This window comes from Streptomyces sp. A0958 (assembly GCF_004795035.1).
Taxonomy (GTDB): Bacteria; Actinomycetota; Actinomycetes; order Streptomycetales; family Streptomycetaceae; genus Streptomyces.
Genome location: NZ_SSBK01000029.1, coordinates 1 through 57,671, shown reverse-complemented (window position 1 = coordinate 57,671; position 57,671 = coordinate 1). Strand labels below are relative to the sequence as shown.

The window sequence follows — 57,671 nt, the reverse complement described above, 5'->3', positions numbered from 1 at the left end:
CGAAGGCCGACGAAGACGCCGCGCAGGCCGGCCCCAAGGAGGTGCACATGCAGATGTGCATCTGGGGCGATCGCAGCACCCTCGGCTGGACCATGCCGCTGAACATGGCGGACGTCATGGCGGGCAAGGCCACGGCGGGCGAAGAGGCGGCGGCCCTTACCGCCAAGCTGCGTAACGAGGTTCGCGTCAAGGCCTGACGCTCCTCGGGGTACGCGAAGGGGCGCCCGGCCAACCGGCCGGGCGCCCCTTCGCGTACCTACGACTACCGCACCGCGCTACGCGGACTTCTCGTGGCGGCCCTCGTCGCCCTTGCCGATCGTGCGCGGCTCGCGCGGGACCAGGGTCGGGTTGACGTTGTTGCGGACCACGTCGGCGGTGATGACGACCCGGGCGACGTCCTTGCGGGACGGCACCTCGTACATCACCGACTGGAGGACCTCCTCCATGATCGCGCGCAGGCCGCGCGCGCCGGTCTGGCGCAGGATCGCCTGGTCGGCGATGGCCTCCAGCGCCTCGCGCTCGAAGTCCAGCTCCACGCCGTCGAGTTCGAAGAGGCGCTGGTACTGCTTCACCAGGGCGTTGCGCGGCTCGATGAGGATCTGGAGCAGGGCCTCGCGGTCCAGGTTGTGGACCGAGGTCAGGACGGGGAGGCGGCCGATGAACTCGGGGATCATCCCGAACTTCACCAGGTCCTCCGGCATGACCTCCTGGAACTGGTCGCTCGCCTGGATCTCCCGCTTGGAGCGGATCGTGGCGCCGAAGCCGATGCCCTTGGCGCCGGCCCGGGACTCGATGATCTTCTCCAGGCCGGAGAAGGCGCCGCCCACGATGAACAGGACGTTCGTCGTGTCGATCTGGATGAACTCCTGGTGCGGGTGCTTGCGGCCGCCCTGGGGCGGTACGGAGGCGGTGGTGCCCTCCAGGATCTTCAGCAGGGCCTGCTGGACGCCCTCGCCGGAGACATCGCGGGTGATCGACGGGTTCTCGCTCTTGCGGGCGACCTTGTCGATCTCGTCGATGTAGATGATCCCGGTCTCGGCCTTCTTGACGTCGTAGTCAGCGGCCTGGATCAGCTTCAGCAGGATGTTCTCGACGTCCTCGCCGACATAGCCGGCCTCCGTCAGCGCCGTCGCGTCGGCGATGGCGAACGGGACGTTGAGCATGCGGGCCAGCGTCTGCGCGAGCAGCGTCTTGCCGGAGCCGGTGGGGCCCAGCAGTAGGATGTTCGACTTGGCGAGCTCGATCGCGTCGTCGCGGTTCGCCCCGCCGCCGTTCTCACCGGCCTGGACCCGCTTGTAGTGGTTGTACACAGCGACCGAGAGGGCCTTCTTCGCGGGCTCCTGCCCGACGACGTACCCCTCGAGGAACTCGTAGATCTCGCGCGGCTTGGGAAGCTCTTCCCAGCGGACCTCGCCCGTCTCCGCGAGCTCCTCCTCGATGATCTCGTTGCAGAGATCGATGCACTCGTCGCAGATGTACACACCGGGACCCGCGATGAGCTTCTTCACCTGCTTCTGGCTCTTTCCGCAGAACGAGCACTTGAGCAGGTCGCCGCCATCACCGATGCGTGCCACGAGGTGCTTCCCCTTCGCCTGGGAGACGCCTGGTTCAGCGGCTCCTGGTGCCTCTATCCGACGGTACCTTGCCTGGCCCCCCATGCGGGCCCCCCTTGGCACGGTACACACGGCCTGGACCGGGTGTCCGTGCCGTGCCAAGGGTCAGAGGCCCACGTCAGGCGGCCGCTCCGGCCGCGCTCTTGCGGGTCGCCACGATCTGGTCGACCAGACCGTAGGCGAGGGAGTCCTCGGCGGTCAGGATCTTGTCGCGCTCGATGTCGTCGCGGATCTTCTCGATCGGCGTGGTGGAGTGCTTGGCCAGCAGCTCCTCCAGCTGGGTCCGCATCCGCAGGATCTCGTTGGCCGCGATCTCCAGGTCGGAGAGCTGCTCACGGCCGGTCTGCGAGGACGGCTGGTGGATGAGGATACGCGCGTTCGGCAGCGCCAGGCGCTTGCCGGGCGTACCGGCGGCGAGCAGGACGGCGGCGGCGGAGGCCGCCTGGCCCATGCAGACCGTCTGGATGTCCGGCTTCACGAACTGCATCGTGTCGTAGATCGCGGTGAGCGCGGTGAACGAGCCGCCGGGGCTGTTGATGTAGATGGAGATGTCCCGGTCCGGGTCCATCGACTCCAGGCACAGCAGCTGCGCCATGACGTCGTTGGCGGACGCGTCGTCGATCTGCACGCCGAGGAAGATCACGCGCTCCTCGAAGAGCTTCGCGTACGGGTCGTACTCGCGCACGCCCTGCGAGGTGCGCTCCACGAAGCGCGGGACGATGTAGCGGTTGTCCACCTGCGGGCCGGTGTAGAGGCCGCTCGCGGAGGCGCCGGAGAAGTTGTTCATGTGGGTGTTCACCATCCTGGTGGCGTTCTGTGGCTGGGTGTCTCGGCGTACGAGAGATGCGCGGTGCGGTGAGGCGCTGTCCGGGGGGGGCCGGATCAGGCGCCGGTGCCGCCGCCGCCCGGAACGCCCGATGCGATCGTGATGATCTCGTCGATGAGGCCGTAATCCTTGGCCTCCTCCGCGGTGTACCAGCGGTCGCGGTCGCCGTCGCGGATGATCGTCTCCACGGTCTGGCCGGAGTGGCGGGCGGTGATCTCCGCCATCCGCTGCTTGGTGCGCAGCAGGTACTGGGCCTGGATCTTGATGTCCGACGCCGTACCGCCGATGCCGGCCGAGCCCTGGTGCATGAGGATGTCGGTGTTCGGGAGCGCGAAGCGCTTGCCGGCGGTGCCGCCGGTGAGCAGGAACTGACCCATCGAGGCGGCCATGCCCATACCGATGGTGACCACGTCGTTCGGGATGTACTGCATGGTGTCGTAGACCGCCATGCCGGCCGTCACCGAGCCGCCGGGGCTGTTGATGTACAGGTAGATGTCCTTGTCCGGCTCTGCGGCAAGGAGGAGCAGCTGCGCGGTGATCTTGTTGGCGATGTCATCGTCGACCTGCTGACCGAGGAAGATGATGCGCTCGCCGAGCAGTCGGCTGTAGACCTGGTCACCGAGGCCTCCACCGAGGGACGGCTCTCCGGCGGCGTAGGGCATCAGATTCGTCACGTATCCACCTGCTCGTCTCTGACGGCTCCGGCCGTCTCAGCGTCTTCGTACCGGGTGGGCCGGGACTCCCCGACCCTTCCTCTTCATGGACCCTAACGCGCAGGTGGGACAACGCCATCCCGCTTCCGCAACTGTTCGCTGGGAGCGCAAGCTCCGCAGTTGGCACAAGGGTTGTGGCGAATCGTCCGCGGTACGACGACGGGCTCCGGACGCGTGGCGTCCGGAGCCCGTCGTGCGGGGTCAGTGCGAGGCTCAGGCCTCGGTCTTCTCCTCGGCGTCGCCGGCGGCGGCCTCGGTGGCCTCCGTGGTCTCCTCCGCCGCGTCCTCGTCGTCCTCCAGCTCGACGACCTCGCCGTTGGTGTCGACCACCTTGGCGGCCTCCACCACGACGGCCAGAGCCTTGCCGCGGGCGACCTCGCCGACGAGCATCGGCACCTGGCCGCCCTCGACCACGGCCTGGGCGAACTGGTCCGGGCTCATGCCGGAGGAGGCGGCACGCCGCATGAGGTGCTCGGTGAGCTCCTCCTGGTTGACGTTCAGCTTCTCCTTGTTGACGAGCTCGTCAAGGATGAACTGGGTCTTGATGCCCTTGACGGCCTGCTCGGACGTCTCGGCCTCGAACTCCTCGAGGGTCTTGCCCTGGATCTCCAGGTACTTCTCCAGGGTGAGACCCATCTGACCGAGCTGGTGGTGCTCCAGGTTGTGCTTGCGGGTCTGGACCTCGTCCGCGAGCAGCTTCTCCGGGATCGGGACCTCGGCGAGCTTGAGCAGCTCCTCCAGGACGCGCTCCTGGGCCTGGGTGGCCTGGTCGTACTGCTTGGTGTTCTCCAGGCGCTTGCGGCTGTCCGCCGTCAGCTCCTCCAGCGTGTCGAACTCGCTGGCCATCTGGGCGAACTCGTCGTCCAGCTCGGGGAGCTCGCGGGCGGCGACGGCGGTGACCTTGACGGTGACCTCGGCCTCCTTGCCCTCGGCGGAGCCGCCCTTCAGCTCGGAGGTGAAGGTGGCCTCGCCACCGGCCTCCAGGCCGGTCACGGCGTCGTCGATGCCTTCGAGGAGCTCACCGGAGCCGATGGTGTACGAGACACCCTCGGCCACGCCGTCCTCCAGGACCTCGCCCTCGACCTTGGCCTGCAGGTCGATCGTGACGACGTCACCGGCGGCGGCGGCGCGCTCGACCGGGTTGGTCGAGGCGAAGCGCTCGCGGAGCTGCTCGACGGCCTTCTCGACGTCCTCGTCGCTGACCTCGAGGGCGTCGACGGTGACCTCGATGCCGGAGTAGTCCGGGATCTCGATCTCGGGGCGCACGTCGACCTCGGCGGTGAAGGCCAGCAGCTCGCCGTCCTTCAGCTCCGTGATGTCGACCTCGGGCTGGCCGAGGACGTTGAGCTCACCCTCGTTGACGGCCTCGGTGTAGAACTTCGGGAGCGCGTCGTTGACGGCCTCCTCCAGCACAGCACCACGGCCGAACCGCTGGTCGATGACCCGGCTGGGGATCTTGCCCTTGCGGAACCCCTTCACCGTGACCTGCTGGTTGATCTTCTTGTACGCCGCGTCGAGGCTGTCCTTGAGCTCCTCGAAGGGCACCTCGATGCTGAGCCGAACCCGGGTCGGGTTCAGGGTCTCCACGGCGCTCTTCACGGTTCGGTCTCCTTGGTGGCTGACTTCTTGGGGTTCTGCTCCGCCGCACGGGAGGCGGCTTCGCGGACCGAGCCCGGTACATCAGACACACGGGCACGCATTTTGCATAGTAACGGCAAGGAGGATGACTCCCACAATGCGATCTTGCCGGTGGTCGGGGTGGCCGGATTCGAACCGACGACCTTCCGCTCCCAAAGCGGACGCGCTACCAAGCTGCGCCACACCCCGTCGGTGCGACACGTAGGGTACATGCAGACGGGCACCGGGCCGGCCGCTTTGCGCGGGCCCGCCGGGCCGCGGCACCGCCCGCCCCGGCAAGGGGTGTGCGGACAGCGCCCGCGACCCGCTACGATGCTTCTCGTGCCGCGGTCCCCGTGACCTGCGGCGCACCGCACGCGGGCGTAGCTCAATGGTAGAGCCCTAGTCTTCCAAACTAGCTACGCGGGTTCGATTCCCGTCGCCCGCTCCACGCACGACGAGGGGCCCGGTCCAGTGGACCGGGCCCCTCGTCGTTTCCCGGGCCCGGCGCCGGTTCGGCACCGGGCCGGGACCGGCTCAGAAGCTGATCTGGTTGATCGTCTCGGCTATCGAGTTCATGAACCTGTTGATCGACGGCGCCATGCCGGTCGACGCGAGGAAGAAGCCGAAGAGCACCGCGACGACCGCGGGTCCGGCCTTGATGGAGCCGCCTCGGATCATGACCACCAGGATGATGGCCAAAAGAAGCACCACAGACAGTGAAATGGCCACGACTGATCACACCCTCGGTCGGTCCGCCTTGCCGGCCCGGAGATGTGCTGCCGAGCACCCCTCCGTTCCGTCCATCGTGCCACCAACTCCCCCCGGGTCGCTGCCGGGTGACGAATCGACCTGTCGATATCGCGCCATTCTGCGCCCCCTACGCCCCCTGCGCCCCCCGCGCGCCGGACGGCTCGAACCCGCGCGCCCCCTTCGCGCACACGCGCCGCCGTCCGGCCCCAGCACCGCTGCCGCCGTATCGGCCCGTTCCTGTGAATCCGCACTTCGGAGCGATATGCAACGGTGATCGTTTCTGTATCCACACAGTTTATTCACAGGCAAATTCGTCGCCGAACGCGACGTAATTCACTTCGACCAACTGCCTGACGTTATGCGCCATTTGATGTAGGCGAAACGGTGCATAACGGGCACACTTCATGTGTTTGCCATTTGATATGCAGGGAAGACGCGCTATTCGACGGCGGTTTTACGGATGGCAATCGAGACGTCTAGGGTGCCTGAGATGTTCCACGCTCCGAACGCATTGCAGAGGGCCGCGCTTTCCCCGGCGACCGAGGAGTCGGAGCCCAGACGCCCGGCGTCGACGGCGACCGGGGAAGCACCCGCTCCGGTAGCGAACGAGCCTGCGCGGAGCACCCCCGCCAAGAAGCGTGACGCCTACTTCGACAACGCGAAGTACCTCGCCATCGTGCTGGTCGCGGTGGCGCACTCGTGGGTTCCGGTCATGGACGGGAGCCGGGCCGCCCGCGCGCTGTACATGGTGACGTACACCTTCCACATGCCCGCTTTCATCCTCATCTCGGGTTACTTCTCACGGTCGTTCGACCTGAGCCCCGCCAAGGTGAAGCGGCTGATCACCGGCGTCGCCGTGCCCTACGTCGTGTTCGAGACGGCGTACTCGCTGTTCCGGCGGTACGCGAACAACCAGCCCGACGCCCCGATCAGCCTGCTGGACCCCTGGTACCTGACCTGGTTCCTGGCCGCCCTGTTCATCTGGCGGCTCACCACCCCGCTGTGGCGCAATCTCCGCCACCCGCTGGCCGTCTCCCTCGTGATCGCCGTCCTCGCCTCGCTCGCCCCCAGCATCGGTGACGACCTCGACCTGCCGCGCGTCCTGCAGTTCCTGCCCTTCTTCGTGCTGGGACTCCAGCTGAAACCCGAGCACTTCGAGCTGGTCCGCCGCCGTGAGGTCCGGCGGCTCGCCCTGCCGCTGTTCGCCGTCGCGGTCGTCTTCGCGTACTGGGCGGCGCCCCGGATGCAACTGGGCTGGTTCCTGCGGGACTCCAGCGCCCAGGACATGGGCGCGCCGTGGTGGTCGGGCGCCGTGATGACCCTCACGATGTTCGTCTGCGCGACGCTGCTGACCGCCGCGTTCCTGGCGCTGGTGCCGCGGCGCCACATGTGGTTCACGGTGCTCGGCGCCGGCACGATCTGCGGCTACCTGCTGCACGGCTTCCTGGTGAAGGGCGCCGCCTACGCGGGCATCTTCGACGACAACGCCTGGCTGGTGTCGCCGACCGGTCTGGTGATCGTGACCGTGGTCGCCTCCACCGCCGTCACCCTGCTGTGCACGCCGCCGGTGCGGCGGGCACTGCGCTGTGTGACCGAGCCGGACATGAACTGGGCGTTCCGCAAGGACGCCGCCAAGGTCTGAGCGCCCGCCCCCGCTCCCCCACACACGAAGCCCGGCCCGGTGCGGCCGGGCTTCGTCGTATCGGCCGGTGTTGGCTCAATCCCGCTGTTCGGCAGGGGTGCCCGGGGCCGCGTGGGCCTCGTGTACCAGGGCCTCGGCCTCGGCCAGGGTCAGCTGTGCGCGCGATGCGGCCAGGGCGAGGACCTGGAGAACGCACGCCCGTCCGCAGCTTCCACAGCTGCGACGTCAATGTTCGGCAAACGAGCCTCGATCCGGTGAGGGTCCGACTCCCGTTGACGTGCGCCCGGTTCGGGGCGGTTGCGTACGGTTCAGGACTTCCGTGACAGGAGCAGCAGGGCCCGGTCGTCGTTGACGTCCTTGGCGCAGGCCTCGATCAGGTGCCAGGCGGCGCCCTCGAAGCCCGTGGCGACATAGCGGTCGGCCTCGCCGGTCAGCCGGTCAATGCCTTCCGCGATGTCCCGGTCCGATGCCTCCACCAGCCCGTCCGTGAACAGCATCAGCACGTCGCCGGGGGCCAGATGGCCCTTCACCGGGTCGAACTCGGCGCCGTCGTACACGCCGAGCAGCGGGCCCTCCGCCGCCATCTCCTCCCACTGGCCGCTGCCGGCGTGGAGTTGGAGGGCGGGCGGATGGCCTGCGGAGAGGAGTTCGTAGTCGCCCGTTTCGAGGTCGAGGACCAGATGGATCGAGGTGGCGAAGCCCTCGTCCCAGTCCTGGCGCAGCAGATAGCCGTTGGCGGCGGGCAGGAAGCCGTGCGGCGGCAGCGAGCCGAGGAGCCCGCCGAAGGCGCCGGACAGCAGCAGGGCGCGGGAGCCCGCGTCCATGCCCTTGCCGGAGACGTCGGTCAGGACGGCCTCCAGGGTACGACCGCCGTGGGTGCGGGCCGCGACGACGAAGTCCCCGGAGAAGGACTGCCCGCCGGCCGGGCGCAGCGCCATCTCGCGGTGCCAGCCCTGCGGGAGGCGGGGCAGCGAACTCTGCACCCGGATGCGTTCGCGCAGGTCGAACAGCATGGTGCCGCCGCGCCGCCAGGGCACGCCGACGCGGGCGCGGAACTGGGCGAGGATCAGCCCGAAGAAGCCGCAGGCCGCGACCGTCAGGACGGTGCCCGGGGTGACCCTGGCCGGGCCGTTCTCGTAGGGGCCGAGCCAGATGGACTCCACGATGAGGGCGGCGGCGGCCGCCCCGTACAGGCCGAGGAGGCTGGCGGGGCGCAGCAGCAGGCCGCCCGCGACGATCGGCAGGACGAGCATGGTGGGCGCGCACCAGACCGGGTCGGCCAGGGTGGCGCAGGTGATGGCCGGGATGACGACCAGCAGACCGACCAGGGCGATCCAGTCGGAGCCGTCGCCGCGGAAGTAGTCGACCCCGGACCTGCGCAGCGTGCTGCGGACCCGGTGCGCCGATTTCCGCAATCGGGCCGGGTACGTCTCTGCTCCTGCGCGTCGGGCCATTGCGGGGACCTTATCCACCCGGCGGCCTCCGGTGCAGGGGGACCCCATGACAATGTGTTCGAAATCGGCCCGCCCGGGGCCGTACTTGCGGGTAGCGGTGTTCGTTCACGCGGACTGGCAGCCGGGGCACCAGAAGAGGTTGCGGGCGGCCAGGTCGGCGGTGCGGATCTCGGTGCCGCAGATGTGGCAGGCCTGGCGTGCGCGCCGGTAGACGTAGACCTCGCCGCCGTGGTCGTCCACGCGCGGCGGGCGGCCCATCGCCTCGGGCAGGTGCTCGGGGCGGACGGTGTCGATCCGGTTGTTCCGTACGCCCTCGCGCATCAGCGCGCCCAGGTCCGCCCAGATCGCGTCCCACTCGCGGCGGGTGAGGTCCCTGCCCGCCCGGTACGGGTCGATGCCGTGCCGGAACAGCACCTCGGCGCGGTAGACGTTGCCGACGCCGGCGACGACCTTCTGGTCCATCAGGAGGGCGGCGACGGTGGTCCGGCTGCGGGAGATGCGCTGCCAGGCCCGCTCGCCGTCCTCGCCGTCGCGCAGCGGGTCGGGGCCCAGCCGGTCGTGTATCGCGCGCTTCTCGGCGTCGGTGATCAGGGCGCAGGTGGTGGGGCCGCGCAGGTCCGCGTGGTGCGCGTCGTTCAGCAGGCGGAGCCGGACGGTGTCGGTGGGCGGCGGGGCCGGCACCGTACCGAAGCCGAGCTTGCCGAACAGGCCGAGGTGGATGTGGACCCAGCCGGTGTCGTGGAAGCCGAGGAAGAGGTGCTTGCCGTGGGCGTCGGCCTCTTCGAGGACCCGGCCGTCGAGCAGGGCGGCGCTGTCGGAGAACTTCCCCTGCGGGCTGCTCACCCGCACCGGCCGGCCGGCGAAGCGCTCGCGGTGGTCCGCGGCGAGGCGGTGGATGGTGTGTCCCTCGGGCACGGCGGCGGGTCTCCTGGGTGGGGCGGGGGCGGACATGGCTGTGCCGCCGGGAGGACCGGCGGCACAGGGAGGATCGTGGTCAGCCCTGCTGCGGGTGGTGGGCCGGGACCGGGGGGAGTTCGCCGGTGTTCTCGTACGCGGTGAGCATGTCGATGCGGCGGGTGTGCCGCTCCTCGCCGGAGTACGGGGTGGCGAGGAAGGTCTCCACGAACTTGGTGGACTCCTCGACGGTGTGCATCCGGCCGCCGATGGAGATCACGTTGGCGTTGTTGTGCTCACGGCCCAGGGCGGCGGTCTGCTCGCTCCAGGCGAGTGCGGCGCGGACGCCCTTGACCTTGTTGGCGGCGATCTGCTCGCCGTTGCCGGAGCCGCCGATCACGATGCCCAGGCTGTCCGGGTCCGCGGCCGTCTTCTCGGCGGCCCGCAGGCAGAACGGCGGGTAGTCGTCCTGGGCGTCGTAGATGTGGGGACCGCAGTCGACGGCTTCGTGGCCCTGTGCCTTGAGCCACTCGACGAGGTGGTTCTTGAGTTCGTAACCGGCATGGTCGGATCCGAGGTACACGCGCATGGGAGGAGTGTGGCACGAGCGGAGCCGGGTGGCCGACGACGGGGTGCGCGGGCGCGCGTGCCCTGCCTGACGGCGCCGGCCGGCTTCCACGGCGCCGGACGGCTTCCACGGCCCCCGGACGGCCGAGAGGCTCGCCGGTCCGGTGTTTCGGTACGGCCCGGTGAGCCTCTTCGGAGGTCCTTGCGGAAGCGGAAGCGGTGGTGTCAGCCGCGGCGGCCGATGAGCTTCCAGGAGGCGGGCAGCGCGCCCATGGCGAGCGCCGCCTTCAGCGCGTCGCCGAGCAGGAACGGCGTCAGGCCCGCGGCGATCGCGGCGCTCGCCGACATGCCGGTGGACAGCGCCAGGTAGGGCACGCCGACCGCGTAGATGATCGCCGAGCCGAGCACCATCGTGCCGGCGGTGCGCAGCACCGAGCGGTCGCCGCCGCGGCGGGCGAGGCCGCCGACCACGGTGGCGGCGAGCAGCATGCCGAGCACGTAGCCGAAGGAGGCGCCGCCGGCGCCGGAGCTGCCCCCCGCGAACCACGGCACGCCCGCCATGCCGACGAGCGCGTACACGGCGAGGGAGAGGAAGCCGCGGCGGGCGCCGAGCGCGGTGCCGACGAGGAGGGCGGCGAAGGTCTGGCCGGTGACCGGGACCGGGGAGCCCGGGACCGGCACGGCGATCTGGGCGGCTATGCCGGTGAGCGCGGCGCCGCCGAGCACGAGGGCGGTGTCCACGGCGTAGCGGTGCCGGACGGCGGGCAGCAGGTCGGCGAGGACCGCTCCGGTACGGACGGGGGCGGCAGCAGTGCTCATCGGGACTCCGCGGGGGTGAGGGCAGACAGGGACGGACTGAGGCGACGTTAGCCGACGCGGTCGGGCTCGAACACCATCAGCGGCCCACAAAGCGGCGGCTGGGGCGTTGGTGGGATTCACACAACGAACGCCGCGCAATCGTCGCGGGGCGTGATGCTTGTCACGGAGGTGGGAATGGATTCCCACCGAGTGGCCGGGGGCGAGGCGCGGGAGCGGGACTGTGGACTCCCTCTAAAAGTCCGACTGGGAGCAGCAGCGCTCCAGTCCGCCAGGACGGTCAACCGACCGCGGCTTGACCGCCGCCCCCCAGCCGATCCCGCGCACCCGCCTGGAACGCGAGGCGCCATCGGAGTCCTACATCGGCGGCGCGCCGGGACCAGGACCAAGGACTGACCCTCTCTCAGCCACTCCTGCTGTTAGCCTGCTTCTGCATATAGGTTGCAATAACAACAGTTCAGCAGCTGGAGGGTTCGAAACCAATGGCCACGTACACGCTCCCGGAACTCCCGTACGACTACGCCGCGCTCGAACCGGTCATCAATCCGCAGATCATCGAGCTCCACCACGACAAGCACCACGCCGCGTACGTGAAGGGCGCGAACGACACCCTGGAGCAGTTGGAGGAGGCCCGCGACAAGGAGGCCTGGGGAGCGATCAACGGCCTCCAGAAGAGCCTGGCCTTCCACCTCTCGGGCCACATCCTGCACTCCATCTACTGGCACAACATGACCGGTGACGGCGGCGGTGAGCCCCTCGCCGCGGACGGCGTCGGCGACCTCGCGGACGCGATCACCGAGTCCTTCGGCTCCTTCGCGGGCTTCAAGTCCCAGCTGACGAAGGCGGCCGCCACCACGCAGGGCTCCGGCTGGGGCGTCCTCGCGTACGAGCCGGTCAGCGGCAAGCTGATCGTCGAGCAGGTCTACGACCACCAGGGCAACGTGGGCCAGGGCTCGGTCCCGGTCCTCGTCTTCGACGCCTGGGAGCACGCCTTCTACCTCCAGTACAAGAACCAGAAGGTCGACTTCATCGAGGCGATGTGGGCCGTCGTCAACTGGCAGGACGTGGCCAAGCGCTACGCCGCCGCCAAGGAGCGCGCGGACGTCCTGCTGCTCGCGCCCTGACCGAGGGCGCCCCGGCCCGGGGCGCGTCGAGCGTCCTGCCTCGTGATCGTCTTCTCAACCTTCACCGGGCAGGCGGATGAAGGGGAGGCCCCCGCCTGGACGTGACAGGCGGGGGCCTCTCTTCTGCCCGCCCGCTCCGCCGGCCGAGTGCGTCTCGAAAAGGAACTCACAAGGCGCGGGGCGGGTGCCATGATGTCCGCCATGAGGAGCACATCATGACGATCACCGTCCGGGATCTGGCGTACTACCCGGTCAAGGGCTGTGCCGGGGTCGCGGTCGACACCGCACGGGTCACCGGCACCGGTCTCGAACACGACCGGACGTTCATGGTGGTCGACGCGGTCCACGGCACGTTCCGCAGCCAGCGCACCCACCCCGCGATGGCCGCGCTCGGGGCCGAGGTCCTGGACTCCGGGGCCGTGCTGGCCCTCTCCGCCGAGAGCATCGGGCCGCTGCGCCTGGACGTCGTCCCGGACGGGCCGCGCCGCGAGGTCAGCATGTTCGGCAACGACCTCGGGCCGGCCGTCGATCAGGGGGACGAGGTCGCGGAGTGGTTCTCCGATGCGCTCGGGGCCCCCTCCCGGCTGGTCCGGGTGGTCCCCGGCTTCGACCGCGACGGCTGGGGCGACACCCCCGGCAAGGTCAACTTCGCCGACGCGCACGCGGTCCTGGTCACCTCGACCGCCTCCCTGGCCGGTCTCAACGCCCGGATCACCGCCCGGGGCGACACCGCGCCCGTGCCCATGAACCGCTTCCGCCCCAACATCGTGCTGACCGGCGACGACGAACCGCACTTCGAGGACCGGGTGGCGCGGATGACCCTGGGCACCGTCGAACTCGCCTACTCCGCGCGGGCGATCCGGTGCAACGTCCCGCTCGTCGACCAGCGGACCGGCCGCCGCGCCGGCCCGGAGCCGGTGCGCACCCTGGCCGCGTACCGGCGCGAGCCGGAGTTCGGCAACAAGGTCAGCTTCGGCGCGAAGAACGCGGTGGTCCGCGAGGGCGTGGTGCGGGTCGGCGACCGGGTCTCGGTCAGCAGCCCGGTCGGCGGCTGAGCGCCCGTAAAACCACCTGACCCGGGCGGCCGTGTCACCTAGGGTCGGCCTGATGTGCGCCCGGGGGCCTTCAGTACCCGGGTGGAACGGGACGACGACGTGGAGGATGACAGTGCGCTACCGCGAGCTGGGACGCAGCGGACTTTCGGTGTCCGAGATCGGCTACGGGGCCTGGGGCATCGGTGAGTCCGGCTGGGTGGGGGCCACTCAGGACGAGTCCGTACGCGCCCTCCACCGGGCGATCGACCTCGGCGTGAACTTCATCGACACGGCGCGCGGCTACGGCGAGAGCGAACGCATCGTCGGGCAGGTCGTGCGCGAACGGGCCGGTGACGAGGTGCTGGTGGCGACCAAGGTGCCGCCGAAGAACCAGGAGTGGCCGGCGAAGGACGGCATCGACCCGGCCGACGCGTTCCCCGGCGAGCACATCCGTAGCAGCCTGGAGACGAGCCTGCGCGCGTCCGGTCTGGACCACTTCGACGTGTTCCAGTTCCATGTCTGGAACGACGAGTGGGTGGGGCGCGGGGACTGGCTGGAGACGGTCGCCGCGCTGAAGCAGGAGGGCAAGATCCGCCTCTTCGGCGTCTCCGTCAACGACCACCTGCCCGACGGCGCCCTCGCGCTCGTCCGCAGTGGCGTGGTGGACAGCGTGCAGGTCATCTACAACGTGTTCGACCAGGCACCGGCCGACGCGCTGCTGCCGGCCTGCCAGGAGCACGGGGTCGGGGTGATCGTGCGGGTCGCGCTGGACGAGGGCGGGCTGACCGGCCGGATCACCGCCGGCACGACGTTCCCCGAGGGCGACTGGCGCAACCGGTACTTCCGCGACGACCGCCCGGCCCAGGTCGAGCAGCGCGTCGCGGCGATCGTCGCGGACCTGGGCATCGAGCAGGACGCGATCGCGGAGCACGCGCTGCGGTTCGTCCTGAGCCACCCGGCGGTCTCCACGGTCATCCCGGGGATGCGCAGCGTGCGCAACGTGGAGCGCAACACCGCGATCGGCGACGGGCGCCCGCTCACCGCCGAACAGCTGGCCGTGCTGGCCCGGCACCGCTGGCAGCGCAACTTCTACTCCTGAGCGGCGCGTGGCCTACTCGGACCCGGCCTTCGTCCACGGGCCGACCCCGAGCCGGCCCGTGGTCCCGAGGTCGAGCTCCGGGGTCACCGTCACGGGCGCGGCCCCGGGTTTCGCGGTGACCCGGGCGTAGGGGACGTTCACCGGGTCGCCGTCCGTGGTGGTGTTGCGCCAGGCGAGGTCGGCGTAGGCGAATTCGCCCGGCGCCAGAGTGACGGGCCGGGGCGCGGCGTCCCCGCCGATGCCGCTGGAGATCTTGTCGGTGCCGTGCAGGACGTTCACCCCGGTCACCGGCTTGCGGTTCTCGTCCAGGAGCTGGAGTGCGGGGTAGCCGTCGAGGCGGTAGCCGGTGGTGCCGCAGTTCTCCAGGTGGATGCCCACGACCCGCAGCCCCATCGCGGCGTCGCCCCGGTCGGTCGTGACGCGGACCCCGGAGGCCGGGCAGGCGCCCGCCGCGGCGGGCGCCTCGTCGGCGGGTACGGTCCGTACCTTGGTGATGCGGGCCCGCCGCCCCCGGGCGGAGCCCGGCCCCTCCTCCGTGTCCAGGGGCCGGCGCACGGTCTGGCCGGGCTTCACGGCCTCGACCGTGCGCGTGGTGCTGCCCATGGCCTCGCCGAAGCCGTTCACCAGGGTGAGGGTGATGGTGAAGGTGAGCGCTTCCCGCTCGGTGTTGGTGACCTCGAAGCCGGTGGACGGGGCGCCGGAGGGCCCGCACTCGCCGGTGACGACGCGCACGTTGTCCCAGGTCCGCCCGGAGGGGTCGTCGACCGGTGCGGCGGAGGCGCAGGTGGCGGCGGGCGAGGCCGCGGAGCCGGTCGTTCCCTTCCCGCATCCGGTGAGCAGCGAGGTGCTCGCGAGGGCGGCACACAGGACGAGAGCGGTGACGGGGCGCATCCGTCCAGAAGATCAAAGAGCGGCGCGCCGGACTGTGTGCCAGGTCACATATCGCGTCACGGCGGCGTCACAGCCGCCGCGGGGGCCGGCCGGGTGGCCGGCCCCCGCGGTCGTGCGTCCGCTCAGTCGAAGACCGGCCCCTGGGTCCGGGTGCGCTTGATCTCGTAGAAGCCGGGGATCGAGGCGACCAGCAGGGTGCCGTCCCAGAGCTTCGCCGCCTCCTCGCCCTTGGGGGCGGGGGTGACGACCGGGCCGAAGAAGGCGACCTGCTCGCCGTCGGCGCCGGGCACGGCGATGACCGGGGTGCCGACCTCCTGGCCGACCTTGTCGATGCCCTCCTTGTGGGAGGCGCGCAGCTCGGTGTCGTAGGCGTCGGAGTCCGCGTACTGCGCGAGCTCGACGGGCAGGCCGACGTCCTTCAGGGCGGCCACGATCGCCTCCCGGGTGGGGCCCTCGCCCTGGTTGTGGAAGCGGGTACCGAGGGCCGTGTAGAGGGGGCCCACGATGTCGTCGCCGTGCTTCTGCTGGGCGGCGATCACCACGCGGACCGGGCCCCAGGCCTTGTTCTCCAGCATGTCGCGGTAGTCGTCGGGCAGCTCGTCGAGGCGGTCCTCGTTGAGTACGGCCAGGCTCATCACGTGCCAGCGGACCTCGACGTCGCGGACCTTCTCCACCTCCAGCATCCAGCGGGAGGTCATCCAGGCCCACGGGCAGAGCGGGTCGAACCAGAAATCGGCGGGGGTCTTGCCGGTTGCCGTGCTGTTGTCAGACATGTCTCTCCTCAAGCGGACCGATCTCACTCTGTGCGCGAGAACACCGCAGGACGCTCCGGCCATTCCCGCATGCTGGGCCGGGAGGCGGCATGGGAGGATCAAAGTATTCGAACGTGACACAAAGGAGTGTGCTCGTGCCCGGTGAGAACCTGTCCCGAGACGAGGCCCGCGAGCGGGCCGAGCTGCTGACCGTCGACGGTTACGACGTCGAACTCGACGTCCGTTCCGCGGTCGGTGAGCCCGGCGGGGACGACGGGAGTCCCGGTCCGCTGACCTTCCGCTCGGTGACGACGATCCGGTTCCGTACGGCGCGCGGCGGCGCGTCGACCTTCGCGGACCTGATCGCGCCGTCCGTCGACGCGGTGACCCTGGACGGTGCCGCGCTGGACCCGGCGGCCGTCTTCGACGGGACGCGGGTGGCGCTGACGGACCTGACGGAGGGCGCGCACGTCCTGGTGGTCGACGCGCAGTGCGCGTACAGCCGCACCGGCGAGGGCATGCACCGGTTCGTCGACCCGGAGGACGGCGAGGTCTACCTCTACACCCAGTACGAGCCGGCGGACGCGCGCCGCGTCTTCGCCAACTTCGAGCAGCCCGACCTCAAGGCGCCCTACCGCTTCCGGGTGACGGCGCCCGCCGAGTGGACGGTCTGGAGCAACGGGGCGGAGGAGTCCCGCGAGGGCGGGGTGTGGCGGTTCGCCGAGACGGAGCCGATCTCGACGTACATCACGGCGGTCGTCGCCGGTCCGTACCACTACGTCACCGACTCCTACAGCCGCACCTTCGAGGACGGCACGACGCTGGAGATCCCGCTCGGCGCGCTGTGCCGCAAGGGGCTCGCCAAGCACTTCGACGCCGACGACGTCTTCCTGATCACCAAGCAGGGCCTGGACTTCTTCCACGACAACTTCGACTACCCGTACCCGTTCGGGAAGTACGACCAGGCGTTCGTGCCGGAGTACAACCTCGGCGCGATGGAGAACCCGGGCTGTGTCACGTTCCGCGAGGAGTACATCTTCCGCGGCAAGGTGACGCAGGCGGCGTACGAGGGCCGGGCCAACGTCATCCTGCACGAGATGGCGCACATGTGGTTCGGCGACCTCGTCACCATGCGGTGGTGGGACGACCTGTGGCTGAAGGAGTCCTTCGCCGACTTCATGGGCGTCTTCGCGATGGTCGGGGCGACCCGCTTCCAGGACGGCTGGATCACCTTCGCCAACAACCGCAAGGCGTGGGCCTACCGCGCCGACCAGCTGCCCTCCACCCACCCGGTCACGGCCGACATCCGCGACCTGGAGGACGCCAAGCTGAACTTCGACGGCATCACGTACGCCAAGGGCGCCTCCGTGCTCAAGCAGCTGGTGGCGTACGTGGGCCGGGACGCGTTCCTGGAGGGCGCCCGGCGCTACTTCAAGAAGCACGCGTACGGCAACACCCGGCTCGGCGACCTGCTCTCGGTGCTGTCCGAGACGTCCGGGCGGGACATGACCGCCTGGTCGCGCTCCTGGCTCCAGACCGCGGGCGTCAACTCGCTGACGCCGGTGGCGACCTACGACGCGGCCGGCCGGATCACCGAGCTGGCGGTCCTCCAGGAGGCCGCCGAGTCGCACCCGGAGCTGCGGCCGCACCGGGTCGCCGTCGGCCTGTACCGGCGTACGCCCGAAGGCGACCTGGTGCGTTACGCGCGCGCCGAGGCGGACGTGTCGGGCCCGCGCACGGTGATCGGGGAGCTGACCGGGGCCGAGCGGCCGGAGCTGGTCCTCGTCAACGACGACGACCTGACGTACTGCAAGGTCCGCTTCGACGAGGTGTCGCTCGCCACGCTGCGGGCGCACCTGGGCGACATCACGGACCCGCTCGCGCGCGCCCTGTGCTGGTCCGCGCTGTGGAACCTCACCCGGGACGGGCTGATGCCGGCCCGTGACTTCGTCTCGCTGGTCCTGGCCTTCGCCGGGCGCGAGACGGACATCGGGGTGCTCCAGATGCTGCACACCTGGACCCGTGGCGCGCTGACCCACTACGCGGCGCCCCAGTGGCGCGAGGAGGGCGGCCGGGCGCTGGCCGAGGGCGCGCTCGGCGAGCTGCGGCTCGCGGAGCCCGGCAGCGAGCACCAGCTCGCCTGGGCCCGGTTCTTCGCGGCGGTCGCCGCCTCGGACACGGACGTCCAGCTGCTGTCCGGGCTGCTCGACGGCACGGCCAGGATCGACGGGCTCGACGTCGACCAGGAGCTGCGCTGGGCGCTCCTCGCCCCGCTGGTCTCCCATGTGGCGGCGGACGAGGCGGCGGTGGACGCCGAGCTGGCCCGTGACGACACGGCGTCCGGCAAGCGGCACCAGGTGCGGTGCCTGGCCTCCCGGCCGTCCGCCGAGGTCAAGGCGCAGGCGTGGGCCGACGTCGTGGAGTCGGACGCGCTGTCCAACGCGCTGGTGGAGGCGACCATCGCGGGCTTCGCGCAGTCCTCGCAGCGGGAGCTGCTGGCGCCCTACACCGAGCGGTACTTCGAGGCGATCGAGCGGGTGTGGGCCGAGCGGTCCATCCAGATCGGGATGGCCGTGGTCAAGGGCCTGTTCCCGGCCCTCCAGGACGACCCCGCCACGCTGGCGGCGACCGACGCGTGGCTGGAGTCGCACACGGACGCGGCGCCGGCCCTGCGGAGGCTGGTGCTGGAGGCCCGCGACGACCTCGCGCGGGGGCTGCGGGCGCAGGCGGTGGACGCAGTGGCCTGACCGGCCGGGCGGGGCGGGTCGCGGTGTCGAACGTCCGCAGTTCAGGACGGTGTTGTCCTGATATGTCGACGGGCCTGTAACAGGGGTCAAGGTCCCGGCCGCCGGCGGGATACACCGGAGCATGACCCAGAACACGCCGCTCTCCCCCTGCCACTTCCCCACCACCGGCCCGCGCCAACGCGTGCTGTCCGCCGCCCAGTTGAAGGCGATGGGCGTCGGGCCCGCCCGGGCCGCCGAGCAGTGCCGGGCCGGTGGTCCGTGGCAGCAGCCGCTGCCGGGCGTCTTCGTGCTGCACCCCGGACCGCTCGACGGCCGGGAGCGGCTGCGGTCGGCCCTGCTGTACGCGGGCCGGCCACCGGCCTCCGGGCGGCGGCCGGCCCCGTCGCGGGCCGCCGACCCCGCGTACGGCGAGGCGATGCTCACCGGACTCGCCGCGCTCTCGCTGTACGGCTTCGCCGCCGCGCCGCCCGCCTCCGCCGTGGACCGGGTCGACGTGCTGGTGCCCCGGGCGCGGCGGCTGCGCTCGGCCGGGTACGCCCGGCTGCTGCGCACCGGTGAACTGCCGAGGCCGGAGCGGCTGGACGGGCTGCCGGTGGCGCCGGTGGCGCGGGCGCTGGCGGACGCGGTGGCGGGTCTCGGGGACGCGCTCGCGGTGCGCCGGCTGCTCACCGAGGCGGTGCGCGGCGGCCACTGCGAACCGGCCGCGGTGGTCGGCGAGCTGAACCGCGCCAAGGTGCTCGGGCGGCCGCAGGTGGTGAACGCGGTCGACTGCCTGCTGGCCGAGGGGCGGGCCGTGGCGGAGGAGCGGCTGTACGACATGGTGCGTACGTACGGGCTCAAGGAGCCCCTGTGGAACGTGGACCTGCGGCTGCCCGGCGGCCCGCACCTGGGCGGGGTGGACGCCTACTGGCCGGACGAGGCGGTCGCCGTGAAGCTGGACACCCGGGCTCCTCGCCACAGCCGGCTGGACCAGGGCCGTCGCCAGGAGGAGCACGAGGCCGAGTGGTCCGCGTACGCCGACCGGCGCGAGCACCTGGAGCGGCTCGGCGTCACCGTCGTCCACCTCTCCCCGAAGAAGCTGCGGGACGCGCGGGAGCAGCAGGCGACCGTGGTGCGGACAGCACTGATGGCGTCGGCGGACCGGGAGCCGGCGGCGTACGTCGTGATCCTGCCCCGCTGAGACCGCGCCGAATCCCCGCGCAGTCTCTCCGAATCCCCGCCGAGGCCGAGGTTCCGTCACGTATGGGCGCGTTCGTCCCCGCTGACGCTTCGGCCCCCCTGGCGGGATTGCGCCATGTCCGCAACAAGCCCCCCACAACTCTCCACAAAGCCCTGTCATTTACGAAAGGGTGAGCGGTCATCCGGTACCGATTTCCGGACTCTCTCTTTCACATACAGGGATGCTGATGACCTCCGAATCCCCCGGTTACATACCCGGAGCGAGACGCGCGGCCCGAGTGGCGGCCGCCGCCGGTCTGGTGGCCGCGCTGGCCGCCGCCGGCGTCTCCCCCGTCCTCGCCGCCGACGACCCGGCCACCGCACCCGTGAAGGCCGCCGGCACCAGTCCGGCGGACAAGCTGGGCACGGCCGACGCCGAAGTCCTGACCAAGGCCAAGGCCAAGGGCGAGAAGAACATCACCATGATGGTCGCCACCACCCCCGGTGCGACCGAGCAGGTCACCAAGCAGCTGGACGCCGTCAAGGGCTCCGTGCTGGGGCGTACGTACGACAAGCTCGGCTACGTACGGGCGACCGTGCCGACCTCCGCCGCCGAGGCCACCATCAAGGCGGCGTCGAAGCTCAGCTCCGTCCACGGCATCGATCTCAAGCAGGAGATCATGCTGGACGACCCGACCCCCGCGGCCGACCGGGCGACCGGCGGCAAGGCCAAGGCGAAGTCGACCGGGAGCTACGCGGCGCCCGGGAAGAAGACCCCGGCGAAGAACCCGTACAACCCGTCCTTCGAGACCGGTGCGGTCGACTTCGTCAAGAAGAACCCGAAGGCCGACGGCCGCGGCATCACCATCGGCGTCCTGGACGCGGGTGTCGACCTCGGTCACCCCGCGCTGCAGAAGACCACCACCGGTGAGCGCAAGATCACCGACTGGGTGACCGCCACCGACCCGGTCAGCGACGGCGACGGCACCTGGCTGCGGATGACGGACGCCGTGTCCGGCCCGGTGTTCACCTACAAGGGACGTACGTACAAGACCCCCAAGGGCTCCTACCGGATCAGCGTGTTCGCCGAGGCCGCCACCAAGGGCGGCGACATGGCGGGCGACCTGAACCGCGACGGCGACACCACCGACACGTGGGCCGTGCTGTACGACCCGGTCACCGGCACCACCCGGGTCGACCTGAACGACAACGCGGACTTCACCGACGACACCGCCCTCAAGCCGTACAAGGAGAAGCACCAGGTCTCCTACTTCGGCAAGGACGACCCGCGCACCGACGTGGTCGAGCGCATCCCGTTCGTCGTGGAGAACCGCAAGAACGTCGTGTACAACGCGGCGGGCGACACCTCCGACTACGTCTCCATCGGGGTCATCGAGTCCGAGCACGGGACGCACGTCGCGGGCATCACCGCCGCCAACGGCCTGTTCGGCGGCAAGATGAACGGTGCCGCGCCCGGCGCGAAGATCGTCTCCTCGCGCGCCTGCACCTGGTCCGGCGGCTGCACCAACATCGCGCTCACCGAGGGCATGATCGACCTCGTCGTGAACCGCGGCGTGGACGTCGTCAACATGTCGATCGGCGGTCTGCCGCCGCTCAACGACGGCAACAACGCCCGCGCCGAGCTGTACAAGCGGCTGGTCGACATCTACGGCGTCCAGCTGGTCATCTCGGCCGGCAACGACGGCCCCGGCGTCAACACCATCGGTGACCCCGGCCTCGCCGACCACGTCATCTCGGTCGGCGCGTCCATCTCCAAGGAGACCTGGGCCGCCAACTACGGCTCCAACGTCGCCAAGAAGTACGACATGCTGCCCTTCTCCTCGCGCGGCCCGCGTGAGGACGGCGGCTTCACGCCGACCCTGACGGCGCCCGGCGCGTCGATCAACTCGACGCAGACCTGGCTGCCCGGTTCGCCGGTCGCCGAGGCGGGCTACTCCCTGCCGGCCGGCTACTCCATGCTCCAGGGCACGTCGATGGCCTCCCCGCAGGCCGCCGGCGCCACCGCGCTGCTGCTCTCCGCCGCGAAGCAGAAGCACATCGAGCTGCCCCCGGCCGACCTGCGCACCGCGCTGACCAGCACCGCCACCCAGATCAAGGGCGTGCCCGCGCACGCCCAGGGCGCCGGTCTGATCAACATCGTGGACGCCTGGAAGCTGATCAAGAAGCAGGGCTCCCCGGCGCACGAGTACACGGTCAAGGCCCCCGTCGACACCGCGATCGACTTCGCGCTGAAGACCCCGGGCTTCGGCACCGGCCTCTACGACCGCGAGGGCGGCCTCAAGGCCGGCCAGAAGAAGACCTACGACGTCACGGTCACCCGCACCACGGGCCCGGACAAGAAGGTCGAGCACAAGCTGTCCTGGAAGTACAACGACGGCACCTTCAAGCTCGTCGGCTCGAAGAAGGTCTCGCTGCCGCTGGGCAAGCCGGTGACGGTCAAGGTCCAGGCGAAGCCGGGCAGCGCGGGCGTGCACAGCGCGATCCTGCAGCTGGACGACAAGAAGACCGCCGGCACGGACCAGCAGATCCTGACCACGGTCGTCGTCTCCAAGGACCTGGTGAAGCCGTCCTACGCGTTCAAGGCGTCCGGCTCGGTGCAGCGCAACGGCACCACGTCGTACTTCGTGACCGTGCCGGAGGGCGCCAAGGCCCTTGAGGTCGCGATGAGCGCGCTGCGCTCGGGCAGCCAGACCCGCTTCATCGCCATCCACCCGTACGGGGTGCCGGTGGACAACAGCGGAACGCCGTACTGCTACCCGAACTACGAGAACCCGGCCAACACCTGCCGCCCCGACGTGCGCTCGTACGCCGACCCGCAGCCCGGTGTCTGGGAGATCGAGGTCGAGGCCCGGCGCACGTCGCCGCTGCTGGACAACCCGTACAAGCTGGACGTCTCGCTGCTCGGCGCGACCTTCGACCCGGCGGTGCAGACCATCGCCGAGGCGAAGACCGGCACCCCGGCGGCGGTGGACTGGAAGGTCACCAACAACGCGGGCGCGCTGGAGGGCAAGCTCGCGGGCGGCTCGCTGGGCTCGGCCGACGTCGAGCGTCCGTCGATCTCCACGGGCGGCGAGTACGTCAAGGAGGTCACCATCGGTGCGGGCGTCGAGAAGCTGGACGTCGCCATCGGCGGGACCGCGGACGCCAACGCCGACCTGGACCTGTACGTCTTCAAGGGTTCCACCCAGGTGGGCGCCTCCACCACGGCGGGCTCCGAGGAGTCCGTCAGCCTGCTGAAGCCGGCCGCCGGCACGTACACGGTCGTCATCGACGGGTACGACGTACCCGCCGGGACCACCGCGTTCGACTACCGCGACGTCTACTACTCGGCGTCGCTCGGCACGATCTCCGTCGACGCGTCGAAGGCCGTGAACCTGGCCCCCGGCGCCTCGGCCAAGGTCGGTGCCGAGGTGAAGGTCGCCGGTGCGGCCCCCGAGGGCCGGCAGTTCTTCGGCGAGGTCAGCCTCGTGAACGCCCGGGGTACCGCGGCGGGCACCGGCAGCGTCGTGATCGAGAAGGTCACACCGTAGCCACACCGTGCTGAACATGTGATCCGTACGACAGTGGGGCGGGCGCTCGCCGAGCGCCCGCCCCACTGGCCTGCACGCCCCCGTCCGCAGGTCGGACAACGGATTGGACAAGGCGGCCGTGGACATACGCATCATGGACCGGCAATCGAGCCCGTTCGTACGTCTGAGGGAGTTCCCGTGAAGGTCGGAATCGTCGGCGCCACCGGTCAGGTAGGCACAGTCATGCGCAGCATCCTGGCCGAGCGGAAGTTCCCGGCCGACGAGCTGCGGCTGTTCGCCTCCGCGCGCTCGGCGGGCTCCACCATCGAGTGGCAGGGACGCGACATCACCGTCGAGGACGCCGCCACGGCCGACTACACCGGCCTGGACATCGTGCTGTTCTCCGCAGGCGGCGCCACCTCCAAGGCGCTGGCCGAGAAGGTCGCCTCGCAGGGCGCCGTCGTGATCGACAACTCCTCCGCCTGGCGCAAGGACCCCCAGGTCCCGCTTGTCGTCTCCGAGGTCAACCCGCACGCGATCGCCGACCGCCCCAAGGGCATCATCGCCAACCCGAACTGCACCACGATGGCCGCCATGCCCGTGCTGCGCCCGCTGCACGACGAGGCCGGTCTGGAGGCGCTGACCGTCGCCACGTACCAGGCGGTGTCCGGCTCCGGTCTGGCCGGCGTCGCCGAGCTGCACGGCCAGGCGTCCAAGGTCGTCGCCGACGCCGACAAGCTCACCCACGACGGATCGGCCGTCGACTTCCCCGAGCCCGGCGTCTACAAGCGCCCCATCGCCTTCAACGTGCTGCCGCTGGCCGGCTCGATCGTCGACGACGGCTCCTTCGAGACGGACGAGGAGCAGAAGCTCCGCAACGAGTCCCGCAAGATCCTGGAGATCCCGGAGCTGAAGGTCTCCGGCACGTGCGTCCGGGTTCCGGTCTTCTCCGGCCACTCGCTCCAGGTCAACGCCCGCTTCGCCCGTCCGATCGGCGTGGAGCGCGCGTACGAGCTGCTGAAGGACGCCCCGGGCGTCGAGCTCTCTGAGATCCCCACCCCGCTCCAGGCCGCCGGGCAGGACGCGTCCTTCGTGGGCCGCATCCGGAACGACGAGACCGTGGAGAACGGCCTCGCGCTCTTCGTCTCCAACGACAACCTGCGCAAGGGCGCGGCGCTGAACGCGGTCCAGATCGCGGAGCTGGTGGCGGCGGAGCTCGCCGGCTGAAGCCGGAGGTCGGGGCAGTGCCGCTGCGCGGGGCTGCCCCCTCCCCGCCCCTTCCCGAAACCGGGGCTCCGCCCCGGGCCCCGCGCCTCAAACGCCGGCGGGGCTGGATGGTGCGGCGGGGCTTCATCCGCGCCGCACCTCGAAGTGCCAGCAGCCGTACTCCACGGCTCGTACGTGGACCAGCGCCACCGCCGGGTCCGCGAACGCCTCCGCGACGGCCTCGTCGTACCCCCGCTCCTCGTCCGCCGGGATTTCGAGGAGCCGGCCGCCCACGATGTGCCCGTCCGCGTCGTAGCGCCGTACGGTCCGCAGCGCGCCCGCCCGGGAGAACGGGTAGCCCTTCCGGTCGGGCGCCGGGCCCCCGCACCCCTCGGCGTGGATGAAGACGGGGCCCTGCTCGTCGTACGCCCCCGGGCGGGCCCCGGACGCCGCCGCCCAGCGCCGCAGCGGCGCGTAGGAGACGAGGGCGATGCGCTCACCCACCTCGTTACCGCGCAGGCAGCACCGCAGCGGACTGCCCGCGTCGGTGGCGGTGTACGGGACGCAGGGGCGGCCCGCGTCGTCGGTCTCCCGGAGTTCCCCGAGCGCGCCCGGTTCGATCGCGCGTGCCTCGTATGTGGTCATACGACGAGCGTCCCGCGACGCGCCGCCCCCGTCCGGCGGAAAACGGACATCGCCCTGGGTACGGGTCCCGTGGAAGGATGACGGGAAACATCACAGAGCAAGGAGATGACCGCGTGCCTGGCACGAATCTGACCCGCGAAGAGGCACAGGAGCGGGCGCGCCTGCTGACCGTGGACGCGTACGAGATCGATCTCGACCTCTCCGGAGCGCAGGAGGGCGGGACCTACCGGTCCGTCACCGTCGTGCGCTTCGACTCCGCCGAAGCCGGTGCGGAGACCTTCATCGACCTGATCGCCCCCTCGGTGCACGAGGTCGAGCTGAACGGCAAGGCGCTGGACGTCGCGGCGGTGTTCCGCGACTCGCGCATCACCCTGCCGCACCTGCTGGCGGGCTCCAACGAGCTGAAGGTCGTCGCCGACTGCTCGTACACCAACACCGGCGAGGGGCTGCACCGCTTCGTCGACCCGGTCGACGAGCAGGCCTACCTCTACACCCAGTTCGAGGTTCCGGACGCGCGCCGCGTCTTCGCGAGCTTCGAGCAGCCCGACCTGAAGGCGACCTTCCGGTTCACCGTGAAGGCCCCCTCCGGCTGGACCGTGATCTCCAACTCGCCGACGCCCGAGCCGAAGGACGACGTCTGGTCCTTCGAGCCGACGCCGCGCATCTCCTCGTACATCACCGCCTTGATCGTCGGCCCGTACCACTCGGTGCACAGCAGCTACGAGAAGGACGGCCGGACCGTCCCGCTGGGCATCTACTGCCGGCCCTCGCTCGCCGAGTACCTGGACGCGGACGCGATCTTCGACGTGACCCGGATGGGCTTCGACTGGTTCCAGGAGAAGTTCGACTACGCGTACCCGTTCGCCAAGTACGACCAGCTCTTCGTCCCGGAGTTCAACGCGGGCGCGATGGAGAACGCGGGCGCGGTCACCATCCGCGACCAGTACGTCTTCCGCTCCAAGGTGACGGACGCGGCGTACGAGACGCGGGCCGAGACCATCCTGCACGAGCTGGCCCACATGTGGTTCGGCGACCTCGTCACGATGGAGTGGTGGAACGACCTCTGGCTGAACGAGTCGTTCGCCACTTACACCTCGATCGCCTGCCTGGCGTACGCCGAGGGCTCGCAGTGGCCGCACTCCTGGACCACGTTCGCCAACTCGATGAAGACCTGGGCCTACCGGCAGGACCAGCTGCCCTCGACCCACCCGATCATGGCCGACATCCGCGACCTGGACGACGTCCTGGTCAACTTCGACGGCATCACGTACGCCAAGGGCGCCTCCGTCCTGAAGCAGCTGGTGGCGTACGTCGGCATGGACGAGTTCTTCCAGGGCGTCCAGGCGTACTTCAAGGCGCACGCCTTCGGCAACACCCGCCTGACCGACCTGCTGGGCGCGCTGGAGAAGACCTCGGGCCGCGACCTGAAGACCTGGTCGAAGGCGTGGCTGGAGACGGCCGGCATCAACATCCTGCGCCCGGAGATCGAGACCGACGAGAACGGTCACGTCACCTCGTTCACCGTGCTCCAGGAGGCACCCGCGCTGCCCGCCGGCGCGAAGGGCGAGCCGACGCTGCGGCCGCACCGCATCGCCATCGGCTGCTACGACCTGGACGAGGCCGGGAAGCTGGTGCGTACGGACCGGATCGAGCTGGACGTCGACGGCGAGCGCACCACCGTGCCGTTCCCGGCCGGCGCCGCGCGCCCGGCCGTCGTCCTGCTCAACGACGACGACCTCTCGTACGCGAAGGTCCGCCTGGACGAGGAGTCGCTGCGGGTCGTCACGGAGCACCTGGGCGACTTCACCGAGTCGCTGCCGCGCGCCCTGTGCTGGGCGTCGGCCTGGGACATGACCCGGGACGGCGAGCTGGCCACCCGCGACTACCTCGCGCTGGTCCTGTCCGGGATCGGCAAGGAGTCGGACATCGGTGTCGTGCAGTCGCTGCACCGCCAGGTGAAGACGGCGCTCGACATGTACGCGATGCCGCAGTGGCGCGAGGCGGGTCTGACGCAGTGGACCGAGGCGACGCTCGCGCACCTGCGCGCGGCGGAGCCGGGCAGCGACCACCAGCTGGCCTGGGCGCGTGCCTTCGCGGCCACGGCCCGCACCCCGCAGCAGCTGGACCTGCTCCAGTCGCTGCTCGACGGCACCGATTCGGTCGAGGGCCTGTCCGTCGACACCGAGCTGCGCTGGGCGTTCGTGCAGCGGCTCGCGGCCAGCGGGCTGCTGGACGAGGACGAGGTCGACGCCGAGTACACGCGCGACCGGACGGCGGCGGGCGAGCGCCACGCGGCGGCCGCCCGTGCGGCGCGGCCCTCCGAAGAGGCGAAGGCCGAGGCGTGGGCGTCGGTCGTGGAGTCCGACAAGCTGCCGAACTCCCTCCAGGAGGCGGTCATCGCCGGCTTCGTGCAGACGGACCAGCAGGAGCTGCTGGCCCCCTACACGGAGAAGTTCTTCGCCGCGGTGAAGGACGTCTGGGACTCGCGGAGCCACGAGATGGCCCAGCAGGTCGCCATCGGCCTGTACCCGGCGCTCCAGGTCTCGCAGGAGACCCTGGACGCCACGGACGCCTGGCTGGCCTCGGCGCAGCCGGGTGCGGGTCTGCGCCGGCTGATCTCGGAGTCCCGCTCGGGTGTGGAGCGGGCGCTGCGGGCGCGGGCGGCGGACGCGGCGGCGGCCACCGCGTAACCGGGGCCGGCCGAGGAGCAAGAAGCAAGAAGGGGGCGCCTGCGGCGAGGCGCCCCCTTCGCGCTGCCCGGGTCTGCCGGGACCGCTCAGTGCAGGCGGGCGGCGAGCAGGGCGATGTCGTCCGTCTTTCCCTTGCCGAACGTCGCCAGCAGTTCGTCGCACAGCTCCTCGATCCCGGCCGGCGCCCGGGAGAAGGTGGTGCTCAGCATCCGCATGCTGTCGTCGAGGTCCTCCCCCGGCACCTCCACGAGGCCGTCCGTCAGCAGCAGGAGGGTCGACCCCTCCGGCACCTCGTGGCTCACGACCGGCGGATGCGGGAGGTTGAGCCCCAGAAGGGGGCCGTGCTCGGTCAGATAGCGCGTGGTTCCGTCCGGGTGCCGCAGCAGGGGCGGTATGTGGCCGGCGTTGGCCACCTGGACGCGTCGTCCCCCGGGCTCCACCAGCACCAGGCAGACGGTGACCGTCATCGACGGCCGCACGCGTACCAGCAGGGCGTCCAGGCTCGTCAGCAGGGACTGGGGGGCATGGCCCTCGATGGCGTAGGCCCGCAGGGCGTGCCTGACCTCTCCCATGATCATGGCGGCCTTGAGCGAGTGCCCCGCCACGTCCCCGATGGCGAGCAGCAGGCCGTCCGGGGTCTGAAGGGCCTCGTAGAAGTCTCCGCCGATCTCGGTGTGGTCGGCGGCGGGCTCGTAGCGCACGGCCAGGTCCACACCGGGTGTTTCGGGCAGTCGGTCCGGCAGGAAGGTCCGCTGGAGGGTGAGGACGAGCGCGTGTTCCTCGCTGCGTGATCGCAGCGCCTCCAGCGCCAGCGCGCAGGCCTGCGCCAGCTGGGAGAGCAGGTCGCGGTCGTCCACGCCGTCGAGGGCGTCGGCGCCGACCGCGAACGCGACGGGGGGCCGGCCCCGTTTCGTGCGGGCCAGGGTGAGCGCGACCCCGCCGGAGAACACGTCCGCCCGGTCGTCGCCGTGGCAGACGAGCGCCCGCCACTCGGCACCGGACAGCAGCACGGTCTCCGTTCCGGTCCGGTCGCCGAGGGCCCGCTCGGCCAGGAGGTCGAGCAGCCGCGCCTCGTCGCCCGCCCCGCCGACCGCCGTGCCGCCGCCGGTTCCGGCGCTGTCCGACCTCGGGCTCCGAGCGACCGCGGCGAGGTGGAGCGTACGGTTGTCGGGGCTGAGGCAGACGGCGACGGCGGCCGATTCCATGAGCGCGGCCGCGCCGGCCGCCGCCTCGGCGGTGAAGGAATCCCCGTCCATGGCGGCGTAGACGGCCAGGGTGCTGCTGTTCAGTGCGGCCACCCGGGTGGCGAGCCGCTCCGCGCGGCGCCGGGCGCGGGCGTAACGCAACGCCGCGGTGACCGTGGCCAGCAACTCGTCCGGAGCGATCGGTTCGGTGAGGTAGGCGTCCGCGCCGCGGTGGAGGCCCTGGGTCCGGTCGCTCAGCTCGATGGCCGTCGCGGAGATGTGGATGACGGGCAGTGAGGCGGTCCGGGGGTCGGCCTTGATCCGCTCGCACACCTCGAAGCCGCTCATGTCGGGGAGCTTCACGTCGACGACGGCCAGTTCCGGCAGTTCGCCGTCGGGGGCGCCGGCGAGGAGGGCCAGGCCCTCCGTACCGTCGACGGCCTCCACCACGGTGTGACCCGCCCGGCGGAGCCAGCTGCCGACGATGTACCGGTTGGTCTCGTTGTCGTCGAGTACCAGCACCTTGGCGGCGGCGCTGTCCCGGCGCAGATGCGCAGTCATGCCATGTCGTCCTTCTCGTCCGCTCCCGACGTGGCGGGCGTCACGTGTTCCGCGAGTGCCGCGGCCAGCTTTGGCAGGTTCAGCGTGGACTTCTCGAGGATCGCCCGCGCGTGCGTGAGCCGTTCCCGGTCCAGGTCCTCACCGGGTGTCGAGGTGAGGACGAGGACGGGGACGGTGCGCAGTTCGGGGTCCGCGGCGAGTTCCGCCAGCACGGCGTAACCGTCGAGGTCGGGCAGGTGCAGATCGAGGAGCACGGCGTCCGGCCGCTCGCGGCGCACGGTGGAGCCGGCCAGACTCCCCTCCGCCACCTCGATCACACGCCCGGCGAGCCGGTCCAGGAACGGTCGGATCGCGGCGCGGAAGGCGCCGTCGTCGTCCACGGTGACCAGGACGGCGACCACGGGTGCGCGGGATTCGTGGTGGCCGGTCCCGGCGAGGGACTGACCGGCCACGGGCAGCCGTACGGTGACCACGGTGCCGGCCCCCGGGCTGCTGGTCAGGGAGAGACCGCCGCCCAGCAGTGCGGTGAGCCGGCGCGCGTAGGGCAGGCCCAGGCCCGTACCGGAGCGGCCGCGCTGATGAGGTCCGCGTACCTGGTAGAACTCCTCGAAGATCTGCTGCTGTTCCTCCTCCGGGATGCCGACGCCCGTGTCCGACACGGTGAAGACGACGTGGCCGCCGTCGGGCCCGTCCTCCTGGGAGACATCGAGGCGCACGGTCCCGGCGGGCGTGAACTTCAGGGCGTTGGAGAGCAGGTTGCGCAGGACGCGGGTGAGCATGACCTCGTCGCTGACGATCCGCAGACCGGGCTCGGCCACGATCAGTTCGGCGCCACCCGCACCCGCGTAGCCCCGCAGGGTGCCCCGCAGCTGGCCGAGCGCGGCCCGCAGGTCCACCGTCGTCCAGTGGGGTTCCAGGCGCCCGGATTCCGCCTTGGCGACGTCCAGGAGTTCGTCGACGAGGGCGAGGAGGGTGGCACCCGATGCGGAGATCAGGCCGATCTGCCGGCGCTGTTCCTCGTCGAGGCGGTCCTCGTCGAATTCCAGGAGCAGCCGTGCGAGCCCGACGACCGAGTTGACCGGCGTGCGCAGCTCGTGACTGACGTTGGCCCAGAACCTGGTCTTGGCCTCGCTCGCCTCGCGCAGCTGCCGGGACTTCTCCTCCAGTTCCGCGTAGAGGGCCACGACGCCGCGGTTGGTCTCCTCCAGCTCCTGCGACAGCTCGGTGTAGAGGGCCACCACTCCCTTGTTGGTCTCCTCCAGCTCCTCGTTCAGACGGCGCAGTTCCTCGCGCTGCGCCCTGGATTCCACCAGCGCGGCGATCAGGTCTCCGGTCTGTGCGCGGGTGTCGTCCAGTGCGCTGGGGCCCTTGTGGGCCAGGAGGGCGCGCCGCACCTGCTCGGCGGCCTCCTCGGACGTGCTGGTGCCGGCGGTGAGCTGCTGTTCGACCGCGAGCCCGTGCTCCGGGGGGACGTAGCGGACCGGGACCAGCCGGGAGGCCGCCTGGATGGCCTCCTCCCCGGGGCCGCGGCCGTCCTGCCAGGACAGGCCGACCCGCAGGAGGGGCAGCGGCCGGCTGACGACACCGAAGGTGACGGTCAGCCCGGACGCGCCCAGCAGGTCCCTGCCCAGCTCGCTCAGGGCGGTCGCGAACCGGATCTGGTCCTGTTTCTCCACGCCGAGCGCTTCGGCGGCCGACTTGCCGCTGCGGCGGAGCAGGAAGACGTCCTGCTCCGTGGTCAGGGGGAAGGACGCCAGAGGGGCGGTCTCATGAGCCGGGAACGTGTTCACCAGGGCCCCTTCGCCACGACGACGCCGGCATCGTCCCGGCGCACACCTGCCTCGCGCAGCAGCTGCGCCGCCGCCACCAGCGGCGAATGCTCCAGGAAGCCGGGCAGCCCCGCCGCCTGCCAGCGCTCGGTGAGACCGTCGGAATGCATGATCACGGCGCTGTCGCGAGGCAGTGACTGCTGTGTGACCCGCAGCGTCGGCATCTGGTGCCCCACGATGCCGGGCGCCGACGAAAGGGTCCGCCTGCTGCCGGTGGCCGGGTCCACGACGAACGTGCTGACGTTGCCGATGCCGCAGAAGTACAGGTTCTGCCTGCGCGGTTCGATGCGTACGACGGCGACGGCGCCACCCCTGCCGCCGCGCAGCGCCTTGTGGATGTCCATGATCATCGCGTCGGGCTGCTCGGCCGCCGAGTCGCGGAAGGCGGTCACCGCCGCCTGTGCGGCCTGGCCGGCCAGCGGCCCGTGTCCCAGACCGTCGCAGAACAGGACCAGGAGAGCGGGTTCGTCCGGACCGGCACCGCCCGGGGCTGCCGAAGGTGTCTCGACCGCGTGCCGGGAGCCGTTCCTGATCGGCCGGAACCCGGTCAGCTGCGCCCATCCCAGGGCGGCGTCCGACGAGCGCTCCGGCTCGGGGGCGGGACCTCGGACGCCGGCCCGTCGCAGGCCCTGGCCGCCGTCCGCCCGGCTGCCGGCCCGGCGGGCGAACCAGGCGTCCCCGCACACGTCCTCTCCGCTGATCGTCCTCGTCAGCCCTTCCACGACGGGGCGTCCGCAGGCAGCCATGCGCCGGGCCGCGTCCTTCGTCCAGAAGCGTGCGGTCAGTACCGTGCCCCGGCCGGGCACGGAGTGCACGTCGAAGAAGTCGGCCAGACGGGAGATGGCGCCCAGGCCGATGCCGAGGGTGCCGCCCGTGGACGTGCCGTCGGTGAGCGAGTGCGCGACGTCCGCCATCCCCGGCCCGTCGTCCATGGTGACGAATTCGACGCCCGCGTCGTCCGGTGTGCGGACCGTGCGCAGCAGGAAGGTTCCTCCGACGGCGTGCCTGCGCAGGTTGGTCGCGGCCTCGCTCACGGCGAGTGCGACCTCGGCGCACCGCTGCTCGTCGAACCCGATGCGCCGGGCCAGCGAGACCGACGCGCCGCGGGCCGCGGCGGGCAGCGCCTCCTGGTCCCGGAGCCAGAGGACGTCCTGCGCGTCCAGGACCGGGAGGGTCAGCGCCTCCACTTGGTCACCGCAACCTGTGTGCCGCGCCCGGTCTCGGTCTCCAGGGTGAAGTCGTCGACCAGGCGACGGGCTCCGCTCAGCCCGAGTCCGAGCCCTCCGCCGGAGGTCCATCCGTCGGTCAGCGCCTGGTCGATGTCGGGGATACCCGGGCCCTCGTCCTCGAAGACCGCGGTCACCCCGACGCGCCCGTCGCGACCTACCAGGCCCGCGCGCATGACTCCGCCGCCGCCGTAGACCAGCGTGTTCCGGGCGAGTTCGCTCGCCGCGGTGACGAGCTTGGTCTGGTCGACGAGCGAGAGCTTGCAGCGCTGGCCGAGGGTGCGCACCAGCTGGCGTGCCCGGACCACGTCGTCGTTGGAAGCGATCGAGACGGTCTCGTGGTCGGCGTCGGGGACGGGCGCGAAGCCGCTCATCGCCGGGCCGGACGGCTGTCGTCCCGCCGGGCCAGGATCTCCAGCCCCTTCTCCAGGGAGAGGGCCGTACGCACGCCTCCGAGCGAGAGGCCGAGTTCCACGAGTGTGATGGCGACGGCCGGCCGCATCCCGACGACGACGGTCTGCGCGTCGAGCATGCGGGAGATGGCCGCCGTGGTGGCCAGCATGCGGCCCACGAAGGAGTCGACGATCTCCACGGCGGTGATGTCGATGACCACCCCGGTGGCACCGGACTCCACGATGCGGGCGGCCAGGTCGTCCTGGAGCTCCAGGACGACCTGGTCCTCCAGCTCGACCTGGATGGAGACCAGGAGCACGTCCCCCAGCTTCAGTACGGGTACGCGCTCGCTCACGCCTGGCCGCCGGGCAGTACGGTGTCCGCGTTGCTGCGGCGCAGGGCGTGCTTGAGGGCGTCGGCGAGGGACGACTTGGTGACGATGTCGCCGAACTGGATGCCGAGGGCGACGATCGTCTGGGCGATCTGGGGCCGGATGCCGGAGATGATGCACTCGGCGCCCATCAGCCGGGCCGCCACCACCGTCTTGAGCAGGTGCTGGGCGACCTCGGTGTCCACCGCGGGCACGCCGGTGATGTCGATGATCGCCTGGTCCGAACCGGTGTCGACGAGCGCCTGGAGGAGCTTCTCCATCACCACCTGGGTCCGCGCCGAGTCGAGGGTGCCCACCAGCGGAACGGCGACCACGCCCTCCCACAGCTTCACCACGGGGGTGGAGAGTTCCATCAGCTGCTCGGCCTGTGCGCTGATGATCTCCTCGCGCGTCCTGGCGTACACCTCGAGGGTGTAGAGGCCGAGCGCGTCGATGAGCTTGCCGAACTGGAGGTAGGACCTCAGGTCCGCGGCCGAGGTGTCGGCGGTGGGCGCCAGGACGTCCTTCGCCGCCAGCACACTGGTGGCGGTCTCGGTCGGGGTGAAGCCCTGACGGGCCCGCGCGCGGGAGAGTTCGGCGAGAAGCGCGCGCGTCTCCGCGAAGGCGTCCGCCTGCCAGTCGAGCCCGCCCTCGCGCAGACCTGCCACGAGTGCGGCGTACAGCTCCTGGAGCTCGCGGTTGAGCTCCGAGAGGGAGATACGTCCTCGCAGGGTCCGCGAGACCGCGTCCACCCAGGCGGCGCCGAGCGCCTCCTGCTCGGCCGTCAACAACTCGACGAGCCGGGTGGGTATATCGTGTTCTGTCACCGCAATGACTCCCTCTGATTCAGGCATACGCTGCAATCGCTCGCAGCGTATGCCATGACTCCCCTGGTACCGGCGCCGGTGGGTTGCACCGTCGTCGGGCCGTGCCGGAAGGCGGCCGGCCGCCTCTGGTGCGGTCGGCGATCGGGAATCCGGAGCGGCGGGAGCACGCACATCCACTTGCCCCTGCACAGCACCTTCACACCAGGGCACTTCCGGGGAACCGCGGCGAATGGAAACCGCCCGGCGGGCAGGCGCCGGGGCGCAGCCGTCCGCCGGGCGGGAGCAGGGGCTTTACGAGGCCGATGCCTCGTAGCGGGCAGCCAGTTCGGCGGCCCCGGACTCGGTCAGGGAGCCGTGCAGCCGCATCCGGGCCACCCCGCCGTCGGGGAAGGCGTCCAGCCGGACGTGGGTGACGACGGCCTCGGCCGGCAGCGCGAAGCGGTGCGGGGTGTCGGGCTGGAGCCGGGTGCGCGGGATGATCTCGAACCACTCGCCGCTCTCGCCGTCCCGGCCCTGGAGGGCGATCCAGCCGGCCGCGTTGCCCAGGAGGTAGGCGGTGTCGATCTCGACCGCGCGGACCGCGCCCTGGGCGGGCAGCCGGAAGCGGACCCAGTCGTTGGTGTCGCGGACCCGGCGGCGGCGGTTCTCCCAGCCGTCGTCCATCTTGCGGGAGGTGCCGGGCAGGATGATCTGGGTCGGCGAGGAGTAGAAGCGGTCCGAGGCGTCCTCGTAGCTGCCGCCGTTCAGGACCGAGACCAGGTCGAACGTGCCGAGCGTGGCGAGCCAGGACGGGTCGGGGACCACCTCGCCGTGCACGCGGAGGCGGGCGATGCCGCCGTCGGGGTGCTGGCAGAGGCGGATGTGGGTGTAGCGGCGTCCGCCGGTGATCTCGAAGCCGTTGGCGGCGTGGCCGCGTACGGGGGTCGGGGGGACGATCTCCTCCCACTTCACGTCGTCGGCGAGGAGTTCGGCGGGGCCGGGCGAGCCCTCGACCGAGGTGGCCTGGACCGAGACGCGCTGCGGGTAGTTGCCGCGGAAGTGGGCGGTGTCCACGACGATGCCGCGGATGACGCCGGGGGCGCCGAGGCGGATCAGGGCCCAGTCGTGTTCGCCGGGGGCCGGGAAGGGGTGCTCGGCGTCGGCGCCGCGCCGGCGGCGGGTCTCCCAGCCGTCCATGATCTTGCCCTTGTGGCCGAAGTGTTCGGGGTCGAAGACCGCGCGCTCCCGGAGCAGGAGGTTCTCGCGCTGGGCGAAGAACTCGTCGTTGGCGGCGATCACGCCCGCGCCGAGCCGCCGGTCGGCGAGGTCGACCAGGTCGGTGAAGGGGAGGTCGGCGGTGCGGTAGTCGGCGTACGGGTCGCCGCCGCCGTACGGGGCCGCGTCGTTGGCGTGGGGGTCGTCGAGGGTGCTCTCGTGGCGGTTCTCATTCCGTGCGCTCGGGTCGTTCTGTTCGAAGGTCATGCGTTCACTGTCGTACGACGGGAGCGATCAGGTCCATCGAAAGTTTTCGTACGGTCCGTTAAGGCGTGCTGAACGGTTCGGCGGTCTCGCGCAGGGCTTCGAGGAGCCGGGCGACCGCGGGCCCCTCCTCCGCGCCGCGCCGGACGGCGGCGACCACATGGCGCCGGGGCCGGTCGGCGTCGAGGACCCGCATCACCACCCCGTTCCGGGCGTGCCGCTCCGCCGACGCCATGCGCGGGATCAGGGCGACGCCCATGTCCGCCTCCACCATGGCGAGGATCGCGGTCCAGCCGGAGGCGCTGTGCGCCTGCTCGGGTACGAAGCCCGCGGCCTGGCACGCGGCCGTGGTGATCTCCGACCAGGGCTCCGACCCGCCGAAGATCCACGGCTCGGCGGACAGGTCGGCCAGCCGTAGCCCGGGCGCGTCCGCGAGCCGGTGCCCGGCCGGCAGCGCCACGTCGAGCGGGTCGGCGAGCAGCGGCAGCACGGCGAACCCGGGATCGGCGGCGGTGGGTGCGTGGGCGGCCAGCGACAGCGCGAGGTCGACCTCGGCGGCGGCCAGGAGGTCGTACGCCTGCGCGGCCTCCGCCTCCCGTACCCGGACGTCCGGCCCGGGGCGGCCGTCGGCGCGCAGCCGCCGCACGGCCGGGACGACGAGGGCGGGTACGGCGGTGGCGAAGGCGGCGACGCGCACCTCGCCGGCCTCGCCGCGCAGATAGCCGGTCAGTTCCGCGTCGGCGCGCTCCAGTTGGGCGAAGACCGCCTCGGCGTGCCGCAGGACGAGGTGGGCGGCGTCGGTCAGGCGGACGCGCCGGCCTTGGGCCTCCAGGAGGGGCACACCGAGCTGTTTCGCCAGGTTGGAGAGCTGCTGGGAGACGGCCGACGGGGTCATCAGCAGGGCGTCGGCGGTCGCGGTGACCGTGCCCCGGTCGCGCAGGGTGCGCAGGATGCGGAGCTTCTTGACGTCCCACTCGGTCATGGCCGCAACCTACCGCCGCGCACGGGCCAGGAGATGGCTCCGGACATGCGGGTGCGCCGCGCGGTACCGGCTACCGTGCGGCGCACCCGTGCTGTGCGGGGCGGGACCGGGGCCCGGGGGCCCTGGTCACCGGGCAGGTGTCAGACCTGCTTCTTGGACTTGTCGAGGACCATGACCAGGCCCGCGATGATCGCGAACAGGACGATGGGCGCCACGACGTACAGACCGACCGTGTCGATCACGCTCAGGCCGGGACCCGGGTCGTCGCCGTCGTCGCGGGTGAGCGCGAGCGCGGGGGACGACATGAGCAGCATCATCAGCGTCGTTCCGGCGGCGACGGCGCCGGCGCGCATAGCGTTCTTCTTGTCCACGGTGCAAACGTAGCGAACGCCTACGCGGGCCGCGCGCCCGGGGGTGCCGTACGGGTTCCCGGAGGCGCCACACGGGCTCCCGGAGGGTCCTGACGGGGGCGCAGGACGTCCATCAGCCGGTGCAGGCGGGGCGAGGAGGCCAACTCCTCCAGCGTGACCGGGCGGCCCTCCGCGTCGGCGATGGGCAGCCGCCAGTTGGGGTACTGGTCCCAGGTGCCCGGGAGGTTCTGCGGGCGGCGGTCGCCGATCGTGTCGGGGAGCCAGACCCCGGCCATCCGGGCGGGGGTGCGCAGCAGGAAGCGGTGGACGGCCCGGACGGCGGCCTCCTCGTCGTCGCCGCCCTCCGGGAGCATCCCGAGCCGGGCGAGCAGGGCCAGCCACTCTGCCGTGTCGGCGCCGTCCTCCCGGCGCTCCTCGTCCAGCGGGCGGGTGAGCAGGCCGAGTCGGTGGCGCAGCGTCACGTGGTCGCCGGTCAGCCGGGCGGCGGTGGAGGGCAGGTCGTGGGTGGTGGCGGTGGCCAGGCAGTCCTCGCGCCACTGCTCGGGGGCAAGCGGGCGGCCGGTGCCCGACCAGTCCCGTTCGAACCAGAGGACGGAGGTGCCGAGGACACCGCGCCGGGCCAGCGCCTCGCGGACGCCCGGTTCGACGGTGCCCAGGTCCTCCCCTATGACGACGGTGCCGGCCCGGTGCGCCTCCAGGACCAGGACGGCGAGCATCGCCTCCGCGTCGTGGGTGACGTAGGTGCCTTCGGTGGGCGGGCGGCCCTCAGGCACCCACCAGAGCCGGAAGAGGCCCATCACGTGGTCGATGCGCAGGGCGCCCGCATGGGCGAGGACCCCGCGCAGCAGTCCGCGGTAGGGGGCGTAGCCGGAGGCGGCGAGGGTGTCGGGGCGCCAGGGCGGCAGCCCCCAGTCCTGGCCGCGTGCGTTGAAGGCGTCCGGGGGTGCGCCGACGGACATGCCGTGGGCGAAGGCGTCCTGCTGGGCCCAGGTGTCGGCGCCGCCGGGGTGCACGCCGACGGCGAGGTCGTGGACGATGCCGACGGCCATTCCGGCGTCCCGGGCGGCGCGCTGGGCGTCGGCGAGCTGGGCGTCGGTCAGCCAGGCGAGCCGGCAGTGGAAGTCGACCCGGTCGAGCAGTTCGGAGCGGGCGCGGGCGGTGGCGTCGGAGCGGGGGTCGCGCAGCTCGGCCGGCCAGCCGTGCCAGTCGGAGCCGTGCACCTCGGCCAGCGCGCACCACAGGGCGTGGTCCTCCAGGGCCCGGCCCTGGGCGGCGAGGAAGTCGCAGTAGGCGGCGCGGCGGCCGGGGGTGAGGGGGACGGCGGCGAGCAGGTCGAGGGCCTGCCGCTTGAGCGCCCAGACGGCGTCCCGGTCGATGAGGGCGCCCTTGTCGAGGACGGCGTCGCTGAGCTCGGCGGCCTTGCGGCGCAGCTCGTCGAGGGCGGCCGGGTCGGTGGTGTGCCCGTATTCCGGGACGGACTCGACGCGCAGGTGCACCGGGTCGGGGAAGCGCCGGGAGGACGGGCGGTAGGGCGAGGGGTCGGTGGGGCTGCCGATGACCGCCGCGTGCAACGGGTTGACCTGGACGAATCCGGCTCCCAGACAGCGGCCGGACCAGGAGGCGAGGTCGGCGAGGTCACCGAGGTCGCCCATGCCCCAGGAGCGGGCGGAGAGCAGGGAGTAGAGCTGGACGAGGAAGCCGTGGGTGCGGCCGGGCGGCTGCGGCACGCGGGCCGGGGCGACGACGAGCGTGCAGGACTGGTCCTCGTGGCCGGGCGCGCGGACGGCCAGCCGGTGCACCCCGAGCGGCGGCTCGGCCCACCAGGGGGGCGCGGGCGCGTCGTCCCCCGGGCCGGCCGGATGCTCCTCCCCGTCCGGGACACGCATCGGGGCCGGTGGGGTCTCGTCGGCCTCCTCCAGGCGGACGGTCAGTTCCGTGCCGGGCGGCAGGCCGGTCAGGGCGGGCGGCAGGGGCTCCCCGGACCACACCACCAGCGTGGCGGGCAGCAGCCGGGAGCGGGCCGCCGACTCGGCGGCGGCGAGCGCGTCCCGTACCGCCTCGGGCGTGGTGGCGTCCACGCCGAGCGCGCCGAGCACGGCGACGACCGTGCCCTCGGGGACGGGCTCCGTGACGCCGGCGGACGGGGAGAAGGAGGTGGCGACGCCGTGCAGTGCGGCGAGCCGGGACAAGCCCATTCAGACTCCTGGGGACTCCGTGCCCCACGCGCTGCCGGACGCGGCCGGTTCGCTGGTCAGCGGGGCGAGGACGGCGAGCGGGGGCTCGCTGGTCAGGGGGACGGCCTCGGCGAGCGGGGGCTCGCTGGTCAGGGGTATGGCGTCGGCGAGCGGCGCTTCGCTGGTCAGCGGGCCGGGTGCGGTGGCGGGGGACGCGCTGATCAGCGGGGCTGGACCGGGTGCCTGTTTGGGCAGGGCGGAGAGCAGGAGCTGCGCGGTGGCGGGCATGGTGGCCTCCTGGCCGTGGAGAACAGGACAGAGCAGGCCTACCCAACGGGCGCCGCCGCAGACGTAGGCGTTATGACAACGAGTTCAACGTGCTCCGGGTCACAATCCGTTCCCGGAAGGCCGGTTGTCCGCAAGACATTCGTCTTTTTCGGCCATTCGGCGCTGTCTTTCGCGTTCCGCGCCGTCGCGCCCACCCCGCTCATCACACCGGCCACATCGGGCATTTCCGTACCGATCGCCCCACGCATTGACACCCTCACGCGCGGAGTGGTGGGCTCGGAGGCCGACGGTGGGAGCGAGGGGAGAACAGGGATGCGGCTCAGGCGCAGGACGCGGGCGACGGCCGTCGCCGTGGCCGTGCTCGGCGGGCTGCTCTCCGCCGGAGCCCCGGCCGCTCTCGCCGCCCCCACGGACCCCGGCACCACCGCCGTGGCCGGCCCCGGCCGTACGCAGGACGGCGCGCCGCCCGCCGTGTGGCCGCGCCCGCAGAGCATCGAGGCCGCCGGGCCGGCGGTCGCCCTCACCGACGAGGTCACCCTGGTCGCCGACGCGGCGGCCGACCCGTACGCCGTGGACGCCCTGCGCACGGTCCTGCGGGACGCGGGGGTGCGGACCGTCCACGAGACGCTGCCGGGCGCCGGGCCCGTGCTCCGGCTCGGCGGTGACGGGGCCTCGGACGCGCTGCGCACCCTGGGCGCGGCGGACCGCGCCGACCTGCCGTCCGGCGGCTACCGGCTCGCGACCGGACGGGTCGCGGGGCGCGGCACCATCGCCCTGGACGGCGTCGGCGAGGACGGGCTGTTCCACGGGGTGCAGTCGCTGCGCCAGCTGATCCGGGGCGGCGAGGTCGCCGGGGTCACCGTCCGGGACTGGCCGTCCACCGCGGTGCGCGGGCTGACCGAGGGGTTCTACGGGCAGCCGTGGAGCCAGGAGGACCGGCTCGCCCAGATCGACTTCCTGGCGCGAACCAAGCAGAACCGCTACCTCTACGCGGCGGGTGACGACCCGTACCGGCAGGCCCGCTGGCGCGACCCGTACCCGGAAGGCCGGCGGGCCGGGTTCCGGGCACTGGCCGAGCGGGCGCGGGCCGCACATGTGACGCTCGGCTGGGCGGTGGCCCCCGGGCAGTCCATGTGCCTGTCCTCTGACCGTGACCTGAAGGCGCTGAACCGGAAGATCGACGCGATGTGGGACCTGGGGGTGCGGGCCTTCCAGGTGCAGTTCCAGGACGTCAGCTACAGCGAGTGGCACTGCTCGGCCGACGCGGACACCTTCGGCAGCGGCCCCGAGGCGGCGGCCCGGGCGCACGCCCGCGTCGTGAACGGCGTGGCGCGCCATCTGGCGGAGCGCCATCCGGACGCGGAGCCGCCGTCGGTGATGCCTACGGAGTTCCACCAGGACGGCGCCACGGAGTACCGCACGGCGCTCGCCGCGCGGTTGGCGGACGACGTGCAGGTCGCCTGGACGGGCGTCGGGGTCGTGCCGAAGACCATCACCGGCGGCGAACTGGCCGGGGCGCGTGCCGCGTTCCGCCATCCGCTGGTGACCATGGACAACTACCCGGTCAACGACTACGCGCAGGACCGGATCTTCCTCGGCCCGTACACCGGACGGGACCCGGCGGTCGCGGCCGGCTCGGCGGCGCTGCTGGCCAACGCGATGGAGCAGCCGTCCGCGTCCCGCATCCCGCTGTTCACCTCGGCCGACTTCGCGTGGAACCCGAAGGCGTACCGGTCCGAGGAGTCCTGGGAGGCCGCCATCGACGACCTCGCGGGCGGGGACGCCGGCGGCGGGGACGCGCTGCGCGCCCTGGCGGGCAACAGCGCCGGGTCGGTGCTGGGCGGCGCCGAGTCGGCGTATCTGCGGCCGTTGATCACCGCGTTCTGGAAGGCGTACGCCGGCGACGACGCCAAGGCGCTCGACCGGGCGGCGAGCCGGCTGCGGGCCGCGTTCACCGGGATGCGCGAGGCCCCGGGGAAGCTGGCGGGACTGGCCGGCGGGCGGCTCGGCGACGAGGTCGGGCCCTGGACCGCGCAGTTGTCCCGCTACGGCCGGGCCGGTGAGCTGGCCGTCGATCTGCTCCGGGCCCAGGCGCGCGGCGACGGCGCGGCGGCCTGGCAGGCGTCGCTGGCGCTGGAACCGGTGCGCGAGGACATCGCGGCGGGCGGGGCGACGGTCGGTGCGGGGGTGCTCGGCCCGTTCCTGGACCGGACGCGCAAGGAGGCCGCCTCCTGGACCGGCACGGACCGGGCGGGCGGCAAGGTGACCGAGGCCCAGGGCAGCTACACGGTGCGCCTGGACCGGGCCCGGCCGCTGGAGGCCGTCACCGCGACGACCCTGCCGGGCGCCGGAGCGGTGTCGGGCGCCACGGTCCAGGCGCACGTGCCGGGCGAGGGCTGGCGCGCGCTCGGCCCGTTGTCGGAGAGCGGCTGGACCCAGGCGGCGGGCGAGGGGCTGCGGGCCGACGCGGTCCGGATCAGCTGGCCGGCCGCCACCCCCGTGGTCGCCGGGGCGCCGCCCCTGATCATCCCGCCGCTGGCGGGCGCGTCCATCGGCACGGGGACGGCCCCGCGGGTGCGGTCGCTGGTGCCGTGGTTCGGTGACGAGCCCGCCGCCCGGCTCGACCTCGCGCGCGGGGAGACGGACGCCGTGATCGGCGGCGGGCCGCAGGAGGTGCGGGCCCGGCTGTCCGGCCGCCGCCCGGCCGAGGTGCGGGGCAGACTGACCGCGAAGGCCCCCGAGGGCATCGAGGTGCGGGTGCCGAAGCGGACGACGGTGCCGCGCGGCACCCGGACCGAGGTCCCGGTGGAGATCACCGTGCCCGCGGAGACCCCGGCCGGCGAGTACGAGGTGCCGTTCAGCTTCGGCGACGAGCGGACCACCCTGACCGTCCGGGCCTACCCGCGCACCGCCGGGCCCGACCTGCTGCGCGGGGCCACCGCCTCCGCGTCGGGCGACGAGACCTCCGACTTCCCGGCGTCCGCCGCCTCGGACGGCGACCCGGAGACCCGCTGGTCCTCACCGCCCGAGGACGGGGCCTGGTGGCAGGCGGAACTGCCCGCCCCGGTCCGGCTCGGCCGGGTGGTGCTCGACTGGCAGGACGCGTACGCCTCCCGCTACCGCGTCCAGGTCTCCTCCGACGGCCGCACCTGGCGTACCGCCGCGACCCTACGGGAGGGCGCGGGCGGGCACGAGTCGGTGCGGATGGACGCGAAGGACACCCGTTTCATCCGTATCCAGGGCGACGCGCGGGCCACCGAGTACGGCTACTCGCTCTGGTCCGTGCAGGCGTACGCGGTGGCCGGGGACGGCTGACCGCCCCGGCCGCCCGGCCAACCGGCGACGGGGGCCCGGAGACGACGAGGGCCCGGGTCTCAGGCTGAGATGCCGTCGATCCGGGCCATCGCGTCGTCCGCGCCGAAGGGTTGCAGGTAGGGCAGCCAGCGCGGGTCGCGATGCCCCGTACCGATGATCCGCCAGGCGAGCCCGGTCGGCGGGGCGGGCTGCTGGTGCAGCCGCCACCCGAGCTCGGGCAGATGGCGGTCGGCCTTGACGTGGTTGCAGCGGCGGCAGGCCGCCACCACGTTGTCCCAGGCGTGCTGTCCGCCGCGGCTGCGCGGGATGACGTGGTCGACGCTGGTCGCGGCGGCACCGCAGTACATGCAGCGCCCGCCGTCCCTGGCGAACAGCGCCCGCCGGGTCAGCGGCACCGGCCCCCGGTAGGGGACGCGGACGAACCGCTTGAGACGGACGACGCTGGGCGCCGGAACGGCACGGGTGGCACTGTGCATGAAGGCGCCGGACTCCTCGAGACAGATGGCCTTGTTCTCGAGGACGAGGACGAGTGCGCGGCGGAGCGGTACGACGCCGAGCGGCTCGTACGACGCGTTGAGAACCAGGACATGCGGCACGGTTGATGCCTCCTTGTACGCCGGCGGCGCGTGGCTCGCGCCGGGACGATCCGATCTCAGTTTCCCCTCCTGCCTGGTCGAAGCGCCACCACGTACGGGTAACGGGCCGGAGGGATTTTTCCGCGCGCCGGGGCGCACGGGCCGTGCGCAGGCCCCGGAACAGGCGCTCGGGAAGCCCCCGCCGCCGCTGCCGCGTCCGATGTGGGATCGGCCACACGGCACCGCGTCCGGCCAGGTTCTTTATCCGTTCCGTATCCCCGGGTGAGCCGCGTCTCTCCCCCCGTTCACGGCAACGGAGCACGGGTGATGCCCCGTTAGTGTGGTTGTTCAGCGCTCGTCCGCTCGGCGCTCACCCCCTGGAGGTTCTGCCGTGCCCCTGTCCGCCCTGTTGGCCGCAGCCCCGTCACCGGAGCCCGGCGGCTCGCTGGACGAAGCCGCCAAGCAGGCCGGCAACGCCGCGGGCTGGGTGGAGGAGAACTGGTCCACCTGGCTGAACACCAGCCTGCGGATCGTCCTCATCGCGGCGGTCGCGGTCGTGTTGCGCCACGCGGTCCGCCGTGCCCTGACCAAGTTCATAGAACGGATGAACCGCAGCGCCCAGGCGGTCGAGGGCACCGCGCTCGGCGGCCTGCTGGTCAACGCGGAGCGCCGCCGCCAGCGCTCGGAGGCGATCGGCTCGGTACTCCGTTCGGTGTCCTCGTTCCTGATCCTGGGCACCGCGGCGCTGATGATCCTGGGCGCCTTCCAGATCAACCTGGCCCCGCTGCTGGCCTCCGCCGGGGTCGCCGGGGTCGCGCTCGGCTTCGGCGCCCGCAACCTGGTCACCGACTTCCTGTCCGGGGTCTTCATGATCCTGGAGGACCAGTACGGCGTCGGCGACACGATCGACGCGGGCGTCGCCTCCGGCGAGGTGGTCGAGGTCGGCCTGCGCGTCACCAAGCTGCGCGGCGAGAACGGCGCGATCTGGTACGTCCGCAACGGCGAGGTCAAGCGGATCGGCAACCTCAGCCAGGGCTGGTCCACGGCCGGAGTCGACGTGCAGGTGCGGCCCACGGAGGACCTGGAGCGGATTCGTACGGTGATCACCGAGGCCGCCCAGGCGATGGCCAAGGAGGACCCCTGGGCCGAGCGCCTGTGGGGCCCGGTGGAGATCCTGGGCCTGGACACCGTGCTGCTGGACTCGATGACGGTCCGGGTGAGCGCGAAGACGATGCCGGGCCAGGCGGTGGGCGTGGAGCGCGAACTGCGCTGGCGCATCAAGACGGCCCTGGACGAGGCGGGCATCAGCATGGTGGCCGGCGTCCCGGACGAGGCCCCGGCCGACGACCCCACGGCCGGTATGGCCGCCCCCTCGGCGTACGCGTCGGCCACCTCGCCGCAGTCCCTGGCGGCCACCCCGATCCCGCCGCCGAACGTCTCGAAGTAGCTCTCCCCGGCCGGGGCCCCCACGGGCCCCGGCCGTTTCTTTCCTGCTCAGGTAACGCTTTGGTTGCCACCGGGGTGCCGCCCATTGACGCCCCGGTGGCAGGCGCCCTACGGTCCTCTCACCGAACAGGAAACTTTCCTAACAGAGGGCAGGTGGCAAGGATCATGGCCGGAACCACGCCGGGCACCCCGAGCGTTCTGCGCGCCATGAACGACCGGGCCGCCCTCGATCTGCTGCTGGAGCACGGCCCCCTGACGCGGACGAGGATCGGGAAGCTCACCGGCCTCTCCAAGCCCACCGCCTCCCAGCTCCTGGCCCGCCTCGAAGCCGCCGGGCTCGTCATGGCCACCGGGACCGCCGCCGGACGCCCGGGCCCCAACGCCCAGCTGTACGCCGTCAACGCCTCGGCCGCCCATGTGGCCGGGCTCGATGTGAACGCCCACCGGATCGTCGCCGCCGTCGCCGATGTGACCGGCGAGACGGTCGGCGAGTACGAGCTGCGCACCCCGGGCCGGCGCGCCGACAGCGTGGTGCGGCAGGTGACCGGGGCGCTGGACGGGGCGGTGAAGGACGCCGGGCTGACCCGGTCGGACGTGCACCGGCTGGTCATCGGCACGCCGGGCGCCTTCGACCCGGGCACGGGCCGGCTGCGCTACGCCTCGCACCTGCCCGGCTGGCACTCCCCCACCCTGCTGGACGAGCTGGCGGCGGTACTGCCGATGCCGGTGGAGTACGAGAACGACGTGAACCTCGTCGCGGTGGCCGAACAACGGCTCGGCGCGGCCCGGGGCCACGACGACTTCGTCCTGCTGTGGAACGAGGAGGGCCTGGGCGCCGCACTCGTCATCAACGGCCGGCTGCACCGCGGCTTCACCGGGGGCGCCGGCGAGGTCGGCTTCCTGCCGGTGCCGGGGGCGCCGCTGGTCCGCCAGGTCACCAAGGCGAACGCGGGCGGCTTCCAGGAGCTGGCGGGCGCCCAGGTGCTCGCCAGGCTGGCCCGGGAACTCGGCATCGAGGACGAGGCGGTGCCCGGCTCCGGCACCCATCACGAGATCGCCGCGGCCCTGGTCGGCCGGGCCGCCGAGGCCGTGGCCGGGGACGGGGACGAGGACGGGGGCGGGCCGTACGGCCGGCTGCTCGATCTGTTCGCCACCGGCCTGGCGACCGGTCTCGCCTCCATGGTCGCCGTGCTCGACCCCGAGATCGTCGTCCTGTCGGGCGAGTTGTTCTCGCGCGGCGGGGAACCGCTGCGCGGCCGGGTCGCCGCCGAGCTGGCCCAGCTCGCGGCGTCCAGGCCCCGGCTGATCGCCGGTGACGTCATCCACCGGCCCGTTCTGCGCGGCGCGCTGGAGAGCGCGCTCGCCACCACCCGCGACGAAGTGTTCGACACCTCGCGCTGACCCCTCACGCCTCCGCTTCCCCGTACACGTTCCGCCCTTTCCTGCCCACCCCTTCACCGGGAGACACCACCATGTCCGGAAACCGCCGGAAGCCGGCCGCCGCACTCGCCGCGACCGCCGCGATAGCCCTGTTCGCCTCCGCCTGTACCGGGCAGAGCAGCTCCGGTGCCAGCGATGACGCGTCCAAGGAGACGACCATCACCTTCTGGCACGGCTGGAGCGCGCCGGGCGAGGTGAAGGGGATCGAGGCGACGATCGCCGCCTTCGAGAAGGCGCACCCCAACATCCATGTGAAGGTCGTCGGCAACATGACCGACGACAAGATCAACCAGGCGCTGCGCGCCGGTGGTTCCAAGGCGCCGGACGTGGTCTCGTCGTTCACCACGAACAACGTGGGCAAGTTCTGCTCGTCGAAGGCGTTCGTGGACCTCAACCCGTTCCTCAAGAAGGACGGCATCGACCCGGACACCACCTTCCCGAAGGCGATGAACGAGTACACCCAGTTCGACGGGGTGCGCTGCACGGTGCCGCTGCTGGGCGACGCGTACGGGCTGTACTACAACAAGGACGCGTTCAAGGCGGCCGGCATCGCGAACCCGCCGAAGACCTGGTCGGAGTTGGCGGCCGACGCGAAGAAGCTGACGAAGACCAAGGGCGACTCGTACGAGCAGCTGGGCTTCATGCCGAACTACCACGGCTACGAGTCCACCACCGAGCACTACCTCGGTGGCTGGAACCCGGCGTACTTCGACGCGGACGGCAAGGCGAACATCGCCAAGGACCCCGCGTTCGCCGCGATGCTGACGAACCAGAAGAAGCTGGTCGACTCGCTCGGCGGCTACGAGAAGCTGGAGAAGTTCCGGACCGGCTTCGGTGACGAGTGGGGCGCCAAGCACCCGTTCCACACCGGCCAGGTCGCCATGCAGCTGGACGGCGAGTGGCGGCTCGGCATGGCCGAGGACACCAAGCCGGAGTTCGAGATCGGCGTGGCCCCGATGCCCGTCGCCGACGACGAGGCCGACACCTACGGCAAGGGCTACCTGACCGGCACCATCGCCGGTATCGCGTCGACTTCCAGCAAGCAGAACGCCGCGTGGGAGCTGGTGAAGTTCATGACGACCGACACCGACGCGGTGGTGAACTTCGCCAACGCCATCCACAACGTGCCCTCCACGCTGGACGCGTTGAAGTCGCCGAAGCTGAAGTACGACCCGCGCTTCAAGACCTTCCTGGACATCGCGGCGAACCCGAAGTCCACCACCACCCCGCCCTCGGTGAACGGCGGCGCCTACCTGGTCTCCCTGCAGAACCTCGGCTTCGACGTCGAGAAGGGCAAGCAGAAGGACATCAAGGCGGGCCTGGAGAAGACCGCGGCGGAAATCGACGCGGCGATCGCCCAGGCGAAGTAGAGCCGGCACGATGAGCACGTACACACTCCGTTCGAAGCGCCGCCGGTCGGCGCTTCGGACGGCGGCCTTCATGTCGCCGTGGCTGATCGGGTTCTGCGTCTTCTTCGCCTACCCGCTGATCTCCACGCTCTACTTCTCCTTCACCAGCTACGACGGCTTCGCCGCCCCCGAGTTCAGCGGGCTGAAGAACTGGGCGTTCGTCTTCAACGACTACCCGCTGTTCTGGCCGGCGCTGCGCAACACGCTGTGGCTGGTCGTGGTCATGGTGACCTGCCGGGTGATCTTCGGGCTCGGGGTCGGGCTGCTGATCACCAAGATCAAGACGGGTACGGGCGTCTTCCGGACGCTGTTCTACCTGCCCTACCTGGCGCCGCCGGTCGCCGCCACGCTGGGCTTCGTCTTCCTGCTCAACCCCGGTACCGGGCCGGTCAACTCGATCCTCGGGGACCTGGGGATGGGGACCCCCGGCTGGTTCACCGACGCCACCTGGTCCAAGCCGGCGCTCACGGCTCTCGCGGTGTGGGGGGTGGGCGACCTGATGGTGATCTTCATGGCCGCGCTCCTCGACGTACCCAAGGAGCAGTACGAGGCGGCGGAGCTGGACGGGGCGACCGCCTACCACCGGTTCCGTTACGTCACGCTGCCGAACATCTCGCCGATCATCATGTTCGCCGTGGTCACCGGCATCATCCAGACGATGCAGTACTACACCCAGCCCCTGGTGGCCGGGAAGGTCGCCTCGGGTGTGATGGGCGGCTCGGGCCAGCAGTTCGAACCGGGCTATCCCGACAAGTCGACACTGACGCTTCCGCAGCTGGTCTACAACCTCGGTTTCCAGCGCTTCGACTACGGCTCCGCCTGTGTGGTCGCGCTCGTTCTCTTCGTCCTCGCCATGGCGTTCACCGCACTGCTGATGCGGCGCCGCAGCGGACTGATCCAGGCAGGTGAGTGACGTGGCGCAGGTTCTCGACACCCCGAAGGCCGCCGGGCCGGTGAGTGACCCCGTCACCCCGGCCCAGCGCGTCGCACGCCGCAAGGCGCTGCTGCACTGGATCGCCGTGCACTCGCTCGGCGTGGCGGCGGCCCTCTTCTTCGTGCTGCCGTTCGTCTTCCTCCTGCTCACCTCGCTGATGAGCGACCAGCAGGCACTCACCCGTGACCTGTGGCCGCACCCCTTCGAGTGGGCCAACTACAAGAAGGTGTTCGACACCCCGGGCTTTCTGACCTGGTGGAAGAACACCCTGCTGTACGCGGGCGTGGGCACCGTCCTGACGGTGGTGTCCTCGCTGCCCGTGGCGTACGCGCTCGCCAAGTTCCGCTTCCGCGGGCGGCACCTGTCGCTGATGCTCGTCATCTCGATGATGATGCTGCCGCCGCAGGTCGTGGTCATCCCGATGTACCTGTTCTGGGCCAAGCAGCTGGACCTGTCCGGCACGCTGTGGCCGCTGATCATCCCGATGGCCTTCGGCGACGCGTTCTCCATCTTCCTGCTGCGGCAGTTCCTGCTGACCATCCCCGACGAGTACCTCGACGCGGCGAAGGTCGACGGCTGCGGCGAACTGCGCACCCTGCTGCGCGTCGTGGTGCCGATGGCCAAGCCGGGCATCGCCGCGGTCGCCCTCTTCCAGTTCTTCTACGCCTGGAACGACTACTTCGGCCCGCAGATCTACGCCTCCGAGAATCCGGGGGCCTGGACCCTGAGTTACGGACTGGAGTCCTTCAAGGGCGCACACCACACCGACTGGAACCTGACCATGGCCGCGACCGTTCTGGTCATGGCCCCTGTGATCGTCGTCTTCTTCTTCGCACAGAAGGCATTTGTCGAGGGCGTCACACTGACCGGAGTAAAGGGCTGATTCATGAAGCTCGCAGTAGTGGGTGGCGGGTCCACCTACACCCCTGAACTGATCGACGGATTCGCCCGGCTGCGCGACACGCTGCCGGTCGAGGAGCTGGTCCTCGTCGACCCGGCCGCCGACCGGCTCGAACTCGTGGGCGGCCTCGCCCGGCGGATCTTCGCCAAGCAGGGCCACCCGGGGCGCATCGTCACCACCTCGGACGTCGACGCGGGCGTCGCCGGCGCCGACGCCGTCCTGCTCCAGCTGCGCGTCGGCGGCCAGGCCGCCCGCAACCAGGACGAGACGTGGCCGCTGGAGTGCGGCTGCATCGGGCAGGAGACCACCGGGGCCGGCGGCCTCGCCAAGGCCCTGCGCACCGTCCCGGTCGTCCTGGACATCGCCGAGCGGGTCCGGCGCACCAACCCGGACGCCTGGATCATCGACTTCACCAACCCGGTGGGCATCGTCACCCGCGCGCTGCTCCAGGCCGGGCACAAGGCCGTCGGCCTGTGCAACGTGGCGATCGGCTTCCAGCGCAAGTTCGCCCGGCTGCTCGACGTGACCCCCGGCGAGGTGCACCTCGACCACGTCGGGCTGAACCACCTGACCTGGGAGCTGGGGGTGCGCCTCGGCGGCCCCCGGGGCGAGGACGTGCTGCCGCGGCTGATCGCCGAGCACGGCGACGCCATCGCGGACGACCTGCACATGCCGCGCGCGATCGTGGACCGGCTCGGCGTCGTCCCCTCGTACTACCTGCGCTACTTCTACGCGCACGACGAGGTCGTACGCGAGCTGGGCACTCAGCCCTCGCGGGCGGCCCAGGTCGCCGCCATGGAGAAGGAACTCCTCGCCATGTACGGCGATCCGGCGCTGGACGAGAAGCCCGCGCTGCTCGCCAAGCGCGGCGGCGCCTTCTACTCGGAGGCGGCCGTGGACCTGGCGGCCGCTCTGCTCGGCGGCAGCGGCTCGTCGCACCAGGTGGTGAACACGTACAACAGGGGCACCCTGCCGTTCCTGCCCGACGACGCGGTGATCGAGGTGCAGGCGAAGGTCGACGCCTCGGGCGCGACGCCGCTCGCCGTGCCGGCCCTGGACCCGCTGTACGCGGGGCTGATCGGCAATGTCACGGCGTACGAGGACCTGGCGCTGCGGGCCGCGCTGCACGGGGGCCGCGACCGGGTGTTCAAGGCGCTGCTCGCACACCCCCTGATCGGCCAGTTCGAGTACGCCGAGGCGCTCACCGACAAGCTGATCGCGCACAACCGGGAGCACCTTCCGTGGGCGTGAACGGTTCGGTCCTCGCGATCGACGCGGGGAACAGCAAGACCGATGTGGCACTCATCGGTGCGGACGGCACGGTGCTGTCCACGGCCCGGGGCGGCGGGTTCCAGCCGCCGGTGGTCGGTGTCGGTACGGCGGTGGATGTGCTCGGCTCGGCGGTGGAACGGGTGCTGGCCTCGGCCGGCGTGGACACCGGGGCGGTCGCCCATGTGTCCGCCTGCCTCGCCAACGCCGATCTGCCGGTCGAGGAGGAGCAGCTGACCGAGGCGATCGGGGCGCGCGGCTGGGGCCGCACGGTCGAGGTGCGCAACGACACCTTCGCGATCCTGCGGGCAGGTGTGGACGAGCCGCGCGGGGTGGCCGTGGTGTGCGGCGCGGGGATCAACTGCGTCGGCATGGTGCCGGACGGGCGGACCGCCCGCTTTCCCGCGATAGGCCGGATCTCCGGTGACTGGGGCGGCGGTTCGGGGCTGTCCGAGGAGGCGATGTGGTTCGCCTCGCGGGCCGAGGACGGGCGCGGCGAGCCGACCGAGCTGGCCCGTACGCTCCCCGCCCACTTCGGGCTCGGCTCGATGTACGCGCTGATCGAGGCGCTGCACCTGGGCCGCGTCGAGCCGGAGCGCCGGCACGAGTTGACGCCGGTGCTCTTCGCGACGAGTGCGGCCGGCGACCCGGTCGCGCGCGCCCTGGTGGACCGGCTGGCCGATGAGGTGGTGGCGCTGGCCTCGGTCGCGCTGTCCCGCCTCGGGCTGCTCGGCGAGGAGGCCCCGGTGCTCCTGGGCGGCAGCGTACTGGCGGCCCGGCACCCGCAGTTGGACGACCGGATCACCGAACTCCTCGCGGTCCGCGCCCCGAAGGCGGTGGTACGGGTGGTGCAGGAGTCCCCCGTGCTGGGCGCCGGGCTGCTGGGCCTGGACCACACGGGAGCGGCGCCCGAGGTGCACGCCAGGCTGCGAGCGCAGTACGCCTGACGGGCGGACAGCAGCCCGGGTCCACAGGGGCGTCCCGTAGCCTTCGGGTTGCGGGGCGCCCTTCTCGTACGGGAACCGATCGGTCGCCCCGCACGTGTTGATGGTGGGGAGGACGGTCCGTCGGGGGATCGTGCCGTCGTCCGCCTTGATCAACGGCGCGGGTCTTGATCGAATGCTGTTGACTGCGGCCGGCCACGGTCGGCCGCTGTACGGGCCGGTGCTCGATCCAGACGTTCTGGATGTGTGTGCCGGTCCCTGCGGCCATACTTCTGGCCGGGTACCAGTCCTCCGATCGGCCGGGGGGCGGGCCGCCGTCAGTGACCGAGGGGGAGGTCGAGTGACACACCCGCCGAGTGTGCTCCGGGCGCCGCACAGCGCGCCGGAGCAGCCGCCCGCACCGGCGGCCGCACCCGTACCGCCGCAGCACAGCGCCCGCGCGGTCGTGGGCGAGCGGCTGCGTGCCGCGGCGACCACCGAACCGGGCCGGCTCCAGATCATCGGGGCCGTACTGGCGCTGCTCGTCGTGGCGTTCGGGGCGGTGACGGCGTTCGAGATCAGCGACCGGGCGGCGGCGGCCAATGACGTGGTGGAGCGCAGCCAGCCGCTCAGCGCGGACGCGGCGGGCATCTACCGCTCGCTGGCCGACGCGGACGCGGCGGCGGCGAGCGGCTTCCTGGCCGGGCCGCAGGAGCCGCGCGCGGTGCACGAGCAGTACACGAAGGACATCGAGGAGGCGTCCCGGCTGCTGGTGAAGGCCGCGGCGAACACGGGCACCTCGACGGAGTCCGGCCGCGAGATCACCACGCTCAACGAGGGGCTGCCGCGCTACACGGGCCTGATCGAGCGCGCCCGCGCCACCAACCGGCAGGGGCTGCCGCTGGGCGGCGCCTACCTCCGGTACGCGAACCAGAAGATGTCCGGCGAGCTGCTGCCGGCCGCCGAGCGGCTGTACGCGGCGGAGACCGGCCGGCTCGACGGGGACCAGCACTCCGCGCGGGCCCGGCCGTTCTTCTCGCTCGGCATCGGCGTCGTCGCGCTGGCGGTGCTGTTCTGGGCGCAGCGGCGCAACTACCGCCGTACGAACCGGGTGTTCAACCACGGTCTGGTGGCCGCGACGGCGGCGACGACGGTGTTGCTGCTGTGGCTGGCGGTGGGGCACACGGTGGCCCGCTCCGACCTGGCCACGGCCGATTCGCACGGGCAGCAGTCCATGGACGTGCTCAACCGGGCGCGCATCGACTCGCTGAAGGCGCGCGCCGACGAGAACCTGACGGTGGTCGCCCGGGGCGCGGTGCTCACCGCGGACGGCAAGAACGACAAGTACGAGACGGATTACACCACGGGCATGAAGGCGCTCGGCGATGAGCTGGGCAGGGCGGCGAAGCTCGCCGCGGACACCGGTGACACCGAGGGCGGCAAGCCGGTGGCGGCGGCGGCCAAGGCGGTCACCGAGTGGCAGGGCCGCCACCGGACCGCCCGCAAGACCGATGACGCCGGCGACTACGAAGCCGCCCTGGAGCAGATCATCGGCTCGGAGAACTCCACGGGCGCGTCCTTCAAGAAGGTGGACGACGCCCTGCGCGAGGCGCTCGCGCACGAGCAGAGCGAGTTCACCGAGGCCGCGCGGGACGGCCGCGGCGCCCTGGACGGCCTCCCCGTCGGCGCGGCGGTCCTGGCCGTGCTGGGCGCGGTCGCGGCGATCGTCGGGGTCAACCGCAGGCTCTCGGAGTTCCGGTGACAGGGGAAGCGATGACAGCGAACGACCCGAGGACGGGCCGCGGGCCACTGCGCCGGCTGCGCGGCTGGGGCGGGGTGACCGCCATGGCCGCGGCCTGCGCGCTGACGGCGTCGCTGACCCTGCTGCCCCTCTCCCACGCCGGTGACGACGTCTTCGGCCCGCAGCTGACGGGGCCCGGCGCGACGCACGCCCTCCAGACGCGGGCCGATTCCTGCACGGACCCGGAGGCGAGCCTGCGGCCCTCCGAGGTGGACGGCGACGCCGTCAGGCGCATCAAGGAGCGCGGCAAGCTCATCGCCGGCGTCGACCAGAACAGCTTCCAGTGGGGCTTTCGCAACCCGGAGTCCGGGAACCTCGAAGGCTTCGACATCGATCTGGTGCGGGCCGTCGCCAAGGACATCCTCGGCGACGGCGACAAGGTGATCTTCCGGGCGATTCCGACCAACCAGCGCATCGCCGCGCTGGAGAACGACCAGGTCGACGTCGTCGTGCGGACGATGACGATCAACTGCGCCCGGCTGAAGCAGGTCTCGTTCTCCACGGCCTACTTCCAGGCCGGTCAGCAGGTCCTCGCCGCGAAGGAGGACCACTCGATCACCGGGTTCAACTCCTCGCTGGCCGGCAAGCGGATCTGCACCGCGGAGGGCTCCACGGCGTACGAGGCGCTGGAGAAGGAGTCGTTCGGCTCCGTCTTCAAGGACAAGCACGACGGCACGGCGGCCGACGAGGACCAGCTCACCGTCCCCAACCAGCTGGACTGCCTGGTGCGGCTCCAGCTGGGCGAGGTCGACGCGGTCGTCACGGACAACGCGCTGGCCGCCGGCCAGGCCGCCCAGGACCCGGCCGTGGAGCTGAAGGGCGACCCGTTCACCAAGGAGTACTACGGCGTGGCCGCGAAGAAGGGCGCCGACGACCTGGTCGCCCGGGTCAACAAGGTGCTGGTCGACTACCGCGCCGGTGGCACGGCCAGCCTCTGGATGCAGTCGTACCGCGACTGGCTGGAGGACGGCCTGCCGGGAATCAAGGCGCCGCCGGAGCCGAAGTACCGGGACTAGTCCGTCCGGCCGTTGCGGGCCGGCGGGTGGCAGCACTGATCCTGCCGGGCCCCCGCCCGGCAGGGAGAGCGGAGAGGTGATCGATGGGCGCCGCCGGCCCCTTCCCCAGCTACGCGGCACGGCCCCCCGGCCCGGTCATGGACCGGGACGAGGCCGACCGTGCGCTGGCCCGGCTCGGCGCGGAGCACGAGGCGATCGAGACCTCTCTCCTCGCCCTCCAGGACCACGCCGGCCGCCGCCTCCTGGAGGGCGCCGAGCTGACCGGTGTCACCAAGGAGCGGTGGACCGTCACCGAGCAGTCGATCACGCTGCTGTGGAGCTACTTCGACGCGTACGCGGCCGTGCTGAACGAGGCGCGCGAGGTGCGGGCCAGACGCCGCCACCCCAACCGGGACGACCTGACGGCCCTGACCGAGCTGCTGCGCGGCCAGGGGGTCACGGTGGCGCACGCGGCGGCCGGGCACGACCCGTCGGTCAGCGGCCCGGCCCGGCTCTCCGAGCGGTTCACGCTGGAGGAGCTGGTCTCCCGGATGAACGGGCTGTACGCGCGCGCCCTCGACATGGTCGTCGCCTCCGACGCCGTGTGGTCGGCGATGCCCGCCCGCATAGACCTCCTCGCCGCCGAACTGCGCCGCACCCACTCGCTGGCGCACTCGGTGGGCGTACGGCCCGGGGAGCACCCCGCGGGCGACGACCTGGAGTCGATCACCGAGGAGCTGGCCACGCTGCGGGCCCAGGTGGTCTCGGACCCGCTGGCGTTCTGGCTGCCGGGCCCCGGCAGCGCGGCGCCCGGCGGCGGGCGCCCCGACACCACGCGCTACGACCGGGCGGCCCGGGCGCTGGAGGACGTGCGGCGCGAGGTCGAGGCGGTGCTCGCCGTCCGGCAGGACGCCGAACAGCGCCTCGTGCACCTGCGCGACGTGCTCTCCCGGGCGGACCGCACGCTGGCCGAGGCCCGGGTGGCGCGCGGCGAGGTGCTGGCCAAGATCGCCGCGTCCGAGGTGCCCGCGGTCAACGGCCCGCCGACCGCCCTTCAGGAGCGCCTGGCGGCCGCGTCGGAGTATCGCAGGCACGCCCGCTGGCACCGCCTCTCGCCGCTCCTGGAGACCCTGGAGCGGGAGGCCGAGGAGGAGTTGCTGCGGGCCCGGGAGCAGCTGACGGCGGTCACCGCGCCGCTGGCCGTCCGGGCGGAGCTGCGCGGCCGGCTCGACGCGTACAAGGCGAAGGTGGCGCGGCACGGCCTGGCGGAGGACCCGGTCCTCATCGAGCGCTACGACGCGGCGCGCCGGATGCTGTGGAGCGCCCCGTGCGATCTGCGGGTCGCCGCGCAGGCCGTGCAGCGCTATCAGGACGCCGCGCTGGAGCTGCTGGGCGGAGGCCGGGGGGCGTCCGGCCCGCAGGACCGGCGGGGGCATCCGTGAGACGGCCCGGGCCCGGGGAGCGCACAGCGGGCATGAGCAGGAGTGACGGACCGTCGAGGCCGCCGAGGCGGCGGGGCGAAAAGGGGGAACGAACATGAGTACGCAGTGCCAGCGCCCCGCGTGCGAGGGCAGTTACGAGGACATGGGCGGCGGCGAGCTGTACTGCGACACCTGCGGTCTGGCACCCGTCGTGTCGCCAGTGGGGTCTCCCCCGTTCGAGCGAAGCCGAGAACTCGGGGAGGGGATGGTGAGTTCGCCGCCGACCGGGATCGCGGGCGGCGGGCGGGCGAGCAGCCGGGGCAGCGACAGTTCCTCGGCCCGCAGCGGTTCGCAGGCCTCGTCGCGGGCCTCCTCGCGGTCCTCGTCGCGTTCGTCGACCTCGCGGCGTTCGGTGTCGGGGCGGCTCTCGCGGTCGCTGTCCGGCGGGACGGCCTCGCATTCGGTCTCGGTGCGTTCCTCGGCCAGGTCGACCAACGCGTCGGGCCGCAACCGGCTCGGCGCCGGTCTGGTGCAGGTGCCGGACGTGCCGCGCCCCGATCCGCGTACCGCCGTGATGGAGAACCCGGAGGTGCCCGAGCGCAAACGGTTCTGTTCGCGTTCGGACTGCGGGGCGCCGGTGGGCCGGTCCCGGGGCGACCGGCCGGGCCGCACCGAGGGGTTCTGCACCAAGTGCGGCCACCCGTACTCCTTCGTGCCCAAGCTCCGGGCGGGCGATGTCGTCCACGGGCAGTACGAGGTGGCGGGCTGTCTGGCGCACGGCGGGCTCGGCTGGGTCTATCTCGCGGTGGACCGGGCGGTCTCCGACCGGTGGGTGGTCCTCAAGGGCCTGCTCGACACGGGTGACCAGGACGCCATGGCGGCGGCCATCTCGGAGCGTCGGTTCCTCGCCGAGATCGAGCACTCCAACATCGTGCGCATCTACAACTTCGTCGAGCACCTGGACCAGCGGACCGGTTCGCTGGACGGGTACATCGTCATGGAGTACGTCGGCGGCAAGGCGCTCAAGGAGATCGCCAACGAGCGCCGCACACCGTCCGGGAAGCGGGACCCGCTGCCGGTCGAGCAGGCGTGCGCGTTCGGCATCGAGGCCCTGGAGGCGCTGGGCCACCTGCACAGCCGCAACCTGCTGTACTGCGACTTCAAGGTCGACAACGCGATCCAGACCGAGGACCAGCTGAAGCTCATCGACATGGGCGCGGTCCGCCGGATGGACGACGACGAGTCGGCGATCTACGGCACGGTCGGCTACCAGGCGCCGGAGGTCGCGGAGCTGGGCCCGTCGGTCGCCTCCGACCTGTACACGGTGGCCCGCACGCTGGCGGTGCTCACCTTCGACTTCCAGGGGTACACGAACGTCTTCGTGGACTCGCTGCCGGACCCGGACAACATCGAGGTGTTCCGGACCTACGAGTCGTTCTACCGGCTCCTGGTGCGGGCCACCGACCCGGACCCGGCCCGGCGGTTCGCCTCGGCGGCGGAGATGGCCGAGCAGCTGACGGGTGTGCTGCGGGAGGTGGTGTCGCTTCAGACGGGCCGCCCGCGCCCGGCTCTTTCGACGCTGTTCGGCGCGGAGCTGCGGGTCACCGACACGGAGCTGTTCGCCGCCCCGACGGGCGAGGTGTCGCTCCTCGGCGCCCGCGGAGCCGCGTCCGGCGGCTCCGGGTTCTTCGGGCGCCGGCGGGGCACGGCGGGTGCCCCGGCGCACTCGTCGCCCGTCCCGCCCGCCGCGGCGACCCCGCCCGGGGGCGCTCCGGGGGCGCTGCCCGCCGGTCCGCCTCCCGCGTCCG

At 71.8% G+C, this 57,671-nt stretch carries 46 protein-coding genes and 2 tRNA genes (1 of these 48 running past the window's edge); 23 read left to right on the top strand and 25 right to left on the bottom strand.

Features of this window, described 5'->3' with window-relative positions; translation table 11 throughout:
* A protein-coding gene (locus E6P78_RS24600) for a hypothetical protein (RefSeq protein ID WP_136205814.1) crosses the window boundary here: on the top strand, nt 1-197 show its final stretch. The gene continues 781 nt to the left of window position 1, outside the view; only the last 197 of its 978 coding nucleotides appear in the window; its start codon lies beyond the left edge, outside the window; its stop codon occupies nt 195-197.
* 78 nt (nt 198-275) lie between these two features.
* Here the strand turns inward: E6P78_RS24600 and clpX are convergent, their stop codons facing one another.
* The 5 genes from clpX to E6P78_RS24575 all read right to left on the bottom strand — a co-directional run bounded on the left by clpX (nt 276) and on the right by E6P78_RS24575 (nt 4,979).
* Entirely contained in the window at nt 276-1,574 is a 1,299-nt protein-coding gene (clpX, locus tag E6P78_RS24595) for an ATP-dependent Clp protease ATP-binding subunit ClpX (RefSeq protein ID WP_136205813.1), read from the bottom strand.
* A gap of 157 nt (nt 1,575-1,731) precedes the next feature.
* Nucleotides 1,732-2,415, bottom strand: coding sequence for an ATP-dependent Clp protease proteolytic subunit (locus E6P78_RS24590; RefSeq protein ID WP_136205812.1), 684 nt, complete (start codon nt 2,413-2,415; stop codon nt 1,732-1,734).
* A gap of 80 nt (nt 2,416-2,495) precedes the next feature.
* The gene (locus E6P78_RS24585) at nt 2,496-3,101 is read right to left on the bottom strand and encodes an ATP-dependent Clp protease proteolytic subunit (protein ID WP_018551584.1); all 606 of its coding nucleotides are present in this window, start codon (nt 3,099-3,101) and stop codon (nt 2,496-2,498) included.
* Between the two features lie 264 nt (nt 3,102-3,365).
* The gene (gene tig, locus E6P78_RS24580) at nt 3,366-4,751 is read right to left on the bottom strand and encodes a trigger factor (RefSeq protein ID WP_136205811.1); all 1,386 of its coding nucleotides are present in this window, start codon (nt 4,749-4,751) and stop codon (nt 3,366-3,368) included.
* Between the two features lie 151 nt (nt 4,752-4,902).
* Nucleotides 4,903-4,979, bottom strand: a tRNA-Pro gene (locus E6P78_RS24575).
* 167 nt (nt 4,980-5,146) lie between these two features.
* Between E6P78_RS24575 and E6P78_RS24570 the strand changes: the two genes are divergently transcribed.
* Nucleotides 5,147-5,220, top strand: a tRNA-Gly gene (locus E6P78_RS24570).
* A gap of 86 nt (nt 5,221-5,306) precedes the next feature.
* Here E6P78_RS24570 and E6P78_RS24565 read toward each other — a convergent pair.
* Entirely contained in the window at nt 5,307-5,501 is a 195-nt protein-coding gene (locus tag E6P78_RS24565; RefSeq protein ID WP_026249602.1) for a hypothetical protein, read from the bottom strand.
* Between the two features lie 511 nt (nt 5,502-6,012).
* Here E6P78_RS24565 and E6P78_RS24560 point away from each other — a divergent pair.
* Entirely contained in the window at nt 6,013-7,164 is a 1,152-nt protein-coding gene (locus tag E6P78_RS24560; RefSeq protein WP_136205810.1) for an acyltransferase family protein, read from the top strand.
* 308 nt (nt 7,165-7,472) lie between these two features.
* Here the strand turns inward: E6P78_RS24560 and E6P78_RS24555 are convergent, their stop codons facing one another.
* The 4 genes from E6P78_RS24555 to E6P78_RS24540 all read right to left on the bottom strand — a co-directional run bounded on the left by E6P78_RS24555 (nt 7,473) and on the right by E6P78_RS24540 (nt 10,898).
* Nucleotides 7,473-8,618: a PP2C family protein-serine/threonine phosphatase gene (locus tag E6P78_RS24555; protein ID WP_136205809.1), complete on the bottom strand. Its 1,146-nt coding sequence runs from the start codon at nt 8,616-8,618 to the stop codon at nt 7,473-7,475.
* A gap of 105 nt (nt 8,619-8,723) precedes the next feature.
* Nucleotides 8,724-9,533 carry a DNA-formamidopyrimidine glycosylase family protein gene (locus E6P78_RS24550; RefSeq protein ID WP_136205808.1) on the bottom strand — a complete coding sequence of 270 codons (810 nt, stop codon included), beginning with the start codon at nt 9,531-9,533 and terminating at the stop codon, nt 8,724-8,726.
* A 79-nt stretch (nt 9,534-9,612) separates the two neighbouring features.
* A complete protein-coding gene (locus tag E6P78_RS24545; protein ID WP_136205807.1) occupies nt 9,613-10,101 on the bottom strand; it encodes a ribose-5-phosphate isomerase in 489 nt (162 codons plus the stop codon).
* A 203-nt stretch (nt 10,102-10,304) separates the two neighbouring features.
* The gene (locus tag E6P78_RS24540) at nt 10,305-10,898 is read right to left on the bottom strand and encodes a biotin transporter BioY (protein ID WP_136205806.1); all 594 of its coding nucleotides are present in this window, start codon (nt 10,896-10,898) and stop codon (nt 10,305-10,307) included.
* Nucleotides 10,899-11,377: 479 nt separating this feature from the next.
* On the opposite strand from E6P78_RS24540, the gene E6P78_RS24535 reads away from it, so the two are divergent.
* The 3 genes from E6P78_RS24535 (at nt 11,378) to E6P78_RS24525 (ending at nt 14,152) form a co-directional block, all read left to right on the top strand.
* Entirely contained in the window at nt 11,378-12,019 is a 642-nt protein-coding gene (locus E6P78_RS24535; RefSeq protein ID WP_136205805.1) for a superoxide dismutase, read from the top strand.
* A gap of 215 nt (nt 12,020-12,234) precedes the next feature.
* Nucleotides 12,235-13,074 carry an MOSC N-terminal beta barrel domain-containing protein gene (locus E6P78_RS24530; RefSeq protein WP_136205804.1) on the top strand — a complete coding sequence of 280 codons (840 nt, stop codon included), beginning with the start codon at nt 12,235-12,237 and terminating at the stop codon, nt 13,072-13,074.
* Between the two features lie 112 nt (nt 13,075-13,186).
* Complete coding sequence (locus tag E6P78_RS24525) at nt 13,187-14,152, top strand: aldo/keto reductase (protein WP_136205835.1); 966 nt, start codon at nt 13,187-13,189, stop codon at nt 14,150-14,152.
* A gap of 12 nt (nt 14,153-14,164) precedes the next feature.
* Here the strand turns inward: E6P78_RS24525 and E6P78_RS24520 are convergent, their stop codons facing one another.
* Together E6P78_RS24520 and E6P78_RS24515 are read right to left on the bottom strand one after the other, a co-directional pair.
* Entirely contained in the window at nt 14,165-15,043 is an 879-nt protein-coding gene (locus tag E6P78_RS24520) for a DUF4232 domain-containing protein (protein ID WP_136205803.1), read from the bottom strand.
* 122 nt (nt 15,044-15,165) lie between these two features.
* The gene (locus tag E6P78_RS24515; RefSeq protein ID WP_136205802.1) at nt 15,166-15,816 is read right to left on the bottom strand and encodes a DsbA family protein; all 651 of its coding nucleotides are present in this window, start codon (nt 15,814-15,816) and stop codon (nt 15,166-15,168) included.
* A gap of 134 nt (nt 15,817-15,950) precedes the next feature.
* On the opposite strand from E6P78_RS24515, the gene pepN (E6P78_RS24510) reads away from it, so the two are divergent.
* The 4 genes from pepN (E6P78_RS24510) (at nt 15,951) to E6P78_RS24495 (ending at nt 24,457) form a co-directional block, all read left to right on the top strand.
* On the top strand, nt 15,951-18,542 hold the full coding sequence (gene pepN, locus E6P78_RS24510) for an aminopeptidase N (RefSeq protein ID WP_136205801.1): 2,592 nt from the start codon (nt 15,951-15,953) through the stop codon (nt 18,540-18,542).
* Between the two features lie 121 nt (nt 18,543-18,663).
* Nucleotides 18,664-19,722 (top strand): hypothetical protein, encoded by a 1,059-nt coding sequence (locus E6P78_RS24505; protein WP_136205800.1) that lies wholly within the window; start codon nt 18,664-18,666, stop codon nt 19,720-19,722.
* Nucleotides 19,723-19,942: 220 nt separating this feature from the next.
* Complete coding sequence (locus E6P78_RS24500; protein ID WP_206307902.1) at nt 19,943-23,251, top strand: S8 family serine peptidase; 3,309 nt, start codon at nt 19,943-19,945, stop codon at nt 23,249-23,251.
* A 177-nt stretch (nt 23,252-23,428) separates the two neighbouring features.
* Nucleotides 23,429-24,457, top strand: a complete 1,029-nt coding sequence (locus tag E6P78_RS24495; protein WP_136205798.1) for an aspartate-semialdehyde dehydrogenase — start codon at nt 23,429-23,431, stop codon at nt 24,455-24,457.
* 123 nt (nt 24,458-24,580) lie between these two features.
* Here E6P78_RS24495 and E6P78_RS24490 read toward each other — a convergent pair whose 3' ends face one another.
* Entirely contained in the window at nt 24,581-25,081 is a 501-nt protein-coding gene (locus tag E6P78_RS24490) for a DUF1203 domain-containing protein (RefSeq protein WP_136205797.1), read from the bottom strand.
* Between the two features lie 113 nt (nt 25,082-25,194).
* Here E6P78_RS24490 and pepN (E6P78_RS24485) point away from each other — a divergent pair, with 113 nt between their 5' ends.
* Complete coding sequence (gene pepN, locus E6P78_RS24485; RefSeq protein ID WP_136205796.1) at nt 25,195-27,771, top strand: aminopeptidase N; 2,577 nt, start codon at nt 25,195-25,197, stop codon at nt 27,769-27,771.
* 86 nt (nt 27,772-27,857) lie between these two features.
* Here pepN (E6P78_RS24485) and E6P78_RS24480 read toward each other — a convergent pair whose 3' ends face one another.
* The 11 genes from E6P78_RS24480 to E6P78_RS24430 all read right to left on the bottom strand — a co-directional run bounded on the left by E6P78_RS24480 (nt 27,858) and on the right by E6P78_RS24430 (nt 39,434).
* Complete coding sequence (locus E6P78_RS24480) at nt 27,858-29,516, bottom strand: fused response regulator/phosphatase (RefSeq protein WP_136205795.1); 1,659 nt, start codon at nt 29,514-29,516, stop codon at nt 27,858-27,860.
* Nucleotides 29,513-31,306, bottom strand: coding sequence for a hybrid sensor histidine kinase/response regulator (locus E6P78_RS24475; RefSeq protein WP_136205794.1), 1,794 nt, complete (start codon nt 31,304-31,306; stop codon nt 29,513-29,515). The genes E6P78_RS24480 and E6P78_RS24475 overlap by 4 nt, the downstream gene beginning before the upstream one ends.
* Nucleotides 31,303-32,532 (bottom strand): ATP-binding protein, encoded by a 1,230-nt coding sequence (locus tag E6P78_RS24470; protein ID WP_136205793.1) that lies wholly within the window; start codon nt 32,530-32,532, stop codon nt 31,303-31,305. Before E6P78_RS24470 ends, E6P78_RS24475 begins: the two co-directional genes overlap by 4 nt.
* Nucleotides 32,520-32,945: an anti-sigma regulatory factor gene (locus tag E6P78_RS24465; protein ID WP_136205792.1), complete on the bottom strand. Its 426-nt coding sequence runs from the start codon at nt 32,943-32,945 to the stop codon at nt 32,520-32,522. The genes E6P78_RS24470 and E6P78_RS24465 overlap by 13 nt, the downstream gene beginning before the upstream one ends.
* Nucleotides 32,942-33,319 carry an STAS domain-containing protein gene (locus tag E6P78_RS24460; RefSeq protein ID WP_136205791.1) on the bottom strand — a complete coding sequence of 126 codons (378 nt, stop codon included), beginning with the start codon at nt 33,317-33,319 and terminating at the stop codon, nt 32,942-32,944. The genes E6P78_RS24465 and E6P78_RS24460 overlap by 4 nt, the downstream gene beginning before the upstream one ends.
* Nucleotides 33,316-34,188, bottom strand: coding sequence for an STAS domain-containing protein (locus tag E6P78_RS24455; RefSeq protein ID WP_136205790.1), 873 nt, complete (start codon nt 34,186-34,188; stop codon nt 33,316-33,318). The genes E6P78_RS24460 and E6P78_RS24455 overlap by 4 nt, the downstream gene beginning before the upstream one ends.
* 264 nt (nt 34,189-34,452) lie before the next feature.
* Entirely contained in the window at nt 34,453-35,622 is a 1,170-nt protein-coding gene (gene alc / locus E6P78_RS24450; RefSeq protein WP_136205789.1) for an allantoicase, read from the bottom strand.
* Nucleotides 35,623-35,680: 58 nt separating this feature from the next.
* Nucleotides 35,681-36,601 carry a LysR family transcriptional regulator gene (locus E6P78_RS24445; RefSeq protein ID WP_136205788.1) on the bottom strand — a complete coding sequence of 307 codons (921 nt, stop codon included), beginning with the start codon at nt 36,599-36,601 and terminating at the stop codon, nt 35,681-35,683.
* A gap of 140 nt (nt 36,602-36,741) precedes the next feature.
* The gene (locus tag E6P78_RS24440) at nt 36,742-36,954 is read right to left on the bottom strand and encodes a hypothetical protein (RefSeq protein ID WP_136205834.1); all 213 of its coding nucleotides are present in this window, start codon (nt 36,952-36,954) and stop codon (nt 36,742-36,744) included.
* A gap of 38 nt (nt 36,955-36,992) precedes the next feature.
* A complete protein-coding gene (gene malQ, locus E6P78_RS24435) occupies nt 36,993-39,167 on the bottom strand; it encodes a 4-alpha-glucanotransferase (protein ID WP_136205787.1) in 2,175 nt (724 codons plus the stop codon).
* Entirely contained in the window at nt 39,168-39,434 is a 267-nt protein-coding gene (locus tag E6P78_RS24430) for a hypothetical protein (protein WP_136205786.1), read from the bottom strand.
* Between the two features lie 312 nt (nt 39,435-39,746).
* On the opposite strand from E6P78_RS24430, the gene E6P78_RS24425 reads away from it, so the two are divergent.
* On the top strand, nt 39,747-42,749 hold the full coding sequence (locus E6P78_RS24425; RefSeq protein ID WP_136205785.1) for a beta-N-acetylglucosaminidase domain-containing protein: 3,003 nt from the start codon (nt 39,747-39,749) through the stop codon (nt 42,747-42,749).
* A gap of 59 nt (nt 42,750-42,808) precedes the next feature.
* Here the strand turns inward: E6P78_RS24425 and E6P78_RS24420 are convergent, their stop codons facing one another.
* Entirely contained in the window at nt 42,809-43,345 is a 537-nt protein-coding gene (locus E6P78_RS24420) for an HNH endonuclease (RefSeq protein ID WP_018552807.1), read from the bottom strand.
* 370 nt (nt 43,346-43,715) lie between these two features.
* Here E6P78_RS24420 and E6P78_RS24415 point away from each other — a divergent pair, with 370 nt between their 5' ends.
* The 11 genes from E6P78_RS24415 to E6P78_RS24365 all read left to right on the top strand — a co-directional run.
* Entirely contained in the window at nt 43,716-44,771 is a 1,056-nt protein-coding gene (locus E6P78_RS24415) for a mechanosensitive ion channel family protein (protein WP_136205784.1), read from the top strand.
* Nucleotides 44,772-44,935: 164 nt separating this feature from the next.
* The gene (locus E6P78_RS24410; RefSeq protein WP_136205783.1) at nt 44,936-46,171 is read left to right on the top strand and encodes an ROK family transcriptional regulator; all 1,236 of its coding nucleotides are present in this window, start codon (nt 44,936-44,938) and stop codon (nt 46,169-46,171) included.
* Between the two features lie 71 nt (nt 46,172-46,242).
* The gene (locus E6P78_RS24405; protein WP_136205782.1) at nt 46,243-47,580 is read left to right on the top strand and encodes an ABC transporter substrate-binding protein; all 1,338 of its coding nucleotides are present in this window, start codon (nt 46,243-46,245) and stop codon (nt 47,578-47,580) included.
* A gap of 10 nt (nt 47,581-47,590) precedes the next feature.
* Nucleotides 47,591-48,532, top strand: coding sequence for a sugar ABC transporter permease (locus E6P78_RS24400; protein ID WP_136205781.1), 942 nt, complete (start codon nt 47,591-47,593; stop codon nt 48,530-48,532).
* A gap of 1 nt (nt 48,533) precedes the next feature.
* Nucleotides 48,534-49,436 (top strand): carbohydrate ABC transporter permease, encoded by a 903-nt coding sequence (locus tag E6P78_RS24395; RefSeq protein WP_136205780.1) that lies wholly within the window; start codon nt 48,534-48,536, stop codon nt 49,434-49,436.
* A gap of 3 nt (nt 49,437-49,439) precedes the next feature.
* Nucleotides 49,440-50,705, top strand: coding sequence for a 6-phospho-beta-glucosidase (locus E6P78_RS24390; RefSeq protein ID WP_136205779.1), 1,266 nt, complete (start codon nt 49,440-49,442; stop codon nt 50,703-50,705).
* On the top strand, nt 50,696-51,670 hold the full coding sequence (locus E6P78_RS24385) for a BadF/BadG/BcrA/BcrD ATPase family protein (protein ID WP_136205778.1): 975 nt from the start codon (nt 50,696-50,698) through the stop codon (nt 51,668-51,670). Before E6P78_RS24390 ends, E6P78_RS24385 begins: the two co-directional genes overlap by 10 nt.
* A gap of 442 nt (nt 51,671-52,112) precedes the next feature.
* The gene (locus E6P78_RS24380; protein WP_240799366.1) at nt 52,113-53,408 is read left to right on the top strand and encodes a hypothetical protein; all 1,296 of its coding nucleotides are present in this window, start codon (nt 52,113-52,115) and stop codon (nt 53,406-53,408) included.
* A gap of 11 nt (nt 53,409-53,419) precedes the next feature.
* On the top strand, nt 53,420-54,463 hold the full coding sequence (locus E6P78_RS24375; RefSeq protein WP_206307901.1) for a glutamate ABC transporter substrate-binding protein: 1,044 nt from the start codon (nt 53,420-53,422) through the stop codon (nt 54,461-54,463).
* A gap of 83 nt (nt 54,464-54,546) precedes the next feature.
* Nucleotides 54,547-55,884 carry a hypothetical protein gene (locus E6P78_RS24370; protein ID WP_136205777.1) on the top strand — a complete coding sequence of 446 codons (1,338 nt, stop codon included), beginning with the start codon at nt 54,547-54,549 and terminating at the stop codon, nt 55,882-55,884.
* Nucleotides 55,885-55,978: 94 nt separating this feature from the next.
* Nucleotides 55,979-57,671 (top strand): serine/threonine protein kinase (locus E6P78_RS24365; RefSeq protein WP_240799362.1); only part of this gene is annotated, 1,693 nt, incomplete at its 3' end.

Bases quoted from the DNA above. Each gene is read 5' to 3' on its own strand.
- E6P78_RS24590 (WP_136205812.1), bottom strand. From the start codon at position 2,415: ATGGTGAACACCCACATGAACAACTTCTCCGGCGCCTCCGCGAGCGGC.
- E6P78_RS24585 (WP_018551584.1), bottom strand. From the start codon at position 3,101: ATGCCCTACGCCGCCGGAGAGCCGTCCCTCGGTGGAGGCCTCGGTGAC.
- E6P78_RS24560 (WP_136205810.1), top strand. From the start codon at position 6,013: ATGTTCCACGCTCCGAACGCATTGCAGAGGGCCGCGCTTTCCCCGGCG.
- E6P78_RS24555 (WP_136205809.1), bottom strand. From the start codon at position 8,618: ATGGCCCGACGCGCAGGAGCAGAGACGTACCCGGCCCGATTGCGGAAA.
- E6P78_RS24545 (WP_136205807.1), bottom strand. From the start codon at position 10,101: ATGCGCGTGTACCTCGGATCCGACCATGCCGGTTACGAACTCAAGAAC.
- E6P78_RS24540 (WP_136205806.1), bottom strand. From the start codon at position 10,898: ATGAGCACTGCTGCCGCCCCCGTCCGTACCGGAGCGGTCCTCGCCGAC.
- E6P78_RS24535 (WP_136205805.1), top strand. From the start codon at position 11,378: ATGGCCACGTACACGCTCCCGGAACTCCCGTACGACTACGCCGCGCTC.
- E6P78_RS24530 (WP_136205804.1), top strand. From the start codon at position 12,235: ATGACGATCACCGTCCGGGATCTGGCGTACTACCCGGTCAAGGGCTGT.
- E6P78_RS24520 (WP_136205803.1), bottom strand. From the start codon at position 15,043: ATGCGCCCCGTCACCGCTCTCGTCCTGTGTGCCGCCCTCGCGAGCACC.
- E6P78_RS24515 (WP_136205802.1), bottom strand. From the start codon at position 15,816: ATGTCTGACAACAGCACGGCAACCGGCAAGACCCCCGCCGATTTCTGG.
- E6P78_RS24505 (WP_136205800.1), top strand. From the start codon at position 18,664: ATGACCCAGAACACGCCGCTCTCCCCCTGCCACTTCCCCACCACCGGC.
- E6P78_RS24500 (WP_206307902.1), top strand. From the start codon at position 19,943: ATGCTGATGACCTCCGAATCCCCCGGTTACATACCCGGAGCGAGACGC.
- E6P78_RS24490 (WP_136205797.1), bottom strand. From the start codon at position 25,081: ATGACCACATACGAGGCACGCGCGATCGAACCGGGCGCGCTCGGGGAA.
- E6P78_RS24480 (WP_136205795.1), bottom strand. From the start codon at position 29,516: ATGACTGCGCATCTGCGCCGGGACAGCGCCGCCGCCAAGGTGCTGGTA.
- E6P78_RS24465 (WP_136205792.1), bottom strand. From the start codon at position 32,945: ATGAGCGGCTTCGCGCCCGTCCCCGACGCCGACCACGAGACCGTCTCG.
- E6P78_RS24455 (WP_136205790.1), bottom strand. From the start codon at position 34,188: ATGCCTGAATCAGAGGGAGTCATTGCGGTGACAGAACACGATATACCC.
- alc (WP_136205789.1), bottom strand. From the start codon at position 35,622: ATGACCTTCGAACAGAACGACCCGAGCGCACGGAATGAGAACCGCCAC.
- E6P78_RS24445 (WP_136205788.1), bottom strand. From the start codon at position 36,601: ATGACCGAGTGGGACGTCAAGAAGCTCCGCATCCTGCGCACCCTGCGC.
- E6P78_RS24440 (WP_136205834.1), bottom strand. From the start codon at position 36,954: ATGCGCGCCGGCGCCGTCGCCGCCGGAACGACGCTGATGATGCTGCTC.
- malQ (WP_136205787.1), bottom strand. From the start codon at position 39,167: ATGGGCTTGTCCCGGCTCGCCGCACTGCACGGCGTCGCCACCTCCTTC.
- E6P78_RS24430 (WP_136205786.1), bottom strand. From the start codon at position 39,434: ATGCCCGCCACCGCGCAGCTCCTGCTCTCCGCCCTGCCCAAACAGGCA.
- E6P78_RS24425 (WP_136205785.1), top strand. From the start codon at position 39,747: ATGCGGCTCAGGCGCAGGACGCGGGCGACGGCCGTCGCCGTGGCCGTG.
- E6P78_RS24410 (WP_136205783.1), top strand. From the start codon at position 44,936: ATGGCCGGAACCACGCCGGGCACCCCGAGCGTTCTGCGCGCCATGAAC.
- E6P78_RS24405 (WP_136205782.1), top strand. From the start codon at position 46,243: ATGTCCGGAAACCGCCGGAAGCCGGCCGCCGCACTCGCCGCGACCGCC.
- E6P78_RS24400 (WP_136205781.1), top strand. From the start codon at position 47,591: ATGAGCACGTACACACTCCGTTCGAAGCGCCGCCGGTCGGCGCTTCGG.
- E6P78_RS24390 (WP_136205779.1), top strand. From the start codon at position 49,440: ATGAAGCTCGCAGTAGTGGGTGGCGGGTCCACCTACACCCCTGAACTG.
- E6P78_RS24375 (WP_206307901.1), top strand. From the start codon at position 53,420: ATGACAGCGAACGACCCGAGGACGGGCCGCGGGCCACTGCGCCGGCTG.
- E6P78_RS24370 (WP_136205777.1), top strand. From the start codon at position 54,547: ATGGGCGCCGCCGGCCCCTTCCCCAGCTACGCGGCACGGCCCCCCGGC.